Here is a 56,283-nt window from a genome sequence, read left to right on the forward strand (position 1 = left end):
CATGGCCGCGCCAGTCGTGCCCATGATGCTCGCGAGCAACGTGCCGAGCGCGAGAATCCCGGTGTTCAGACGCGGCGTGCCGTGCAGATTGCCGCGCACGCAGATCCCGCCCGCCACCGTGTACAGCGCCGTCAGCAGCACAATGAACGGAATGTATTCTTCGAGCAGCGCATGCACGAGCGTGCCGAACGCGACGCCGGTACCGAAGCTGAGTGCGAACGGCACGAGGAACACGAGCGCCCACGCAGCCGCGATCTTGCCGAAATGGTGATGCCAGAACACCGGCGCGATCAGCGGAAACACCGCGATCGACAGCAGCATGGCCGCGAACGGCAGCCCCCACAACGCCGACATGGCGGCGCCGTCAAGCGTGGCGGCGGAGGCCAGTTGCGGCCAGCCAGCCAGCGTCAATGCAGCCGCGAGCCCCATGCCCGTGCAGACGGCACGTCCTTTCATAGCGTTTGAAGTCCTTGTTATTGCCGGCGGCCACGCGTGAGCACATGCGCCCCGTGGCACAGCCGCGCTTGCCGCTCAGACGCCCTGCACGACAATCACATGCACCCGGTAAGGCCCATGCGCGCCGAGCACGATGGTCTGCTCGATATCGCCGGTACGCGAAGGCCCGGAGACGAAATTGACCGCGCGCGGAAGTTCACCGCGCTCTTTGCGGATCAGTTCGAACGCCTCTTCATGACCCGACACGATGCGCGAAGCCGGTACGACGGCAATGTGCGTTTCCGGCAGCAAACCGGCCGATGCATAAGTTTCCGGCCCCGACAGCAGCACGAGCGTGCCGGTCTCGGCGGTCGCGCAGAAGCAGCCGGTGAGACCGACCACGTCGCCGTCTCGCGGCTTGCGGAATTCGACGGTGAGGCCGGCTTCGGCCCACTGCAATTCCTGCAGCGTTTGCCAGGCAATGGCCTGCAACGGCAACGCGTGTTGCGTGAGGTAGCGATGCGCCGCAGCCGGCACGTCGCTCAGTGCCTCGACCGAATCGACCGTGGTCGCCATTTTGCGAGCTTGTTCGATGAAGCGCGCGACGAGATCAGCCGGCATCTCCGGACGCGGCCCGGCAGGATGGCGCGCCAGGTAGTCCGCGGCGGCTTCGCGCTCGGCGGCGGAAGGCTCCGGCTCACGCCCTTGCGCTGCGCGGATGCGGGCCAGTATGTTGCGGCGGGCAATCGATGTATCCATGTGCGAAGTCCTCGTGTCGACAGCCGTGCGGGATGGCGGGAATTATACCGGCCGCCTTGTGCGCGACCACCCTGGCCGAATGGCCGATTGCCGCGCATCGCCCACGCGGCTTACGCTATAGCCAGTTGCCATAGCCGGCTGCGAGCCGCGTTACTTCGCCGCCTCTTCCTCGGGCTGCGCAATGCCGAACACCTGGCGCAGGTAAGCGAGGTAAGCCTTGTCTTCGCACATGTTCTTGCCCGGCGAGTCCGACAGCTTCGCCACCGGCTGGCCGTTGCAGCGAACCATCTTGATGACGATCTGCAGCGGGTTATAGCCGAGGTCGTTGGTCAGGTTCGTGCCCACGCCGAACGCCAGCTTGCAGCGGCCGCGAAAGCGCTCGTAGAGTTGCAGCACTTTGGGAATGTCGAGTGCGTCGGAAAATACGAGGATCTTGGTGCGCGGGTCGCAGCGATTCGCTTCGTAGTGCTTGAGCAGACGTTCGCCCCAGTCGAACGGGTCGCCGGAATCGTGGCGCGCGCCGTCGAACAGCTTGCAGAAATACATGTCGAAGTCGCGCAGGAACGCCTCCATGCCGTACACGTCGGACAGCGCGATACCCAGGTCGCCGCGGTATTCCTTGGCCCACATCTCGAAGCCGAAAATCTGCGAATCGCGCAGCCGCGGACCGAGCGCCTGACACGCCTGCAGGTATTCGTGCGCCATCGTGCCGAGCGGCGTGAGGCCGTGCTTCATTGCGTAGAAGACGTTGCTGGTGCCGGCGAACTGCTCGCCGAGGCCCTCTTTGAGCTTGAGGATCACTTCCTCGTGCCATTGCTTCGAGAAGCGGCGGCGCGTACCGTAGTCGGCGATCTTGCAGTCGGCGAATTCCGGACGCGCGCCGAGGAGCTTGATCTTCTCGACGAGACGGCCGCGCCCTTCGCTATAGTCCGGCTTTTGCTGGGTGTTGCGGAAGTAGACTTCGTTGACGATCGCGAGCATCGGAATCTCGAACAGGATCGTATGCAGCCACGGCCCCTTGATCTCGATGTCGATTTCGCCATTGCCCTTGGGCGAAGGCCCGATCGAAATGTATTTTTCGTTCAGATGGAACAGCGCGAGAAACTCGATGAAGTCGCCCTTGATGAAGCGCATGCGGCGCAGGTAGTCGAGTTCGTCGTCGGTGAAGCGGAGTTGGCAGAGCTTGCGCACTTCGTCGCGAATCTCGCCGATATACGGCACGAGATCGACGTTCGGCGTGCGGCAACGGAAGCGATATTCGACGTTCGCTGCGGGAAAGTGATGCAAGACCACTTGCATCATCGTGAACTTGTACAGATCGGTGTCGAGCAGCGAAGTAATAATCATGATGGTGCGAACTGAACTGCAGGAAAACGGAAGGCCCGACACGAAAGGTCCGACTCACCCATGCGCATACGGCACGCCCCGTGCGCACCGACCTCACGCATGTTACCCGAATGCGTCCGGATTCAGCGCGCCGCCGGACTCGCGCGCCGCGTGCAGCGGGAAGCGACTTCGAGGGCCGCCATAAACTAATCACGAAAACGTATAAAAGGCGTGGTCCGATGCTGCATGCGCCTCTTGACGTTACGATACAATAGCGCTTTTGGCGTTTGCGCCTCCCCAGATACCGCATGCAGGAGCTGCCTGAATGACTCACGTTGTGACCGAAAGCTGCATCAAGTGCCGCTATACCGACTGTGTCGATGTGTGCCCGGTGGACTGCTTTCGCGAAGGTCCCAACTTCCTCGCGATCGACCCCGATGAATGCATCGACTGCGCAGTGTGCGTGGCCGAATGCCCGGTGAACGCCATTTATGCCGAAGAAGACGTGCCGGGCGACCAGCAGAACTTCATCGAACTGAATGCCGATCTCGCGAAAAGCTGGCCGAGCATCACCAAGACCAAGGCACCGTTGCCGGAAGCGGACGAGTTCAAAGACGTGAAGGACAAGCTCGAGTTGCTCGTACGCTGAACCTCGCTGCCTGCCGCGTGCGCAGCCGAATTCGAATGAAATCGAGATGAGCGCAGGGTATTGACAGCCGCTTAAGCTCCTCCTACAATTTTGTTTCTCTGCTGTTGTTGTTCTGTTCCTCGATAGCTCAGTCGGTAGAGCGCCGGACTGTTAATCCGTAGGTCCCTGGTTCGAGCCCAGGTCGAGGAGCCAAGAATTGCAAAAGCCCGTTAACCAAGACGGGCTTTTTTATGTAGATCAGGCTGTATTTGATCAAGCTGTACTGCTGTTCCTCGATAGCTCAGTCGGTAGAGCGCCGGACTGTTAATCCGTAGGTCCCTGGTTCGAGCCCAGGTCGAGGAGCCAAAATTTTGAAAGGCCCGCATCCGTGCGGGCCTTTTTGTTTTACGCGTCATATTTTCTGGACGCCGTATCACCCCGCCGGCACATCTCGCAGTCGATGCTCGCGCCGCAATCCCCAACAGGCACGGGCGCGCTGAACTGGCTCATCCATACGAGCCCTATGATCCGCTCGCCGTTATACGATGGCGGTTTCCGGCACGCACCCCGCGCCCACCCAGGCGCTCAATCTCTGGCGATCCCATGAAATCCACTTTGTTGAGCATCGCGCTCGCGGCGGCCGCCGCACTTCTGCTGCCCTCGGCACACAGCGAAGAAGTCGGCAGCGTCAATACCAATTTCCGCATCACGGGTTCCGACCGTGTGGTCGTGGAAGCCTATGACGATCCACTGGTTCAGGGCGTGACCTGCTACGTGTCGCGGGCGCGTACCGGCGGCGTCAAGGGGACGCTCGGCATCGCTGAAGATCCCACCGAGGCGTCGATCGCCTGCCGCCAGGTCGGCGCGATTCATTTCACGGGTCCGGTGAAGCAGCAGGCCGACGTGTTCTCCGTGAGCATGTCGCTCATCTTCAAGTCGCTGCACGTGGTGCGCGTGGTGGACGCGAAGCGCAACTCGCTGGTGTATCTCACCTACAGCGATCGGGTCGTCAGCGGCAGCGCGAAGAACAGCGTGAGCGCCGTGCCGATTCCCGCCGGCATCACGATCCCGCTCAAGTAAGCATTCCACCCGGTGGCAAAACGCACCCGGCCGGCACTGTGGTGTGAAGCGGCGGTGTGAAGCGGCGGTGTGAAGCAGCGGCGTGAAGCAGCGGCGTGAAGCCGTGGAACGAGCGCCAGCCGATGAAGCGGCGCCAGTCCCGACGCGCTACACTGACCGGTCCTGCCGGACCTTCACCATGACTACCGCCCATCGTTTCCAGGACTCCGCCCGCTACTGGCGCACGCCGCTTCTGCCCGGCGCGGATCTGCTCACGGCCGAATACCACGATCACGAGTTCACGCCGCATTGGCACGATGCGTACACGATTCCGGTGATCGTCGCGGGCGCCGAAGAGTATCGGTATCTCGGTTCCGACTATGTCGCCGAAGCCGGCAGCGTGCCGATCATCAACCCCGGCGAGTTGCACACCGGCTCGAAGGCGGTCGAGGCAGGCTGGCGGTATCGCGTGATGTATGCGCCGGTGGAGTTCATCCACGATCTCGCCAATGAAATCAGCGGCAAACCGCAAGCCTTGCCGTGGTTTGCGCCTGGCGTGATCCGCGATCCTGATCTGGCTACGCGGCTGGCGCAAGCGCATCGTCTGCTGGAGGCCGGCGGCGACGCGCTCGCCGCCGAAGCCGCCATGCTCGACGCGTTGTCCACGCTGCTGGTGCGCTATGCGCAAACGCGCCCGGAGCGCTCGCGCCTCGCCACCGACGACGCTCGCGTGGCGCTCATGCAGGAGTGCTTGACGGCGGACCTCGCCGAACCCGTGACGCTCGCCGAAGTGGCCCGGGCGGCAAGCCTCTCGCCGTTCCACGCGGCGCGTCTTTTCACTCAAACGACCGGTCTGCCGCCTCACGCATGGCGCAATCAGGTGCGCCTGCAACGCGCGCTCGCCCCACTGCGCGCCGGCGTGTCGGTCACGGACGTCGCCGCGGCCAGCGGTTTCACCGACCAGAGCCATTTCACGCGACACTTCCGGCGCATGTTCGGCGTGCCGCCGGGACGCTGGCAGGCCGCCTGACCTGCCAGCAATGCAGCAGCCCAGCCCAGCCCCGCAAGAACGTACAAGCCCCGCCCGGCCACCCCCGCTATGCTTCCAGAACCAAGGAGGCAAGATTGATCCATCGCACCGAAGCCCAGCCCACCAGCCAGGGCCATTTAAAAGAGTTCACCGCGGGCGCGCGCGACATCATTCCGATGATGGTCGGCGCGGCGCCTTTCGGCGTCATTTTCGGCACCCTCGTCGCGTCCGGCCCGCTGCACTTATGGCACGGCCAGCTGATGTCGCTCGTCGTGTTCGCCGGCTCCGCGCAGTTCATCGCACTCGGCCTGATCGCCGGTCACGCCAGTTTCGCCGTAATCTGGGCGACCACGCTCGTGGTCAATCTGCGTCATGTGCTGTACAGCGCCACGCTCGCACCACACGTCGCGCATCTGTCGGCACGCTGGCGCTGGGCGCTCGGCGCGCTGCTCACGGACGAAGTCTTTGCCGTCGCGTGGGAACATTACCGGCATAGGGAGCCCGGCACCGTCGGCCCGCATTACTTCTTCGGCGCGGGTCTCGCCATGTATCTGAACTGGCAGATCTGGACCGTCGCCGGCCTGTTGTTCGGCGCGGCGTTTCCGGGGCTGCAATCGCTCGGCCTCGATTTCGCGATGGTCGCCACCTTCATCGCGATCGTCGTGCCGCAACTCGTCGCGTTGCGCTATATCGCGGCGGCCGTCACCGCGGGCACGCTGGCCTTCTTCTGGCAGGCATGGCCATACAGACTCGGGTTGCTGGGCGCAGTATTCGCGGGCGTGGCGGTCGGCGTCCTGCTGTCGACCTCACGGCCTAACCTGCGCGGCACGGGCAAGACCGCGGAGGCGTCGCGATGAACTATGTCGTTCTGATTCTCGGCATGGCGGCCATCACGTGGGTGATCCGCGCCGCCGTCTTCGTGCTCGGCGACCGGCTGGTGTTTCCGCCGCTCGTGCGCACCGCCCTCGGCTTCGTGCCGGTCACCGTGCTGACCGCGATCATCGTGCCGATGGCGGTTTCCCCGCACGGCGGCAACGCCGAACTGACCTGGCGCAATCCGCAACTGGTCGGCGCACTGTCCGCAGTGCTCGTCAGCGCGTTGACGCGGCGGCCGCTTCTGACCATCGCGGTCGGCCTGGCGGTGTTTTTTGCCTGGCAAGGTCTCGTGCTGAAATAGGCGCACGCCGCTTTCGTGGCGGCATCCACGCCGTCCCGGCTTGCGGCAGGCGCGCGCATGCCGGGCGACGCTTCCCTCTAAAGCGCGCGCCTGAACCCGGTATAACCCTTAAGTTTCCCCCAGATCCGCCGTTATGCAGTCGAGGTCCGCTCGTCGGGATACATCCCGCTGTTACGCGGCAACAGGCAGGAATCAAGCGCGCCGGCATTGAACGCCGCGTCTCCCAAGGCCCGCGCGGCCGGGCGGCGCGACGAGGCCGCGCGGCAGGACCAAACGGGATATGTCATGGGTCAAATCACCCTCACGCTCAAAGACGAGACCATCGCGACGCTGCGCAAGGATTTCGAAGCTTTTCTGCGGGTCTCGCTGAAGCTCGATCCGCAGTTCGCGACGCCGTCGTTCGAGGATTTCTTGCGCGCCAAGCTGCTCGACAACATGGTGCCGCTGACCGAACACGCGGTTCAGCGGATGTTGCAGGGTGGCCAGTACGCGTGGGCCAAACGCACGCTCGACAAGGAGTTTCCGGACGTCGTCGCGATCCTGATGCGGCAGGCGGGCGAATTCGGTTTCGGCTTCGCGGCCCGTTCGGAGTGGACCCCGGAAGAGCTGGCCAAACAATGTCGCGAGTGGGCGGCGGCGATCGTCAAGGAAGCGGAAGGCGACGCCGCGCTGATCGACCCGCTCGCGGCGCAGATCAAGAGTGCGGCGCAGGACATTCAGGCGCTCGAGGAAGTCATGCAGACGCCGGCCTGGCGGCTGGTGGAATCATTGCGCCAGCGCGTCTACGAAGCCAAGGTGGCGTGTGAAACGAGCGTGGGCAGCACCGCGCGCGAAAAGCTCGGCGAACTGCGGGGGCTGCTGCGGCTGGGGATTTCGCACGGCTCGTTCCAGAAGCAGGAAGCGCAGCAGATCATGGAATTCCTGCGTTTGCTGAAGCCGGAGATTTTCGTGGAAGAGCCGTATGACGTGTTCTCGCGTATGGCGGCCTGGCTGCGCAACTTCTTCGTGCCGCCGCGTCCGGCGCCACAGCAACAGCAACAGCAACAACGCCATTCGCGCTGAAGAGTAAGGCGTTTGGAACGGCCGCCGGGTCACCGGTAGCCGACCAGTCGGCGCGCAGCGCCGCGTGAAGAGCAGAACGGCGCCGGCGCCCAGCCCTCAATCCCACATCTTCCTGAGCTTCGCCGCGATCTCGATCTTCGCCTGCGCGGCCGCGGCCAGCCCCGCCGCCGTGGGCGCGCTCGGAACCGGCACGCGCGGCCATGCATAGGCGTCGAACAGCGGCATCAGATGCGCGGGAATGAAGCGCGTGCGCGACGCCCACACGTGACGATCGCCCATATGCGTCTGGTTGTGCACGTAAAAGCGCTGCGGCACGACGATATGCAGGTCTTCTTTCGCGCGCGTCATCGCCACGTACAACAGACGGCGCTCCTCGTCGATTTCCTCTTCGCTGCCGGTGCCGAGATCGGACGGAATGCAGCCGTCCACGCCGTTCAGCACGAACACGTTGCGCCACTCCTGGCCCTTCGCGGAATGGATCGTGGAGAGGATCAGGTAGTCCTCGTCGATCAGGGGCACGCCGGATTCGTCGCTGGTGGCGTCGGGCGGATCGAGCGTCAACTCGGTCAGAAAGCGTTCACGCGACGCATACGTGCCCGCGATGCTCTCCATCTGCAACACGTCCGCATGACGGATCGCCGCGTCCTCGTGGTTGCGCTCGAGATGCGGCTCATACCAGCGGCGCACCATCTCGAACTCGGCAGGCCACGGCGTCTGGCGCCCGTACACGCTCGACATCAGCTTGACGAACGGATGCCAGTCTTCCTGCGCGCGAGCCGGCGCGGCGAACGCGGCCAGCGCGCCGCCGGCCGTGTCGGCAGGATTGCCGCTGCCCGCGCGCGCGACGATTTCGTCGAGCACCTTCGCCGCCGTGGCCGGCCCGACGCCCGGCAGCAACTGCACGACGCGGAACCCGGCCACACGATCGCGCGGATTTTCCGCCCAGCGCAGCACGGCGAGCACGTCCTTCACGTGAACCGAATCGAGAAACTTCAACCCGCCGAACTTCACGAACGGAATGTTGCGCCGGGTCAGCTCGATCTCCAGCGCGGCGCTGTGATGCGCGGCGCGAAACAGCACCGCCTGCGACTTGAGCTTCATGCCCTGCTCGCGCGCCTCGAGCACCTGTTCGACGACGTAGCGCGCCTGATCGGCCTCGTCGGCGACGCTCACCAGACGCGGGCGTTGTGCCGACGCCTTGTCGGTCCACAGATTCTTCGTGTAGCGCTCGCTGGCCAGTTCGATCACCGCATTCGACGCAGCCAGAATCGGCGCGGTGGACCGGTAATTGCGTTCGAGCGTGACCTGTCTGGCCGGTGGATCGAAGTGCGCGGGAAAATCGAGAATGTTGCGCACGGTGGCGCCGCGAAACGAATAGATCGACTGGGCGTCGTCGCCGACCACGGTCAGGCCGCGGCCGTCTGGCTTCAGCGCGAGCAGGATCGACGCCTGCAGCCGGTTGGTGTCCTGATATTCGTCCACCAGCACGTGGTCGAAACGCGCTGACAGGTCAGCGGCGATGGCCGGCTCGGCGGCCATAAGCGACCAGTAAAGCAGCAGGTCGTCGTAATCGAGCACGCTCTGTTTCTGCTTCGCCTCGACGTAAGCGGCGAACAGCATGCGCAGATCCGCCTCCCATTCACGGCACCAGGGAAACGCCTTGTCGAGCACCTGGCTGAGCGACGCGCCGGTGTTCACGACGCGCGAGTAAATGGCAAAACACGTGCCCTTGGCCGGGAAACGCCGCTCTTTCGCCGACAAACCGAGTTCGTGGCGCACGAGGTTCATCAGGTCGGCGGAATCCTCGCGGTCGTTGATCGTGAAGGCCGGCGCGAGGCCGATCAGGTCCGCGTACTCGCGCAACAGCCGCGCGCCGACACTATGGAACGTGCCCGACCACGTCAGCCCTTGCGCGAGCGCGGCTCGCGTGCCGAGCGCCGCGCCGGCGATGCGCGTGACGCGGCGAATCATTTCGAGCGCCGCGCGGCGCGAAAAGGTCAGCAACAGGATGCGGCGCGGATCGGCGCCGTTCACGACCAGATTGGCGACCCGGTGTGCGAGCGTGTTGGTCTTGCCCGAGCCGGCGCCCGCGATCACCAGCAGCGCGCCGGGCGGCGCCGTGGGCGTATCGGCGCCATATTCGACGGCTTCGCGCTGCGCGTCGTTGAGCCTGGCCAGCCAGGCGGCGGTATCGAACGGCGGGGATTCGGCGACGGGAAGCACGATCGGTTTGGGCGGTGGGTGGATTCAGTACGGCGACGCATACTGTATATCCATACAACCCTCACAGACAAGCGACCCTTTTTTTCGGCCGCGCTTCATCGGCAAGGTTTAGCCTGCCGTGTGTCTCTTGAGCGCAATAAAAATGGCCCGTGACATTGAAAGCGCACGGGCCATTCTTCAATCTGAAAGCCACAACGGGAACCGTTCGTTCGCTGCCCGTTGTCTACCGCAAAAACCTGCTACTGCTTCTTCGCGTCCTTCACATTCGCGTCGGCGTTGGCCTTGTCGGCGTCAGCCTGCGCGTCGGTTTTCTTCCTGTCGGCCTTGGCTTGCGCGACGGACGCCTTCTTGTCCGCCTTCGACTGCTCCTTGGCCGCCTTCTTGTCGGCATGCGTGACCGGCGCCACGGCCGGATCGCTAGCCTGCGCGAAGGCAAAAGAAGAGAGGCAACCCGCAATCAGCGCGGCGCAGATCCTCGACTTCACGGATTGGGTAATTCTCATGCGATACCTCCATCAGACGGGATGCGCGGACCCGGCGGACCATCAACGCGGCGGCGATAATTCAAACCATCACACCGCCGCCCTGCCGCTAGCCTCAATGCTTGACGTCAGCACCGTCCGACTGGTCGGCCGCCTGCCCTTGCATATCCATCTTCATTTCGTTGTTGGCGGCCTGTTTGTCCGCCTTCTGGTTGATCTTGGCGCCGCGTACCTGTTCCTTGTACTGCGACTTGGCCGCCTTCTGCTGCGCCTTCAGGTCCGCCTTGGATGCCTTCTTCGACGCGCGATATTCGGCGTTGGCCTGAGCATTGGCGTCGCGCTTCTGCACCAGCGGGTCGGTCGAACCCGACGCCGTCAGGCGCGCGGGCGGCGGCGTCACCGGCTGCACGCCCTGCGCGGCGGGCGCCACGTCGGCGCCTTGCATCTGGACCTGCGGCTGGCCGTTGGCGCCGTCTGCCGGTTGCGCGGTCTGCGCGACGGCGGCGGTAGCCGTGAAAGCGGCGGCGCTAAGGGCCGTGCTGATCAGAAGCGTACGAATCTGGGTCATGGCTAATCCTCTCTAAAGTTGTTGTGACGCGGGCGACCTGTCCGGTCTGCGCATTCCTGAGCCGCTGTGCGAGCGCACTCTGCGCGCCTCGCCCGGTCTACTCGCTGCCAGATAAATTCAGCAGGCTTTCCCACTGACCTGCACTTTACGAGTGAAGTTCGAATCCTACGACCGGTGTTACGCAACGTTTCACTTTCTGACAAACGCATAACCTCTGCTTGCAGATACTCACGCGAAGCGCACGCGAGTTCGGCGCGCACCTCGAACTTCATCCAGGGCAAGCTTCTGGCTTATCATGCGAACCCTTTGCCTGAAGGCGCAAACGCCATGCCCAACCTTGATTTCACGCTCACCGGCGACTACGTCGAACTGCACAATCTCCTGAAGATAACCGGGCTTGCGGACAGTGGCGGCTCCGCAAAAATGATGGTGGCGGACGGAGCGGTCACCGTCGACGGCCGGGTCGAAACGCGTAAAACCTGCAAAATCCGCGCGGGCCAGGTCGTGCTGCTCGGCGATACGCGGATTGCGGTCCACGAGGCTTAACCGGCAGGCCGCCACGCAACTCCGGGAAACCGGAGGCCCGCACGCACCAAAATCGTGCTTCGTCCATCGACAGCGCGGCGCCCACGCAATAAGCTGTCAGTTCCGATAGATAAACAACCGGCTGACACATCCGGCTGGCGGTTGCCCCGTGCTTTCGCCAGGGCTCACCGAGCCGCCGCCTTCGCCACCGCCCGCGCGCATGCCGCGCCGGCTGTCGCGCCAGTCGTTCGCTCGTCGCCACTTCCGCCGCCAGGCGTTCCATGACTCAATCCGGCTTCACCCGGGCGGCCGCAAGGCCGCCAACCCTGACCCGCCACGCGGCGGACACCGCCCGGCTCGCCGCGCCGCTCGCCATCGCGCAACTCTCTCAAATGGCGATGGGTGTCACCGACACGATCCTGCTCGGCTCGCTCGGCCCCGACGCACTCGCAGCCGGCGGCCTCGGCGCGAACCTGTTTTTCGTGGTGGTCACGCTGCTGCAAGGCGTGCTGACCTCGGTAAGCGTGAGCGTGTCGCACGCGCGCGGCGCCGCGGACGAGGGCCGCGTGCCGCACATCTACTGGACCGGCTTCGTGCTGTCCGTGCTGCTGTCGGTGCCGGCGTTCTTCCTGCTCTCGTTCGCCACGCCGATCCTGCTCGCTTTCGGCGAGCCCGCCCTGCTCGCGCACAACGTCGGCGAGTACGCGGCGGTGCTGCGCTGGGGGTCGCTCGGCAGCCTGGTCGGCGTCGGCCTGATGCGCTCGTTCCTGCCCGCGATCGGCGCGGCCAAACGGCTGCTGTGGGTCTCGCTGGCGAGCGTCGGGGTGAACGGTTTTCTGAACTACGGGCTGATCCACGGCGCCTATGGTTTGCCGCGGCTCGGTTTTCTCGGCTCGGCGGCCGCGACCTCGATCACCGTCTGGCTGAGCGCGCTCGTGCTGATGGCGCTCTTGCACCTGCGACCGCGCTATCGCCATTTCGTCGTCGCCACCCGGCCGAACGTGCCGCTGATGGGCGAACTGTTCGGCATCGGCTGGCCGGTCGCGATCACCTACGGCGTCGAGTCGACGCTCTTTCTCGCCACCGGCCTGATGGTGGGCCTGCTCGGCGAGTCGCAACTGGCCGCGCATCAGATCGCGCTGAACGTCGCCTCCGTGGCGTTCATGGTGCCGCTCGCGATCGGCCAGGCGGCCAACGTGCGAGTCGGCTTCTGGTCCGGCGCCGGCCAGCCGCTCGCCGCGCGCCACGCGGGGTTTGTCGCGCTGGCGCTCGGCGTCGGCTTCATGACGCTGTCGGGCCTCGTGCTGATCGCCGCGCCGCACTGGATCGTCGGCCTCTATCTGCATCTCGACGATCCGGCCAACGCGGCCACGGTCGCGCTCGCGAGTTCGCTGCTCGGCGTGGCCGCGATCTTCCAGATCGTCGACGGCTTGCAGACGGTCGGTTCAGGCTGTCTGCGCGGCCTGAAAGACACCCGCGTACCGATGATCGCCGCCGCGTTCGGTTACTGGGTAATCGGTTTTCCGACCGGCTACACGCTGGCGTTTCACTTCGGCCTGGGCGCGCGCGGCTTGTGGTGGGGACTCGCCGCCGGCCTCGCGAGCGTCGCGCTGCTGATGACGCTGCGCTTTCACAAGCTGAGCCTGCGGCGCGTGCCGGCGAAGCCCGGCGCGCAGCCGGCCAAATCCGTCTGAAGCCGGGCTTACAGCGCCTTCCGCCGCCGGGCGCGGCGTCTGCCGAATCCGTTCCGGCCCGGCGCCTATGGTTGCACGCGCAACCATAGGCGCACGGAAAACTCGCTGCGAAAGTAAAATACGCATTTCGGCGCACTCGCGCACACCCGCGCCCACACGCCGAAAAACCTGCTTGCGCGCCTCACGAAGGCCCGCGCTGCCTGCGCCGCCCGAAGGTTCACCACCCGCCGTCACGGCTCGCCACTCTCACGCGGCAGACCCCCGACTGCACGCCACCGCCGGTGGCGCGCCGCTCGATCGACCCTGCTTCTCGCGATAAAACATAACAAGGATCACCCGTCATGCTTGCCCGCGTCACCCGTCTTTTTCCGCTCTGGGCCGTGCTCGTTTCGATTGCGGCGTACTTCTCGCCCGCCTCGTTCTCAGGCATAGCGCCGCACGTCACCACGCTGCTGACCATCATCATGCTCGCGATGGGCGTCACGCTCTCCGTGGCCGATTTCCAGCGCGTCTTCACGCGGCCCGCGCCGGTGATCGCCGGCATCGTGCTGCACTATCTCGTCATGCCGCTCGCCGCATGGGTGATCGCCAGGGCGCTGCGCATGCCGCCCGATCTCACCGCCGGCATGGTGCTGGTGGGCAGCGTGGCAAGCGGCACGGCGTCGAACGTGATGATCTATCTGGCGCGCGGCGACGTTGCGTTGTCGGTGACGATCAGCGCGCTGTCCACGCTGGTCGGCGTATTCGCGACGCCGCTGCTCACGCGTCTTTACGTGGACGCCTCGATCGCCGTCGACGTGCACGGCATGCTGATGAGCATTCTGCAGATCGTCGCGTTGCCGATCGTGGTCGGCCTGATCGTCAATCATCTGTTCGGCAAGGTGGTGCGCAAGATCGAACCGGTTCTGCCGCTGATCTCGATGATCGCGATCGTGCTGATCATCGGCGCGGTGGTGGGCGGCACGCAGAAGAGCATCGCGTCGGTCGGCCTCGTGGTGATGCTGGGCGTAGTGTTGCATAACGGCATCGGCCTGCTCGGCGGCTATTGGGGCGGGCGTCTCCTCGGCTTCGACGAAGCCGTGTGCCGCACGCTCGCCATCGAAGTCGGCATGCAGAACTCGGGCCTCGCGGCCACGCTCGGCAAGCTCTATTTCACGCCGATCGCGGCGTTGCCGGGCGCGCTGTTTTCGGTGTGGCACAACCTGTCGGGCTCGTTGCTCGCCGGCTACTGGGCAGGGCGTCCCGCGAAAGGCTCGACGCATGTGGACAGTGAACAGGTATTGAACGCCGAACGCGGCTAGCGGGATTTTCGCGCGGTGATACGCGGCGTGTTCGCTTCCTGATAGCGTCGCGCTGCGCCGCGTACCGCATCACGCGAGCAACCAGCAATCAACAGGCGGAACAACGAAACCCGCCAGCATGATTCCCCTTAGAATGCATTCCTCGACAGCGTGAGCCATTCGCGCGCTGCCGCCATGAGAAGTCCGCAAACCAGGGGGAAAGCGTGCCGTCGTATGAAGATCAGAACCGGACCGCACTACAACATGAGTGCGCGTCCAGCACACCCCGGCGTAGTTTCGCCTGGGGCACAACGAGACATTTCTTCCTGCTGTGCTGCGCAACGGCATTTTTGACCGCCTGCGCCACGAGGCCGCCCGCCACCGCGTTCGAGCGTCAGGTCACTCACGCACTGCCCGTCACGGAAGCCACACCGCTTCGCACCGCACTCATGCCAGTCGAAGCCGCGCATCCGGATCAATCCGGTTTCCGGCTCCTGCCGAACGGCACCGACGCGTTGCAGATGCGCATTGCACTCGCGCGCGCGGCGACCCGAACCCTCGACATGCAGTACTACATCGCCAACGAGGACACCACCGGCAAACTGCTGCTCGGCGCCGCGCTTTATGCGGCCGATCACGGCGTGCGGGTGCGCATGCTGGTCGACGACCTCAACTTCAAGGACATCGACCGCGTGATGGCGGGCTTGAACTCGCACGAGAACATCGAGATTCGCGTGTTCAATCCGTTCGGCAGTGCGCAGCAAGGCCTGTTCGAACGCACCACGAACGTGTTCACGCAGATCGGCCATTTCACGCGCCGCATGCATAACAAGGCGATGATCGCGGACAACCAGCTGGCGATCGTGGGTGGCCGCAATCTCGGCGACGAGTACTTCAGCGCGAGCGAAACGCTGCAGTTCCGCGATCTCGACGTGCTGGCCGCCGGCCCGATCACCGCCGACATCTCCGCGAGTTTCGACGACTACTGGAACAGCAGCATCGCCTATCCGTTGCGCGTGCTGAACAAGCAGAAATTCGACGCGAAGGAACTGGACCAGACACGCGACGAGTTGCGCCAGCACTGGCGCACCAACGCCGATCCGTACAACGCCAAGCCGCTGAACGCCACCCCGCTCGCCTCGCAGATCGCCAAAGATCAACTCGGTCTCACGTGGGCGCCGGCCGAGTTCAAAGCGGACCTGCCGGAGAAGATCGTGCATCCGTCGCCGGATTACGTGAGCCCGCCCATGCAGCGGCTCGGCGAATTGATGCGCGACGCGCAGAAAGACTTCCTCGTCATTTCGCCTTACTTCGTGCCGCATGAAACCGGTGTGAAGGCGGCCGGCGAACTCACGCATCGCGGTGTGCGCATTGCCGTGCTGACGAATTCGCTCGCGGCCACCGACGCGGTCGCGGTGCAGGCTGGCTACAATCCGTTTCGCGTGCCGCTGCTGCAACAGGGCGTCGAGTTATACGAATTCAAGCCGGAGCAGCACATGCCGCGCGTCGGCTTTACGGGCTCGCGTTCGCGCGCCAGCCTGCATGCGAAGACGTATGTGATCGACCGGAAGATTCTGGTGATCGGCTCGATGAACCTCGACCCGCGTTCGGCCAATCTGAACACCGAACTGGCGCTGGTGATCCACAGCCCGCCGCTCGCCGAACAGGTCGCGCAAATCTTCGACCGCGCCACGGCGCCGGATGAAAGCTATCGCGTCACGCTTGCGGACGGCGCGCAGCTCGCCTATCTGCGCTCGATCGGCGCGCCGCTCTCCCCGCTCGTGTGGACCGACGTCGAAAACGGCACGCGCCGCACCTACATCTTCGATCCGCAGGCCGGTTTGTACCGGAATGCGCTAACCGGTCTATTCTCCCTATTGCCCGTCAACGCAGAACTTTGAAAGCGGAGTTGAACATGACTGAAGACGTACGAATGGAGCGTGACACGTTCGGCGAAATCGCCGTGCCGAACGCTCGTCTATGGGGCGCGCAAACCCAGCGCTCGCTACAGAATTTCCGCATCTCCACCGAGAAGCAATCGCCCGAACTCATCACCGCGCTGGCCGTCATCAAGCGCGCCGCCGCCGAAGTCAACCTGGGCCTCGGCGTGCTCGACGAAAGCAAGGCGAAGGCGATCATCGAGGCCGCCGACGAGATCATCGCCGGCAAGCACCCGGATGAATTTCCGCTTGCCGTCTGGCAGACCGGCTCCGGCACGCAGACCAACATGAACCTCAACGAGGTGATCGCGAATCGCGCGAGCGAGCTGCTCGGCGGCGAGCGCGGCGAAGCGCGCAAGGTGCATCCGAACGACGACGTGAATCGCGGCCAGTCGTCCAACGACGTGTTCCCGACCGCCATGCACGTGGCCGCGGCCTATGCGATCGTCAAGCATCTGCTGCCGGCGCTGAAGACGCTGCGCGATACGCTCGACGGCAAGGCAAAAGCCTTCGTCGACATCGTCAAGATCGGCCGCACGCATTTGCAGGACGCCACGCCGCTCACGCTCGGCCAGGAGTTTTCGGGCTACGTCGCCCAACTCGACCAGGGCATTCGTCACGTCGAATCGGCGCTGCCGCATCTGTACGAACTCGCGCAGGGCGGCACCGCGGTCGGCACCGGTTTGAACGCGCATCCGCAGTTCGCCGGCAAGGTGGCGGCGGCGATCGGCAAACTGACCGGCTTGCCGTTCGTCTCGGCGCCGAACAAATTCGAAGTGATGGCCGCGGCCGACGCACTGGTATTCGCGCATGGCGCGTTGAAGACGGTGGCGGCGAGCCTGAACAAGATCGCCAACGACATCCGCTGGCTGGCCAGCGGCCCGCGCTGCGGTCTCGGCGAACTGTCGATTCCGGAGAACGAGCCGGGCAGCTCCATCATGCCGGGCAAGGTCAATCCGACCCAGTCCGAAGCGCTGACAATGCTCTGCGCGCAGGTGTTCGGCAACGACGTCGCGGTGAATATCGGCGGCGCGAGCGGCAATTTCGAGCTGAACGTGTTCCGGCCGATGATCGCGCACAACGTGCTGCAATCGGTCCGTCTGCTGGCCGACGGCGCGCACAGTTTCAACGACAACTGCGCGGTCGGCATCGAGGCGAATCACGAGCGCATCGATACCCTGCTCAACGAATCGCTGATGCTGGTGACGGCGCTCAATCCGCATATCGGCTACGACAAGGCCGCGAAGATCGCCAAGAAGGCTCACAAGGAAGGCACCACGCTGAAGGCGTCGGCGCTTGCGCTCGGCTTCGTCACCGAGCAGCAGTTCGACGAATGGGTGCGCCCGAAAGACATGGTCGGGCATCCGGCGGCGTGAGCGGCCGCCTCAACCGCATGAAGGGCGGCAAGATCAAGCAGCAAGGCCAAGGTGTTTCGGGCCGCCCAACGTGACTTGAAGCACTGCCGGCCGCGCGAACCCAATCACGGTATTCGCGCGGCCCGGCGAACGGCGCCTTCGGGCGCCGCTTAAACCTTCCCCTGCGCCACTTCTTCCGGCTTCAGTTCGACGATCGCGTCGAGCGCTTCCTTCACGTCGATCGCGTATTTGGCGAGGCGTTTCTGTTCGTCCGTCTCCGGCACGAAGGCCGGCACGGGCACGGGCTGACCGTTCTCGTTGACGGCGACCATCACGATCAGACAGTCCGTGGTTTGCAGCAGCTCGCCGCCCTTCGGATCACCCGCTTGCACCGACACGTGAATGTGCATGCTGGTGCGGCCCGTCGCCACGACCCGCGCGCGCAACTCGACCAGGTTGCCGACCAGAATCGGCCGGCGAAAGCGGATATTGCCCACGCTGACCGTCACGCAATAGCGCCCCGACCATACCGCCGAACACGCATACGCGGTCTCGTCGATCCACTTCATCAACGCGCCGCCATGCACCTTGCCGCCGAAGTTGACCGAAGTCGGTTCGGCGAGAAAGCGGAAAGTGGTTTCGGAACGATCCAGCGGCGCTGCGGAAGGGGTGCTCATCTTGACTCCGGTCAATCGGATGCATTGAAAGGAGGCGATTATACGAGCGCAATATTGACCTCGGCGCGGCGCAATGCAGCGTGTGGTGAAATCCGGCGAAACTGCGCCCGGGCTTATTGACGAGGCGCGCTTGTCCGGCGTCCATGACGTCCGCGGTCAGTTCGCCTCGGCGAACTCGCACGCGGTCTCGCCGGGCGAGGCGGCCGCCGACATGAAGCGCTCCCGATAATCGAGCGGCAGCACGCCGAAACGCCGCAAAAACGCCCGCCGCAGATTCTGTTCGCTGCCAAAGCCACAGTCGAGCGCAATCCGCTTGAGCGGCCGGCGCGATTCGGCGAGCGCCCGCGAGGCCGCTTCCAGCCGCAACGCTGCGACGGTTCTGGCCGGCGTGCGGCCGACCTCGTCGACATAGCGCCGTGCAAAAGTTCGCGGACTCATCCGGGTTCGCTCGGCGAGGCGTTCGACTGACAGGTCGTCGCGCAAATGCGCCGCCATCCAGCTATGCAGGGCCTCGAACGGACCGTCCGCCGAGGCCTGCGCCGCCAGCGCCGCGCTGTACTGCGATTGCCCGCCCGGCCGCTTCATGAACACCACCAGCCGCCGCGCCGCCTGCATGGCGACCGCGTGGCCGAGGTCCTCCTCGATCAGCGCCAGCGCCAGATCGATGCCCGCCGTCACGCCCGCCGAGGTCCAGACCACACGCTCGCCTGCGCCGCGCCCCACATCGCGGATAAAGATCGGGTCGGCGTCCACCTGGACGTTGGGAAAGTGGCGCGCGAGCTGCGGAGCATCGCGCCAGTGCGTGGTGGCGCGGCGGCCGTCGAGCAGCCCGGCCGCCGCCAGATAGAACGCGCCGGTGCACACCGAGCACACCCGCCGCGCCCGCGGCGCATGGCGTCTGATCCAGGCGACGAGTTCCGGTTGCAGCGTGCAGTGTTCGTCGACCGGGACGCCGGGGATGATCAGCGTATCGATCGGCTGATCGTCCAGCGAATCGAGCCGCTCGGTGACGATCGGCAGGCCGGGAAAAGTTTGCAGTATGCCGCCGTCGATCGAGGCGACCGTCGTGCGGTAGGCCACGGGTTGCGCCAGGCTGCCGGCCGAAGCAGCGGCGTTGGCCGGTTGGCTGGCGCTCGCCTGTTCGGCATCGTTCACGCCACGGGCGGTGGCGCCGGCCATCCCGGCGACAGTCAACTCCGCACGCCAGAACGCCTCCAGCGGCCCGCATGCGTCGAGCAGCACCAGATCCGGCGCAACCGCAAAAACAATATGACGCGCTGCCATCAGGACACTTCCTCCATTACCTGCCGCTTGCGCGACCACGCATAGCCCAGCGTGGCGAGCGCCGCCGCCCCGAGCAGCGGAAATATCGCGGCGTTGATCGTCGCCCAGCCGAAGCGCGCCAGCAATTGACCCGCAAACAAAGAACCCAACGCGGAAAACGCAAAGGTCGTGAATTCGCTGGCCGCCTGCGTCTTCGCGCGTTCCGACGGCCGGTACGATTGCGCGAGCAGCGTCGAGCCGCCGACGAACATGAAATTCCAGCCCACGCCGAGACAGGCGAGCGCCGCGTAGAAATGCGGCAGATCGGTCGAACGCAGCGCAAGTACGCCGCACGCCGCCGACAGCGCAATGCCCACGCCGATCACCGGCAGCACGCCAAAGCGTTTGATCAGGCGCGCGGAAAACAGCGACGGCGCAAACATGCCGACCAGGTGCCACTGGATGATCGCCGCGCCGTCGCCAATTGTGTGGCCGCAAGCGACCGCGGCGATCGGCGTGGCGGTCATCACGAACATCATCACGGCGTAGCCGAGCGCATTGTTGGCGAGCGCCGCCGCAAAGATCGGCTGCCGCACGATTTCGCCGAGCGGCCGCGCCGCGTCGTGGCGCGCCGCCGTGCCAACAGCCGGCGCCGCGTCGCGATACAGCAGCGCCAGCAAGGCAACCGACACGAGCCCGAAGCCCGTCACGAGCGCATATGAACCCGCGAACGCGACCGGCGCCAGCCAGTCCTTGCTCCATGCGGCAAGGAGCGGCCCGCAGATGGCCGCCACCACGCCGCCCGCCAGCACCGTGGAAATCGCGCGGCTCTTTCCTTCCGTGCCGACCGCGTCGGCGGCGGCCAGCCGGTAGTACTGCGCGAACGCCTGAAAGACGCCGACCGTCGCCGTGCCCGCGCAGAAAACCCAGAAACTCTGGTGAAAGATCGCCCACACGGAAACGGCGCCGCCGAGCGCACCGACGCCCGCGCCGAGCACGAAACCCACCCGCCGGCCGATGCGCGCCATCAGAAACGACGCGAAGATCGTCGTCAGCGCGGCGGCGACGGTGATCAGCGAGAACGGCAGCGTCGCGAGCGCCTTGTCGTCGGCGAGCGTGTAGCCGACGAGGCCGGTCAACGTCAGATCGATCGATACCGATGAGGTGTACAGCGCCTGGCACACGGCCAGCACGCGCGCGGCGCGTCGGCCGTGCGGGTCGGCTTCGTGCGGGCCGATGGAATGGGCGGGAACGGCGGAAGCGGCGGACGGCGGCATCGATAGATTCCGGGCGGCGGAAGTGCAATGCCCCGATCGTCACATGGGCGCCGATGGCAGAGATGCCAATGATGCATCAATTTCTGCCATGTGCCGTGGTTGTCCGGCGGCGTGGTCCCGCGGTTGTTCTATGCTTGGGCCGCCGCGGTGCTTGCTGATTCCGCGGTTGTCCCTGTGCTGCCAGCCGCCTATTTGCGGACGGTAATGCCTTCGTCGATCGTGCCGTACATCGTGATGCTGCCGGTGCCCGCGCCCGAGCCCGAGCCGGCGCCGCCCTGCGCACAGGCGCCGAACAGCAGGGCCGCGGCGACGACGGCAAGAAGAGTTTTCATGACAACGTGTTCCTGCAAAGACAGACTTCGATTCTAGCCTGGCGGGCCTGCGCGGCACCGAAGCGCGGGCAGGAGCGCCCACCGTCCCTGTGGGCTCGGCACGTCTACCGTCCGGGCCGGGCTCAGTGCACCTGCCCGGTTTTCGTCACCGCAGCATCCGACAGTTCACGCCAAGCTGAAACATCGAATCGCGCAGCCCGATACAGTGGGCTTGCATGGCGCCTTGTTCGCGCCACTTCCGGAGACGTCAGATGACCGCCACCCTCGCAGACGAGCAGAACCATTTCCCCGGCCTGAGCCGCATCGGCGCGCTGCTCGCCGATCCCGGCCGCACCGCGATGCTATGGGCGCTGATGGACGGCAGCGCCCGCCCGGCCGGCGAGCTGACGATGATCGCCGGGCTTTCGCCGTCGGCGGCCAGCGCCCATCTCGCGCGCCTGACCGACGGCGGCCTGCTCGCGCTCGAAGTGCGCGGCCGGCATCGCTATTTCCGGATTGCGTCGCCCGACATCGCCGCCTCGATCGAAGCGCTCGCCAACGTCGCGCAGGTCAGCGCGCCGCAGCGTTCCGTTCCGCGCCCCGTGCGCACCGTGCCGCTGGACATGCGCTACGCGCGCACCTGCTACGACCATATGGCGGGCGAGTTGTCGGTGCGCGTGTTCGAGCGGCTGATCGGAGGCGGGCTGCTGACGCTGCACGGCACGTCACTCGAAGCCACCGCCGAGGGCGCCGCCCGCTTCGCCGGCTGGGGCATCGACATGTCGGCGCAGAAAAGCCGGCGGCGCCGCTTTGCGTGCACCTGCCCCGACTGGAGCGAACGGCGTCCGCACCTGGGCGGCGCACTCGGCGCGGCGCTGCTCGACTCATGGTCGGCGCACGGTTGGGTCGAGCGCACGGAGCGGCCGCGAATCCTGCGCGTTACGCCAGCCGGGCATCGTCATTTCGATGCGTTTCTGGCCGCCTGATGTCTGCTTCGCAGCCTGACGCCATGTCCGGGACACTCCCGATCGGCTTGCGAATCGGCTTGTCGATACTCTGATCGGGACCCTTATTGAGACCTTTTGTTACACGCTCGCCAGGGAGCCTTACAAAAGTGGGGGCCTTGAAACAAACGCCGCAGGTACAGTGGCTGGACGGATGCAGCAAGATGCCGCATCCGTCGGAGATAAATCATGAGAACAGTCACCCCACACCACCATTCGAGCCGCCGGGTCACCGGCTATACGCTGATCGCAGCCGCCGCGTTCCTGTTCGCGGCCCAGGCCACCGTGGCGCAGGAAATCGGGGAGGCGCCACAGAATGCCGCCGCCACGCAGAATACCGATCCACCCGGCCGCGTCGCGCGCCTGAACTACACGGCGGGCGCCGTGACCACGGAACCCGCCGGCGCCACCGACTGGTCGTATGCGCAGATCAATCGGCCGCTCACCACCGGCGACCAGTTGTGGAACGATCAGAACGCCCGCTCGGAGCTGCACATCGGCTCGACCGCGGTGCGCCTCGGCCCGTCCACCAGCCTCGATCTGCTGAATCTCGACGACAGCAGCGCGCAGCTCAAGGTCGCCCAAGGCACTTTGTCAGCGCGCGTGCGCGAACTCCCGCCGGGCTCGTCGTATGAAATCGACACGCCGAATCTCGCGCTCGGCCTGAACGGGCCGGGCGACTATCGCGTCGACGTCGCGCCGGACGGCAGCAGCACCACCGTCACCGTGCGCAGCGGCAACGCGACGGTATACGGCGACAGCGGCGAGGTGCCGGTCGCGGCCGGCCAGCAGATCCGCTTCGGCGGCACCAACCTGCAGCAACTGGCCGACAACGGCGCACCCGGCCTCGACGGCTTCGACCAGTGGGCCGCAAGCCGCGACGCCGCCGAAGACCGCTCGGTGTCGGCTCGCTACGTGTCGCGCGACATTCCCGGCTACCAGGATCTCGACGCCAACGGCACGTGGCGCAGCACGCCGCAGTACGGCGAAGTGTGGGTGCCGCGCGCGACGCCTGCCGGCTGGGCGCCGTATCGCGACGGCCACTGGGTATGGCAGGCGCCGTGGGGCTGGACCTGGGTCGACGACGCGCCGTGGGGCTTCGCGCCCTACCATTACGGCCGCTGGGCTCAGGTGGACGACGCGTGGGCATGGATACCGGGACCGGTCGCGGTCAGCGAGCCGCCTGTCTACGCGCCGGCCCTCGTCGCCTTCGTGGGCGGTGGTGGCGGCGGTGTGAACTGGGGCGTGGATCTGGCGATCGGCGGAGCTGTCGCGGCCGGCGTCGCGTGGTTCCCGCTCGGCCCGGGCGAGCCGTGGCATCCGCACTGGGGCGGTCACGATCACTGGAGTCCCGATTATTACAACCGCGTGAACCAGACGACGATCGTCAACAACTACAACCGCAATGTGAATGTGACCAACATTCACAACACGTATATCAACTACCGCGCGCCGGGCGGCGTGACCGCAGTGCCGGCGACGGCCTTCGTGCACGGCCAGCCGGTCGGCCGCTTCGCCCAGAAAGTCGACCCGCGGCAATGGCGCAACGCGCAGATCAACCCGGGCGGCCCGGGAATCGCGCCGGTACGGGAGAGCTTCGGGCCGGGCTTGCGCAACGCGAATTACCGGCCGCCTGCGGCCGTGATGGCCCGTCCGGTGGTGGCGACGCGCAGTCCCGCGATGCCGGCGGCTTACCACGACAGTCTCGCGCAACGTTTCGCGCAAAGCGGCGGACGCGTGCCGGGCGCCGGTCAGCCTATCGTGCGGACTTCGGTGCCGGCGCATATGGCGGGTGGCCCGAGCGCGCTGCCGGTGCAGAACGTGCGGGTCGTGCAGTCGCATATCGCGGGACGTGCGCCCGGCATCGCGGCGGGTGCGCCGGGCGGGCCGGGCGGGCCGGGCGGGCCGGGCGGGCCGGGCAGAATGCAGCAGGCGGGACAGGCGCCGCAGCGGCCGGGGGAAGCACTGCATGGCGGAGAGCCGCAAGCGCGGCCAGGCGTGCCGCCACAAGCGGCCAACCAGCGTGAACAGGTCGGTCAGATGGGGCATCCTTCGAACGGGGTGCCGCGTCCGCCGCAAGCGTATGGCGGCAATCCGGCAGCACTGACGCCGCAGCAGCGCGGTACGCCGCAGCAGGCCGGCCAGCAGCAGGCCGGTCAACCGCCGGGCGTCAACGAACGCCACGAGCAGGCCTGGACGCAGCCGCACACACCGATGGCTCAGCAGGCGCCGCAGCACGGCGGCCCACAACAACAGGCAGGACGACGAGATCTTGCGCCGCAGCCTGGCGTACAGCCGCAGACAAGAGAGCCCGAGGTGGCGCAGCAGCACGGCGCGCCGCACCCCGCGGAAAACACGGCGATGCAGCAGCAACAGCAGGCGCGGCAGCAGGAGTTTCATCCGCAGCCGCAGCAGCGGTCACAACCGCAGGCCCAGGTGCAACCCCAAGTGCAACATCAGCCCGAGCCGCAGGCGCCACGTGCAGCAGAAGTCCAGGCGCAGCAGCAACCGCGTCAGGAATTTCATCCGCAGCCCATGCAGCAGCCGCATCAAGAACCACGTCCTGAGCCGCGTCAGCAACAGGCGCAGCAACAGCCTCGGCCGGAATTCCATCCGCAGCCGGCGCCGCAACCGCGTCAGCAGCAGGCGCAGCAGCAACCCCGGCCGGAGTTTCATCCGCAACCGCAACCGCAACAGCAGCCGCGCCAGGAAGCTCGTCCGCAGCAGGTGCAGCAGCCGCATCCTCAGGCGCAGCCGCAGCATGCCGAACAGCATTCGGGCGGCGGCAATCGCGACGAACATCACAAAGGCTGAGTGCGTCGTTGCGTCGAGGTATGCAGGTATGCAGGCATGCATGAAAAAAACCCCCGCGATTCGCATCGCGGGGGTTTTTGACCATACGGACCGGGCAGCCCGGCAGCCGGCGCTCAAACGGCCATCGGCGCCGTGAGCGGCTCGTGATGCCGGTAGCCGACCAGCGAGAAATCCGCCGGCTCGATCTTTTCGAGCCATTCCGGCTCGTACACGCCGGTTTTCGCATACTCCGGCACGCGGTCGGAAATCGCGAAAGCCGGACTTTCATAGGGCTCGCGCTTGAGTTGCTGCTGCAGCATGTCGAGCTGGTTCTCGTAGATGTGCGCGTCGCCGATGAAATACGTGAACCAGCGCGGCGTATAACCCGTCAGACGACCGACCAGGTGCAGCAACGCCGCGCCCTCGGTCAGATTGAACGGCGTGCCGAGCCCGACGTCGTTGCTGCGGATGTACAGGCACAGCGAAATTTCCTTGCGCACCGCGTTCGGCACGAACTGATAAAGCAGGTGGCAAGCGGGCAGCGCGATCTGATCCAGCACGGCGGGGTTCCACGCGTGAAACAGAATGCGGCGGTCCGCCGGGTTCTGCATGATGGTGTCCAGACACTGGCGCAACTGGTCGATCGCCTTGTACAGCAGCACTTTGCGGCTGCCGTCTTCTTCGAATCCCGTCACCACCCGGAAGCCGCGTGCAGTCGCGTCGCCAAGCTGCGCGCTCGCGTCTGCGTTCAACACCTTGTAGGCGGGCCACTGGCGCCATTGCACGCCGTAGACGTCGCCGAGATCGTCCGGCCCCTCGCGATAGGGATTGGCGAGCCACTGCGGATTCTGGTTGGCGTTGGCGTCCCACACCTTGCAGCCGAGGTCGCGGAAATCCGCGGCGCTGCGCGAGGCGCGCAGAAACCCGATCAGTTCGCCCACCGCCGATCTGAACGCCAGCTTTTTCGTGGTGACCGCGGGAAAGCCTTGCTGAAGGTCGAAGCGCAACATGGCGCCCGGCATGCTGATGGTGCGGATGCCGGTGCGGTTCTCCTGCCACGTGCCGGTGTCGAGAATCGTGCGGACGAGGTCGAGGTATTGTTTCATTCGGGTTCCTTCGACGCGGCGCCCGCCGGGTAGATCCGGGCGCCACGGAGATTGAGCGGAAAACCCGATTTTAACAGCGCGGCCGGACGGCGCCCGGTCATGGCGCGCGGCATCGGAAATATCGCGGGAAAGGGTGAACGCCGGCTGCGCGCGGGCAACGCGCAGCCGGTCACGGCACGGCCACCGCGCCCTGAACCATCCCTGAAACCGTTTTGCGAGCCTGCTGGAACCACGCGGCCTGCCAAACGATTACAGATGCGGCACCGAAGCCGGCAAGTCGCCGTGCGGCGTAGCGAGCGGCTCGCCTTCCATATGCCGCATGCCGTGCGAGCACAGCAGCCGGTACAGCGTGACGCGCGAGATGCCGAGCTCCTGCGCGGCGTCGCCGAGACGCCCGCGGTGACGCAGCAGCGCCAGTTCGATCGCCTGCCGTTCGGCCGCTTCGCGCGCCTGCGCGAGCGACACAGGCACGATCTCCACGTATTCGGCGAGCTCCAGATCGCGTGCCGTGATCGCGCGCCCTTCCGACATCACGATAGCGCGCCGCACCCGGTTGATCAGCTCGCGCACATTGCCCGGCCAGCCGTAGTTATGCAGTGCCGCGATCGCATCCGGCGCGAAGCCGCGCAAGCGGCGGCTTGCATCCTTCTTGAAACGTTCGAGCATGTGCCGGGCAAGCAGTTCGATATCCTTACCACGTGCGCGCAGCGGCGGTTCGTCGATCTGCAGCACGCATAAGCGGTGATACAGGTCGGAACGGAAACGCCCTTCGATCATCGCCGCGGTCATATCCACGTGGGTGGCCGAAATGATGCGCACGTCGACGTCGATCGCGCCATGCCCTCCCAGCCGCTCCACTTTGCGTTCCTGCAGAAAGCGCAGCAGGCTCGCCTGGCTTTCGAGCGGCAGGTCGCCGATTTCGTCGAGAAACAGCGTGCCGCCGTTGGCCGCTTCCACCCGGCCGATCTTGCGCTGATTGGCGCCGGTGAACGCGCCGCGCTCGTAGCCGAATAATTCGGATTGCAGAAGATGCGGCGGAATCGCGCCGCAGTTGATCGGCACAAAAGGCGCGTTGCGCCGCGCGGAGCGTTCGTGAATCGCCACCGCGGTCAGTTCCTTGCCGGTGCCCGATTCGCCCGAGATGAACACCGGCGCGTCGGTCATCGCCACTTTGCGGATCGAGCGGAACAGCGCGAGCATGGCGTCGCACGAGCCGACCATTTCGCCTTCGGCGCCTTGCGAGGCGTCGTTGGAAGCCGGTTCACCCAATGAAATCATGCCGTATGCATGACCCACCGAGTCGACGATCCTGTCGCCCGAATACGGCACCGTCACATAATCGAAACAATAGTCGCGCACGAGCCGGCGCAAGGCGGCGTCCTGCAGTTGACCAGGCATGGTTGCCGCAACCCAGCCGACATTCGGCATGGTCAGGCACGATTCGAAGGCAGCGATTTCGTGTGGCTGAAAATCGCTAGACAGATCAAGCAAACCGCCCGCCGCCATGCCGGCGCGAACAGCCCGGCGCACGTCGCGCGCCGACCCCACGACTTCGACGTGCCAGCCGCGCTGATGAAACCGGATATTCAGCTCCGCGCTGGGATCGCGCGAAACGTAAATCAGTTGTCGCGTTGCGGGTTCCATTATTCAGATCCTCTCGTCAACGAACGTTAAGGATGACGCACGCACCTGAACCGAGTTCAGACACGCTGACTCATTCGGGATTCGCGAAAAAGCAAAAACCGAACGGCCATTCCATTCCGTGCGGACAGCTGATCCCCAAGAAAGCGGCGTGTGTGTTTGAGACGGCCCGTTAGCGGGCTTTTTTAAATCTGAAGCTCTTTTTCGAGAGCTTACTATACGCGCGCCGCTTGGAAAACAGTTATGCGAATTTAATCGCGCACCCCATACCCAGCAAGGCTCTGCAGGCGATAAATAGTTATTCAGCCGACGAATAAAAGATTAGTGGAAGCGCTTTTCATGGCGTAGACCCAAGGTACTTCGTACCGCCCCGATTAACAATTCAGAGGTATTTCCTGCCTGTCGTTTCAGCGCTGAAACATTTTCGTCCAATTTCTGAATTGTTGCTCCGAGGTTTTCATTCGCATCCCGATGCATCAATGGATTGCGAGCGATGGCACACGTTTCGCTAAATGGCGTGCACCAGGGAGACACATCATGCGACCTGTTTTCCGCATCGATCTGAGCCGCATTGCACCATATGCGGCCCTTTGCACCGCAATCGCGCTGACCATGCTGCCCATTGGCGCCAATGCACAGCAGGCCGAAGCGGCCCAATCCGCCACGCTGGCGGAATCTTCCGATGCAGGTTCCGCCACCTCCCGCGACGCGACGATCGCAACAGACGCTGCGTCCGATACGAACGCGCCCGCCGCCGCGGCCTTCCGCCGGCTTGCCGCCAACGCGCTTAACCTTCCGGCCGATGGTACATCCATGAACGATTTTTCACTCGACGACCAGGCGCTCTCGCGACAACGCGGCGGCGCGGTCGGCATGGTGATGGTCGCCGCTACGCCGCAGCTCATGCGCGGCAACGGCGGCGGCGGCAGCGTAACGCTGTGGGACGAAATCGCCCCGCCCCCGCCTTTGCCGATTCCGGTCGATGCAGCGCGCGCGGCGCAGGGCAACGTCGCCAGTTACCAAAGAAAGTAGCCCGAACTATTTAGCGATGCAAAAACAGGGCGGGCGGTGTCGCGAACACACCGCCCGCATACAGGACAGCACGCAGACAGGGACCGACATGAGCACCTCTATCCGGACGCCGCGCGCATTCAGGTCGCGGCTCACACTGCCCAAGCCGTCGCCGGCCGCGCTGGCAAGCGTTCTCGCCGCGCTCACCGCCGGTTTTGCCGTCGACGTCATGGCGCAGCAAGTCGTCAATCCCGGCGACATCATCGTCGAGCGCACGGTTACGCCGCGCGACGCTTTCATACCGGTGCCGAAGAGCCAGGACCCGGTCGCCGTGCGCGCCACCACGTTCCCGGCCAACTCGTTCAATCCGGCTGTCGCCCAGATCGTGGGCGATACCGATCTGACGAATGCGCACGGGTCCAGCGGCGTGGCGGACGGCGGCGTGCTCGGCGGCACCGGCACGGGCATGCAGGCGGTGACCCAGATCCTTAGCGGCAAGGCGACCGGCAACAACGTCGCGCTGAATTCCGGCGGCATCGGTCTGCCCGCTCCCGGCATCGGCGGGACGATCACCTCGTCGGTAACGGGCGCGCTGGCGCCGCTATCGAACACCCTCACCGGCGCGCTCGGAGGTCTGAAATGAACCCGCTCGTGAACTCTCTCAAGCTGCGTTCGCTGGGTTCGCTGCATGCGGCGCTGTGCATCTGCATCGCCGGCGCCGCGCTGGTGACGAGTCACGCCAGCGCGCAATCGGTGCCGACAGTCGGCGCCACCTCGACCCTCGCCAACGGCGCGGCAGCCGGCGTGACGGGCGCGTTCGCGGTCAATGAAACGGCCGGCCTGAACAACGCACAAGCCAATCAGATCACGGTGTCGAACGGCGGCGTGGCCGGCAACGACAACGCCAGCATGCAAAGCGCCGCCGTGGCCGCGAAGGTCACGAACGCGCGGGCGTCGATCGAAGCCAATGCTTTTTCGAATTCATCCGGCGCGGTGCTGGTGAACCAGTCCGCCGGAGCAGGGAATCTGCAGCGCAACAGCACCCAATTGGGCACTGCGGCGCTCGGAGTCGAGACCGTCGCGGATGGGGAGCTATCCGCGACGGCCCCGAAAAACGGAGGTCTGGGGCAATCCATCGGGCTTCGTGGCGTACGCGAGACAAACATCTCAAACGATGCCTTCAGGAACGTCAGCGGGATCGTGCAGATCAACCAGACAGCCGGTGCCGGTAATGCCACGGCAAACAGTTTTGTGCTCCGTCCCCCGGCGGGCACTTTTTTTAACTGACGACTCTTAAAAGTATCGGAGCGAATCATGAAGCGCACTCTTATTGCCGCAGCCGTTCTCGTTGCTGCATCCGGCAGCGCGTTTGCCGCGCCGCAAAAGGCCTACCTGTTCAATGCCACGCTGATCGGCGAGGCTGTCGGCGTGGAAGGTCTGGTCGGCCTGTATGGCTGCGTACACGTGTCCAGCACGGCGGGCGCGGTGATCAACAACAGCCAGAGCGTCAACGTCAACGCAACGCTCAATCCGCAAGCGCAAAGCTACACGACCGGCCGGATGACGACCACCACCAACAACAACACGTCGTCGATCAAGGGCGGCGGGTCGGTCTTTGCCCTGGCAACGCAAAGCCACTCGACGTCGTCGGCCGGCGCGCAGGGCTATCAGGCATCGGGCGGCTACGTGTACGGCAGCCAGAGCAGTTCCGTTGCCGGCGGCGGTTATCAGACCAGCCAGCAGGCAGCGGGGATCGCAGGCGGCTTCACGCATACCAGCCAGAACTCGGGCGGCCATATCGCAGCCGGCGGTTCGATCGGCGGCAACTACAACTATGCGGCCTTCAATACGCCGTTCTTCGGCGCCGGGACCTTCCATGCAGCCGGCGGCCTGCAGGCCGGCTACAACGAATCGAGCTACGCCAACACGTCGGGCCTCGCCGGCGGCTTCGAGGCATCGGAAGCATCCGGACAGGGCAAGGTATGGGGTTACAAGGCGAGCGAAGGTTCGGGCTTCGCGGCGGTCGGCGAACAGTCGTCCGGCTATCAGACCAGCCGGACCTCGTCCAGCGACGCTTATGCCGCGGCCTTCGGCGTCGACGCCAGCCTCACCACCACGGACGTGACCACCCGGGGCTTCGTCACGCAGCACACCAACACGCAGGTGGCCGGCACGCTGAACGCCACGACCGGCACCAATGCGGGCAACGGCGTCTCGGGCAACCTCGGCATCAACATCGCGGAAGGCATCAACAACGCGCAGAGCAACGACGTGGCGCTCGCCTCGGTCGACATCGGCAACGTGTTCGGCAACGCGCAGATCTTCAACGCGCAATCGTCGAGCGGCACAGCCCGGATCAACAACTTCAATCTGAACGCGTCGATCGGGGATGGTTCGCTGTCGGGTGTGACGGGCAACGTCGGCGTGAACGTCGCCTCGGGTATCGGCAACGTGCAGAACAACAGCCTCGCCGGTGCCGTGACGACGACCAAGCCTGGCAATGCGCTGACCACGGCGATGGTCGCCACGGACGACAACTCGCAAACCGCCGGCATGACGGTTACGGGTCAATTCCAGGGCACCGCGATGCTGGGCGCCAACTCGCTCGCCAACGCGTCGGGCAACATCGGCGTGAACATTGCCGGCGGCGCGGGCAACCTGCAGCACAACGGCCTGGCAATCGCCGCGCTGAACAGCGGCCACTAAGCCGGCAGCAGGCAACAGAAGCCAGCAGGCAGTTGAGGGGGACGCGCCGGCAGCCATTCGCAGCGGCCGGCGCGTATGGAGCAGGAGACCAGCATGTCCGGGTTCAAGGGGTTCCCGGCGCTACGGTTCGCTGTAGCGCTGGCAGGCTGCACGCTGTGCGCGGGCCAGAGTTACGCACAGGCGAGCATCGACACGTCCACGCTGGCGGGCGTTCCGTTGAAAAAAACGGTGCGTTCGATGAAGGACATCCGCTACAGCCACATCGTCAACCAGCAGTTCGACTACAGCTGCGGTGCGGCGGCGCTGGCCACGCTCCTCAAGTACGGCTACGGCATCGATATTCCGGAAACCGAACTGATCCGCCGGATGATGGTGTTCTCCACACCTGAAGTCGTCGTCAGGAATGGCTTCTCCATGCTCGACATGAAGAAATTCGTCGAGACCATCGGTTTGCGCGGCCGCGGCTTCCGGGTCAACGCCAACGCGCTCCAACACTTGCAGATTCCCGTGATGGTTCTCATGAACATCGACGGGTACGAGCATTTCGTGATCGTCAAGCATGCGCAGGACGGCCGCGTGTTCATTGCGGATCCCGCGCTCGGCAATCGCATCGTGCTCGAAGAGGACTTCGTGCGGAGCTGGAACGGCCTCGTCTTCGCGGTCCTCGGCAAACCCTTCAGGGAGGATTCCCCGCTCTTGCAGGACAACGAGTCGCTCGCGCTCAAGCTGCGCGCCAGCGCGCTGGCCAACGGCACCGCCGCGACTCCCTTCGTCGAGTACGGCTTGATCAAGGCAGACCTGTTCTGAACCAACCATGAAGCAACACCTCACCCAACTCGGGCTCGCGATCTGCACCGCGATGTGCGGCTTGAGCGCAATCAGCGGCAACGCCCGGGCAGCAGCCGGCGCCGGCGCGGCACCGGCGCCTGAATTTGCCGCTTCTCATGACACCGGCTCCGCCGCCGTCAAGGTGCAGATGGTGGACGACGATGTCCTCGCCGGCCAGACCGGCAAGTATGCCGGCGGCACGATGATCTCCGGCTTCGTTCTGAACATCATTTCTCAATGGCAGTTGCCCAACGGCGTGACCGCGCTCGCCCAGGGCACGCTCAACGCGGCACGGAACGCGGCCGGCCAGGTGAGCAGCAGCGTCAGCACGCTGGCAAGCGTGAGCGGCGGCGGCCCCGGCAGTCATGTCGGCGCGGCCGGCTCCGGGGCCGATCCCAATGCCCAGGCGAACGGCGGGCAGCGCATTTCGGTCAACGGGGTCTCGCAAGTCACGCAGGTAGCCGGCGACCGTAACAGCGGCATCAACTCCGCGCTCATCGATTTCAACAACAACGCCTCGTTCCTCGCGGGCGCCGCCAATGCCCCGTCAGCCGCGGCCAGCAATTCGACCGGCTCCGTCAAAGCCGGCATCTCGTTCGGCAGCAACGGCATCAGCGTCGCGCTGCAGACGCCGGCTGGACTCGCCACCCAGACCATCGCACCGGGCAACGGGCAAATCGCCCAGTTGCTGCAGATCGCGGGCAATAACCAGCAGGTCGCCAACGCATTGCAGCTGCATTTGCAGACGCAGCAGATGTCGGCCGCCATGATCCGTCAGTCAGGTGTTCTACAAGCCCTGCAAAACAGGAGATAAGCATGCGGGCCGCCACCCGCCGAGCGTAGCACCAGCAGTACCGACAGGCCGCGCACCGTCAGCAACCACGTTGCATGGGACCGGAGACGGGCGGCGCGCAGCCGGAATACCGGGGGAACACAAAATGAATAATCTTTCATCGAAAAAAGTGCCACGCATGGCACTGGCAGCCATTCCGGCCGCCGTCATGCTATTCGCACTTTCGCAAGGGGCGAGCGCGCAGGCGCTCGCCGGACAATCGGTCGAAGAACGTCTGAATACGTTGATGCGGGTCGTCGACGAACAACAGCGGCAGATTCATTCTCTCGAGCGCCAGGTGACCAATCTGGAGATGGCGCAACGCGGCCGCGGCATACCGGGCGCCGGCGCGCCGGCCGGCAGCGAAGCGGTGGCCGAACAGCCCGGCGCCGACGGCTTGCCGGTGCCGCTGCCGCCGCTCGCCCAGGTCAATCCCGGCGCCCCCGCGCCCGGCGGCAACACCGGCACGGCGACCGGCGTGCCGGTCTATCCGCCGCCGCCCGAAGGCGGCAACGCGGGCGGACTGCCGGCCGCGACCGACGGCAGCGGCGCCGTCGGCCAGACGCAGAAAGCGGCCGAACCGGTGCGCACGCAGGCCGAAGAAGCGGTGGTGCAGCGCGAACACGCGCCGCTCTTCGACCACAAGCTGACGATGGACTGGGGCATCAGCGACACCTACTACGATCGCCGCCAGTTGCAGTTGTCGGGCTTCCTCGCGCTCGACGCGATTTTCCTCGGCAACATCAACCTGGGCGAGACCAAGTCGCACCAGGTGATGGCCGATCTCGATACGCGCTACGGCCTGACCGACCGCATGAGTATCGACGTCGACGTGCCGTACATCTACCGGCATAGCAACTTCATAGTCGGCGGCGCGGGCGGCGCGGCAAGCACGTTGTCGGATGCGTCGGTGAACGGCAGCAATATCGGCGACGTCAACTTCGGGATCTACTACCAGTTCCTGAAAGAGACCAACAGTCTGCCGGACGTGGTCGGCAGTCTGCGCATCAAGGCGCCGACCGGCACCTCGCCGTTCGGCCAGAAACTGGTGCAGGTGGACGAAAACAACACCAATCTGGTCGCGCCGAGCAAGCTGCCCACCGGCACGGGTTTCTGGAACATCACGGCCGGCGTCTCGCTGCTGAAGACCTACGACCCCGTGGTGCTGTTCGGCAGCGTTTCGTACACCTACAACATCGCTCGCTCGTTTGCGGACATCTCGTCGGTGCAGGGACAAACCCAGCCGGCAACGGTCAAGCTCGGCGACATCGTGCAGTTCGGCGGCGGCGTGGCGCTCGCCTTCTCCGACAAGGACTCGGCCAGCATCTCGTACACGATGGCGCTCGAACCCGAATCGAAGACGCGCGCGCCAGGGGGCTCGTACGAAAAAGTGCCGGGCAGCGAGACCACGGCCGCGGCGCTGAATTTTGGCCTGAACCACGTCGTGAACAAACACCTCACCATCAACGGCTCGGTCTCCGTGGGCTTGACGCCCGACGCGCCGAACTTCGTGGTCGGCGTGCGCTTTCCCTACACCTTCTGACGTGTCAACGATGCGAGGTCGAACGTGCGTGAATCACCTCATCTGACCAGTATTGCTCCGGTGGCCGGAGCGGGAGCGCATCTGACGCGCGCGCTCACCAGCGAGCTGACGCCGGTGCGGACTCCGGCGCCGCTGGCGGCGACCGCCGGCGCCACGCCGCTGGCCGCGGTGGCTGGCTGCGGCGTCGAGCGCCTGCTCCTGTACGTAGCGCGCACGCCGGACGACACGCTGATCGCGCATCTGAAAAGCCGCGGCTGGCACGTCGCGGCAGCGCGCTCGGCGCATGAACTCGGGCGCCTCGCGAAACCCGACGTGGTTTGCGCGGGCATCGTCGACCTGGCGAGCTTTCCGCCGCGCGACCTGGCCGGACTCGAAGCGGGTCTGCGCCAGCAGCAGGTCGGCTGGATCGCGCTCGCCACCAGCGAGCGGCTCAACGATCCGGTGGCGCGGCGCCTCGTGCGCCACTACTGCTTCGACTTCGTGAAGATGCCGGTGGCGAACACCACGGTCGACTACCTCGTCGGCCACGCGTTCGGCATGGTGACGCTGTGCGATCCCGACGCCGCGCCGCCCGTGAGCGAGTCCGGCGACGAGGAAATGGTCGGCACCTGCGAAGCCATGCAGCAACTCTTTCGCACCATCCGCAAGGTGGCGAACACGGACGCGAGCGTGTTCATCTCGGGCGAGTCGGGCACCGGCAAGGAGCTCACCGCGCTCGCGATTCACGAGCGTTCGCCGCGCCGCAAGGCGCCATTCGTCGCGATCAACTGCGGCGCGATTCCGCATCATCTGCTGCAGTCCGAACTATTCGGTTACGAACGTGGCGCATTTACCGGCGCCAATCAGCGCAAGATCGGCCGGGTCGAATCCGCGGACGGCGGCACGCTGCTGCTCGACGAAATCGGCGACCTGCCGCTCGAAAGCCAGGCGAGCCTGTTGCGTTTCCTGCAGGAGGGCAAGATCGAGCGGCTCGGCGGACGCGAATCGATTCCCGTCGACGTGCGGATCATTTCCGCGACGCACGTCGACCTGGAAAGCGCGGTGCGCGACGGACAGTTCCGCGCCGACCTGTTTCACCGCCTTTGCGTGCTGCGTGTGGACGAACCGCCGCTGCGCGCGCGCGGCAAGGACATCGAAATTCTCGCGCATCACATCCTGCACAAGTTCAAGACCGACGGCGCGCGCAAGATTCGCGGCTTCACGCCTTCGGCGATCGAGGCGCTCTATAACTACAACTGGCCCGGCAACGTGCGCGAGCTGATCAACCGCGTGCGCCGCGCGATCGTGATGGCGGAGAACAAGCTGATTTCCGCCGACGACCTCGATCTCGCGCACTTCACCGCGCAGCAGACCATGACGCTCTCGCAGGCGCGCGAGGCCGCCGAGAAGCGCGCGATCGAAGCGGCGCTGCTGCGTCATCGCCACCGCTTGAACGAGGCGGCGGTGGATCTGAATATTTCGCGCGTCACCCTGTACCGCCTGATGGGCCACCACGGGCTGCGCGAATTGAGCGCCGCCGACGAGAAGGCGGCGTTCGCGGTGGACGCCGGCGCGCAGGAATGATGCGGTCACCCGTCGGAGACGGCGGGCGTCGCGCATAGCGGCGCAACCCGGCGCAACCTGGCGGTGCGCGGCCGCGGCGAAACGCGGGATCTGCACGGCTAGTCCGTGCATACCCCGGCACCGCTTCATGCCGCCTTCGCAGGCCGGAGCCCCGCCTCGGCGGTGCGAATTGGCGCGTCAGGTAGAATCGGTCCGGTTACGTTCCCCTTTCCATTCGATGACGACGCTCACCCTGATCGTCGCTCGCGCCAACAACGGCGTGATCGGCCGCGACAACCAGTTGCCCTGGCGACTTCCCGAAGACCTCGCGTTCTTCAAGCGCACCACTATGGGCGCGCCCATCATCATGGGCCGCAAAACGCATGAGTCGATCGGCCGGCCCTTGCCTGGACGCCGCAACATTGTCGTGACGCGCGATGCCACACGCCGCTTCCAGGGTTGCGACACGGCCGCGACGCTCCAGGAGGCGCTCAAGCTCGCCGCGCAGGATCAGGCGCCCGAAGCGTTTCTGATCGGCGGCGCGCAGTTGTATGTGGAAGGCTTGCGGCAAGCGGACAAGCTCATCATCACCGAAATTTCCGCCGACTTCGAAGGCGACGCCACGTTCCCCGAACTCGACGAAACCGAGTGGGAAGAAGTCGCGCATGAAACGCACCGCGCGGACGCGCCGAACGATTTCGACTACGCGTTCGTGACGTACAAACGCAAGGGTGCCTGAAGCAACATGCTTCACATGTAATCGCCACGCTCGAAGCAGACGGTCCCCGCCGCCCGCCTGATACGAAAAAACGCCACGCAATGACTCGCGTGGCGTTTTCGTTTCAACGGTCGAACCGGAGGCCGACCGGCACGCGGCATAACCGCTTCACTGCCCCGCGATCGTCATGCGCTCGATCAGCACCGAACCGGTTTTCTTGGTGCCGCGCGTGATCGTATCCGCGCCGATCGCGACGATGTGGTGGAACATCTCCTGCAACGTGCTCGCCACGGTGATTTCCTCGACCGGATACTGGATCTTGCCGTTCTCGACCCAAAAGCCCGACGCACCGCGCGAGTAGTCGCCCGTCACGTAGTTCACGCCCTGCCCCATCAGTTCGGTCAGCAACAGGCCCGTGCCGAGCTTGCGCAGCATCTCTTCGAAGTCGTCCTCGGGGCGCGTGTTCGAGCTCAGCAGCGACAGGTTGTGCGAGCCGCCCGCATTGCCGGTAGTCTGCATGCCGAGCTTGCGTGCCGAGTAGGTGGACAGGAAATAGCCTTCCACCACGCCGTCTTTCACCACCGAACGCTGTCTGGTGCGCACGCCTTCTTCGTCGAACGGCGCGCTGCCCATTGCGCGGGGAATATGCGGGTCTTCGACCACCTGCACGTGCGGCGCGAACACCGGCTTGCCCAGGCTGTCGACGAGGAACGTGGTCTTGCGATACAGCGCGCCGCCGCTCGTGGCTTGCACGAATGCGCCGAGCAGGCCCGCGGCGAGCGGCGCTTCGAACAGTACCGGCACCTTGCGCGTGTCCAGACCGCGCGCGCCGATGCGCGCCAGCGCGCGCTGCGCCGCGTAACGGCCCACCGCTTCCGGATTGGCCAGTTCTTCGGCGCTGCGGGTGGACGTGTACCAGTCGTCGCGCTGCATGTTGCGGCCGCTGCCCGCAATCGGCGCGCACGCAATGTAGTGGCGCGAGTACGGATAACCCGCCAGGAAGCCGCGCGAGGTGGCCAGCACGAACTGCGAGTGCTGCGCCGAGACGCTCGCGCCCTCCGAGTTTTTGATCTGCGGATCGGTCGCGAACGCGGCGTCTTCCGCGCGGCGGGCAATTTCCACCGCTTCGTCCGCGGACAGATTCCACGGGTGATAGAGATCGAGATCGCGCGGCGCCGTTTCCAGCAATTCGGCTTCGGCCAGACCCGCGCAGTCGTCTTCGGCCGTGAAGCGCGCGATGTTGTAGGCCGCCGCGACCGTGTCCTTCAAAGCCTGCGACGAAAAGTCCGAAGTGCTCGCATTGCCGCGCTTGTTGCCGATGAACACCGTCACGCCGACCATCTTGTCGCGGTTGTGTTCGATCGTCTCGACTTCGCCGCGCCGCACGGAGACGGACAGGCCGTCGCCTTCGGAGATTTCGGTCGCCGCGTCGGTGCCGCCGAGCGACTTCGCGTGACGAAGGATGTCCGAGGCGATTTCCTTCAGCTCATCCTGGGTATGCGGAAAAAAGCGCTGCTTGACGTCCATGTCTGCTGCCATTGTCGTTGCCGTCCTGTTCGGGGCCGAGCGGCCCTGTGTGTGTTCGCTGTGTTTGCTGTGTTCGCCGAATTCGCACCGGTTGAGCACATGCCTCGCGCATGCGCGCGAGCCCGTGTCGGGTGACGCATCCCGCGATCATAGCAAGGTACGCGACGCCGTACCTGGCATTCGCTGCGCCTCGCCTGAGCGCCGCGCCGCCGTCGCTTCGCGGGGCGCGACGCGTTGCGCGCGGCAGCGCGGCGGATCGGCGGGCGCGGCACGCTACAATATCGGCATGACACGCAAAACCCGCATTCAAACCATCGAATCCGCCGAGCCGGAAGTCGACGAAAACGGCTACGACCGTCCCAGCAAGTCCCAGCTCAAGCGCGAAATGCACGAGTTGCAGGAACTGGGCGCGGCGCTGATCGCGCTGCCCAAAGACGCGCTCAAGCGCATGCCCATGCCCGAAAAGCTCGACGACGCCGTGCGCGAAGCGCGCCGCATCACCGATCACGAAGGCAAGCGCCGCCAGGTGCAGTATGTGGGCCGCGTGATGCGCTCGCTGCTGGACGAAGAAACCGCCGCGCTGCGCACCGCGCTCGACACCTACAACGGCGTCAACAAGGCGGAAACGGCCAAACTTCACTGGATCGAGCGCACTCGCGAAAAGCTGCTCGCCGACGACGCCGCGCTGACCGATTTCATCCGCCAGCACCCGAACGCCGACCCGCAGCAGGGCCGCACGCTGATCCGCAACGCGCGCAAGGAAGCGCAGCAGAGCAAGCCGCCGCGCTACTTCCGCGAACTGTTCCAGTGGATCAAGAACGCGGACGGCCCGCCCGCGCAGACCGATTCCGAAGCCGACGACGCCCAGGACGACGAAGATGACGACCGCGACGCCTGAAAACTCGGGTAAGCAGACGCGTAATCACCCCGACGAAATCGTGATCGGCCTCGTGTCGATCAGCGACCGCGCCTCCACCGGCGTGTACGAGGACAAAGGCATTCCGGCGCTGCAGGAGTGGCTCGGCGCAGCGCTGAGCTCGCCGTGGCAAGTGGTCACGCGGCTGATTCAGGACGATGCGCCCACCATTTCCGCCACGCTGACCGAACTGGTCGACGAAGTCGGCTGCGATCTGGTGCTGACCACCGGCGGCACCGGCCCGTCGCGCCGCGACGTGACGCCGGAGGCGACGCTCGCGGTCGCCACGAAGGAAATGCCGGGTTTCGGCGAGCAGATGCGGCAGATCAGCCTGAATTTCGTGCCGACCGCGATCCTGTCGCGCCAGGTCGCGGTGATCCGCGAAACGGCGGAGCACGCGGCGCTGATCATCAACCTGCCGGGTCAGCCTAAGTCGATCAGGGAAACGCTGGAAGGCTTGCGCGACGCCGAAGCAGGCGGCGCAGTGAAGGTGCCGGGCATTTTCGCCGCCGTGCCGTACTGCATCGACCTGATCGGCGGGCCCTATGTGGAAACCAACGCCAACGTGGTGAAGGCGTTCCGGCCGAAGAACGCACAGCGCGCGCCCCGGCCGGCTTAAGTTTTCTTATTCCGCGGCTTTTTCCGCACCATTGGCGGCGTCCGGCGCCGACGGGATCAGGAAGTGCTCGCGGTAGTACTTCAGTTCGTCGATCGACTCGTGGATGTCGGCGAGCGCCGTGTGCATCGCGCGCTTCTGGAAGCCTTTGTAGATGGCCGGCTGCCAGCGGCGGCACAGTTCCTTGAGCGTGCTGACGTCGAGATTGCGGTAATGGAAGAAGCGCTCCAGCTCCGGCATCCAGCGCGCCATGAAGCGGCGGTCCTGGCAGATCGAGTTGCCGCACATCGGCGATTTGCCCGGCGGCACGTAGACGCTCAGGAAATCGCGGATCTGTTCGGTGGCGTCGGCCTCGCTCACCGTGGAGGCCTTCACGCGGTCGATCAGGCCCGAGCGGCCATGCGTGTTCTGATTCCACTGATCCATTCCGGCGAGCGTCTCGTCGCTCTGATGAATCGCCAGCACCGGACCTTCTACCATTCTGTCGAGCGTCGAGTTCGTCACCACCACCGCGATTTCGATGATGCGGTCGGAGTCGGGCTCGAGCCCGGTCATTTCCATGTCCAGCCAGACGAGATTCATGTCGCTGCGCACGAGCGGCGGCTGTTCGGTGGATGCGAGGATGTCAGTCATGAAGGCAACCCTGGTGGCCGGACAAACGGCTGCTCTGCAAGCCCGCCTGCCGCGGCGATTGTTCGTATGAGATTGGATTAAGCTGGTGCAAGCCGGTTTGGGCTCACCCTTCCCGCCGCGAGGCGGGAAGAAACATATAATTCTCGCATAGATACCACGGAATCCCCGGATGCCTACCCTGTACTTCACCGTTCTGTTCGTCGTCGCCGTCGTGGCGATGGTCGGCACCAAGCTGTGGCTCGCGTCGCGGCAAATCCGCTTCGTGGCCGGCCATCGCGAGCAGGTGCCGAGCCAGTTCGCCGGCACCATCGCCCTCACCGCGCACCAGCGCGCCGCCGACTACACCGTCGAGCGCACCCGCCTCACCATGATCGAGATCGTGGTCAGCGCAGCCGTGCTGATCGGCCTCACGCTGCTCGGCGGCGTGCAGGCGCTCGATCTGGCCATCTCCGACTGGCTCGGCCGCGGCTACATCGGCCAGATCGCCCTGGTGGCCGCCGTGATCGCGATCACCAGCGCGATCGATCTGCCGTTCGATTATTACCGTCAGTTCGTGGTCGAACAGCGCTTCGGCTTCAACCGCATGAGCAAGGGCATTTTCTTCGTCGACCGGCTCAAGGGCGTGCTGCTCGGCGCCGCGTTCGGCCTGCCGCTGCTGTTCGTCGTGCTGTGGCTGATGAACCAGGCGGGCAGCCTGTGGTGGCTGTGGACGTGGATCGTCTGGGTTGCGTTCCAGATGCTCGTGCTGGTGCTGTATCCGTCGTTTATCGCGCCGCTGTTCAACAAGTTCGAGCCGCTCAAGGACGAAGCGCTGAAAAGCCGCATCGAGGCGCTGATGCAGCGCTGCGGTTTCGCCGCCAAGGGTCTCTTCGTGATGGACGGCAGCCGCCGTTCGGCGCACGGCAACGCCTACTTCACCGGCTTCGGCGCGGCCAAGCGGATCGTGTTCTTCGACACGCTGCTCGCGCGCCTGTCGGGCAGCGAGATCGAGGCCGTGCTCGCGCACGAACTCGGCCACTTCAAGCGCCGTCACGTGATCAAGCGCATGCTCGTCACCTTCGCGATCAGTCTCGTGATGCTCGCCCTGCTCGGCTGGCTCATGCAGTGCGTGTGGTTCTACGAAGGGCTGGGCGTGCGGCCGTCGCTGATCGGCGGCAATAGCGGCCTCGCGCTGGTGCTGTTCTTCCTCGCGCTGCCGGTGTTCCTGTTCTTCGTGACGCCGCTTGGCAGCCTCAGTTCGCGCAAGCACGAGTTCGAAGCCGACGCGTTCGCCGCGACCCAGACCGACGCGCAAGACCTCGTCAACGCGCTCGTCAAGCTGTACGAGGACAATGCGTCGACCCTGACGCCCGATCCGCTCTACACCGCGTTCTACTACTCGCATCCGCCGGCGTCGCAGCGGATCGACCGCCTGCTGCGGCACGCATGAGCGGCCGCTCCCCGAAAGCACCGCGCGCGCCGTCCAGCACGCGTGCAGGCGGCCTCGTCGTGGCCGCGCATGGCCGCCACTATCTGGTCGCACCGGATGACGGCGGCGCCATGCTTCAATGTTTCCCGCGCGGCAAGCGCAGCGAGGTGGCGGTCGGCGATCATGTGATTTACGAGCTGGCTTCGGCGGATCAGGGCGTGATCGTCGAAATCGGCGAACGGCGCAACCTGCTGTACCGCTCGGATCAGTACAAGTCGAAGCTGTTCGCCGCCAACCTCGATCAACTGCTGATCGTGCTCGCCACCGAACCGCATTTCAGCGAGGACCTGCTCGGGCGCGCGCTCGTCGCGGCGGAAGCGAATGGGCTGAAGCCGTTGATCGTGCTGAACAAGACCGACGTGACCGACGAGCTCGAAGGCGCGCGCAAGCGGCTGGAGCCGTATCGCGCGCTGGGTTATACGGTCGTGGAAGTGTCCATCAGGACGCAGCCCGAGGCCGCGCGCGCCGCGCTGATCGAACGTCTGCATGGTCATTCGACGCTGCTGCTCGGCCAGTCGGGCATGGGCAAATCGACACTCGTCAATCTGCTGATTCCCGATGCCGAAGTCGCCACGCGCGAAATCTCGACGGCGCTCAATAGCGGGCGCCATACCACGACTTTCACGCGTCTCTATCCGCTGCCCGACAGTGCGGACGGCACAGGCGGCTCGTTGATCGACTCGCCGGGCTTCCAGGAATTCGGCCTGCATCACCTGACCGAAGGCCGGCTCGAGCGGGCGTTTCCCGAGTTCCGGCCATTGCTGCCGAACTGCCGGTTCTACAACTGCCATCACCTGCACGAACCGGGCTGCGCGATCCTCGAAGCCGTCGCGGATGGCCGCATCCGCCGCGAACGGCATGCGCTGTATGCGCAACTCGTGCACGAAGCCAGCCAGATCGTGCGCTGACATGAGACTGATGCGCGCGCCGAATCTGATTATCGGGCAGCACTGGGTCAATGTGCTGGCAACCGCGGGCATTGCTTGCGAGCTGCACAACCGTTATCTGAACGGCGCGCTCGGCGATATCCCGGCGGACCAGTGTTCGCCGGAGCTTTGGCTCGTTGACGAACGCGATGAGGCAATGGCACGAAAGCTGATCGATGCGGCCTCGCATGGGCCCGCGGCGGGAACGCCCGGCTGGCTGTGCCGGCAGTGTGGCGAGACGCTCGAAGCGCAGTTTACGGTGTGCTGGAAGTGCGGGACGGCGCGGGATCCACGGGACGGGTGAAGCGGATTTTGCTGATCGGGCGTGGCTCGCCGGGCCGGTGACCGCAGCGGGTTAAGAGCCAGCTGTCATCGTGTTGAGGGCGCTTCGGACTTGGTGCTGATTGACATTCCTTTTCCCGTGCGAGATCGGTGCCAACTTATTTCAGGACAGGTGGTAAGCACAAAAAAGCCGGACGTTGTCCGGTCAGACTGCTGACCAACCCCACGTTTTTCGGAGCGTGGGGTTTTGTTTTTCAGGCCAGGCAGACCGTGCGAGGGGTCTCCCCAGATCGGACGAAGCGGGCCAGAAACGCGCTGGCGAGCCTGTGCAGGACGCCAGGACGGGAGCCAGGCACGCGCAAACACGCCTTCAGGCGTGCCACCAGCAGGGCGATCTTCTTGATGTTCTGCGCGGCCGCGCCCAGCAGGCACTGCTCGGCCACCTTGCGCAGGCCACGCATGCGCGCATAGCGATGCCCGTGCAACTGTTTGGCATCCGCAAAGCTGCGCTCCACCGTTTCCTTGCGCCGCTTGTAGATCGCCTTGCCCCAGCCGGTCAGGCGACGCGCATCGACCCGCTCTTTTGCGCGCTCCCAGACGTGCCGGATGACCACCTTCACGTGGTTGGCGCTCGTCGTGCATTTCTCGCGCACCGGGCAGCCACCGCATTGCGACGGATCGGACCTGAACTCCTGGTAGCCCGCGCGGTTCGTTGTGCTGTAGCGCAGCACCTGTCCCTGCGGACAGGTGTATTCCTCGCGATACCGGCTGTATCTGAAGTCGCGTTTGTAGAAGAATCCGGGTTTGTGATTCGGCGTGCGGTAGCCCATCACGCCATCGATGCCGCGATCCTCCAGCCCCTGACAGATTGCTGGCGTGAAGTAGCCCGCGTCCAGCCCCACGGCCTGCACATGGAAACCGAAGCGCCTGCGCTGCCGGTCCAGACGCGCCAGATAAGGCTGGCTGTCGTGCACCGAGGCCGGCGTCACGTGGGTGTCGGTGATGATCGGGTAGCGCGCGTCGACCGTGCGGTGATCCAGATAGAAGAAGCCCGTGGGCTTGTCGTCGCGCACCATGTAGCCGCTCTCAGGGTCGGTGCGGCTGACCTTCGTTTCCTTGCCTTCGCCTGTCCCCGACGAACCCGGCGTGTCGTCGTCGTTCTTTCCCTTGTCGTTGGCCTGCGGCCCGTCGCGCCTGAGCGGCTTTTTATCGTGCGCGGCACGATCGGCATCGACCGCGGCATCCAGCGCGGCCAGATAGGCCGAGGGCGTCTGCTCAAGCTGTACCAGATCGAACTTGCGTTTGTTCGCATTGGCCTTCAGGTGCGTGCTATCGGTGTAGAGCACGCGCCCCTCGACCATGCCGCGCCCGATCGCCTGCTGCACGATCGCGTCGAAGATCTCCTGGTAGACCGTCGTGTCGGTGAAACGCCGGCGCCGGTTCTGCGAGAACGTCGAGGCATCGGGCACCCGGTCAGTCAGCCGCAAGCGCGCGAACCACCGGTAAGCGACATTGACCTGCACCTCGCGCATGAGTTGGCGCTCGCTGCGCACCCCGAACAGGTAGCCGACGAACAGCAGTTTGAACATCACCACCGGGTCCAGCGCGGGCCGCCCGTTGTCCGCGCAGTACAGGTGCGCCACCTTCTCGCGGATGAACTCGAAATCCACCGCCGCGTCGATCTTGCGCAGCAGGTGGTCCTTCGGCACGAGTTCCTCGAGCGTGACCATCTCGAGTTCGTGCTGCATGGGTGTCGGTTTCTTGAGCATGAGGCTCATTAAACGACAAAGCCCGGCGCTTGGCCAGGCTTTGGGGTACTTTGTCAGCAGTCTGAACCGGACGTTGTCCGGTTTCTTGTGCTGTCCGGGACTCGCCGGCAACTTCAAGCGAGCCACACCGCGATTGTCAGCATCAGCAGCAGAATCATCCACAGCACCACCGCGCGCCACACCAGACCCACGGCCGATTGCAGCGTGCGCGGCGTGCAGTCGTCGCCGACCTGCATCGGGCCGCCGTCGCCGGTAGCAAGCGCGTCGAGGCTGGACGGCTCAGCCAGCGGCCCGCTCAGGCGTGCGCCCAGCGCACCGCTGCCCGCGGCCAGCAACACGCCGTCGTTCGCATCCGGCCACTGGCGCGCATGATTGCGCCACGCATAAATCGCGTCCTCGAAATTACCGACGATCGCAAAGCCCAGCGACGTCAGCCGCGCCGGCACCCAGTCGATCACGAAGAAGGCCCGCTGCGCGAAGCTCGAAAACGCGACCGTGCGATCGTCGACCGGCCGCGCCCATGCACGCGCCAGATATTCGGCAATCCGATACAGCACAGCGCCCGCGGGGCCAACCGGAATCAGAAACCAGAAGAACACGCCGAACACGTGCCGATGCGAAGCGACTACCGCATGAATCAGCGTATGGCGCACGATCTCGCTGACGGGCATGTCGACGGTATCGAGCCCGGTCCACTCGTTCAGGATTTCACGCGCATGCGGCACGTCGTCGTTGTTCAACGCGAGGTGGATGTCCGTGAAGTAATGGCTGAACTGGCGAAAGCCGAGTGTGAAGTACAGCACCGCGACGTTCCACAGGAACGCCAGCGCAAAGTGAATGTGATAGAGCACGTAGTAGACGAGCGCGACAGCCAGCGTCCAGGGCACCACCACCACGAGCCAGGCAAGCAGGCCATGCTTCGGCTTGCCGGCATCGAACCCATGCGCCGCCGACTCCGCATGGTATTGAAGCAGCGCTGACACCGGATTGTTCGGCGACAGCGCACGCACCTGTTCAATGATCAGAGCCAGCAATACAGAGAAAAAAGTCATGCGATGCGCCGTGCTTTTCGAGTTTTACGATTGTTTTATAACGATAGCACAGGGTCGGATGCGACTGAGCGCAGACGTTGACAAACACCCAACAACTGCACAGTTCCGTGCGGCTTACGCCGCAAGAAAACGATAGAAGTTGCGCAACATCGCAGCCGTCGCGCCCCAGATGAAGTAGTGCCCGCCGAGTTCGCTCCCGCTCTGCCCGGCTTCTGCCGACGTGCCGCGCGGATACGGCATGGCGAAAAAACGCCGCTCGCCGCCCTCGTAGCGGAACACGCGTTCCTCGTGATGGGCGGGGTTCATCAGAAAGGCGAGCGGCACTTCGAAGACTTCGGCCACTTCGAGCGCGTCCGCTTTCACGGTGAACGGCGGATGCACTAAGCCGATAACCGGCGTCACGCGAAAGCCGGTGCCGGTCAGATAGTCGGGCAATGCGCCGAGAATTTCCACACGCGATGGCGCGAGACCGACCTCCTCCTGTGCTTCGCGCAACGCAGTCGCGGTGGCGTCGGCATCGAAGGGTTCGTGACGGCCGCCCGGGAAGCTCACCTGCCCTGCGTGATCGTTCAGATGGTCGGCGCGCTGGGTCAGCAGCACGGTCAGACCGCGCTCGCGAATCACCAGCGGCACCAGCACTGCCGCGACTCGCGGATCGGCGTGGGTGTCGCGCCAGGGCGCTTCGACGAAAGGCTCGGGGGTCCAGGCAAGAGGTTGCTCGAAGCGTGCGCGCAGACCGTCAGGCGTGAGACGGTCGCCGGCCACTGGCGGCAGATCGGCGCCCGTCGCTTCGACAGGCAGAGTTTCAGGCTCAAAGACGGGGCGGATCAACGGGTCTCTCGAATGAGCGGATAGGGGACGTGCCGCTATTTTGACCTGGCAAACAAAAAAGCACCCGCGAGGGGTGCTTTTTCTTACAGCATTTACGCCTGGGAAGCAGCGCGGCCTTTCGAGACCAGCTTTTCCTTGATCCGGGCCGACTTGCCCGAACGGTCGCGCAGGTAATACAGCTTCGCACGACGCACGTCACCACGACGCTTGACGACGATGCTTGCCAGCAGCGGCGAGTAAGTCTGGAACGTACGCTCGACGCCTTCGCCCGACGAAATCTTGCGGACGATGAACGACGAATTCAGACCACGGTTACGCTTGGCGATCACGACGCCTTCGTAAGCCTGAACACGCTTACGCGTACCTTCAACCACGTTCACGCTGACGATCACCGTATCGCCGGGGGCGAATTCGGGGATGGTCTTCTCGCCGAGGGCGCGCGCGATTTCTTCCTGCTCGAGTTTTGCAATCAGATTCATCACTGACTCCTAAGTCCATCTTGTCGGCGTTCGTACCTGCCTCGCAGAAAATGCTCGGCTACGGCCCCGATAGAGGATGGGTTCACATCTGGCGCCGTGCACGCATGCGCGGCGCCGCCTATGTCCGCTCGAAAGACCTGAGGCTTTACGCCTTCGACTCTTCCTTCGCGAGACTCGCGAGCCATGCCTCGTCGGCACGGCTCAACATCTTGTTCTTTCTGGCCTTCACGATCAGATCGGGCCGTTTGTTCAACGTGTTGCGCAAGGCTTCACGCCGACGCCACGTTTCGATCTCCGCATGATGGCCGCCGAGCAGCACATCTGGAACACGCACGCCGTTGTATTCCTCGGGGCGCGTGTAATGCGGACAATCCAGCAGCACGTCGACAAAACTGTCCTGCACCGCAGACTGCGAGTCGTTGAGCACACCGGGCAACTGACGCACCACGGCATCCATCAACGCCATAGCCGGCAATTCGCCGCCTGACAGCACGAAGTCGCCAAGGCTGACTTCTTCGTCGACGACACGGTCGAGCAAACGCTGGTCGATCGCTTCATAGCGCCCGCACAACAGGATCAGGCCAGGCTCGGCAGCAAACCGCATGACACGGTCGTGATTCAGCGTGACACCTTGCGGCGACATCATCACGACGCGCGGGGCGCCAATGCCCTGCTCCGCCTGCGCCGCTTTCGCCGCGCCGATCGCGTCTTCCAGCGGCCTCGCCAGCATCACCATGCCGGGGCCGCCGCCGTACGGGCGATCGTCGATTGTGCGGTAGTTGTCGGTCGTGAAATCGCGCGGATTCCACGTACGCAAACTGTAGCGCTCCTGCTTCGCCGCACGGCTGGTGATACCCCAGTCGGTCAGCGCACGAAACATGTCAGGAAAGAGCGTGACGACATCGAACTGCATCGCTCTCTCCATTCAGCGAATTATTTAGTAATCAGCTTCCCAGTCGACGGTGATCTGCTTCGCCGCCTGGTCCACTGTTTTGACAAAGACGCCGACGAACGGGATCAAACGCTCACCGGTGACCGGCTTGCCGCTTTTGTCGGTAGCCGGATATTCGATACGCAACACCGAGTGCGCACCGTTGTCGATCATGTCTGCAACCTTGCCGAGACTGACTCCGGCAACGTTCACCACGTCCAGGCCGAGCAGGTCGACCCAGTAGAATTCGTCGGCTCCGAGAGCCGGAAACTCGCTGCGGCTGATATAGACGCGGGAGCCGCGCAGTGCCAGCGCCACATCGCGGTCAGTGACGCCGCCCAGATGGGCCACCACACTGTCGCTATGCGTTTTCGCCTGCAACGACGGCGCCGATTTGCGCTCCTGGCCTTTGAGCAGCCACCAGCGCTTCGCGCTCAGCAAAGCGTCGCCGCCGTGGCCGGCATCCGCATGAGCGGCTACCTTGACCCAGCCTTTGAGGCCGTAAGCGTCGACGATTGCGCCGACCTCGACCGCATCGACCGGCCAGCTTTCTGCCGTTTCCATGCGCATTTCTGTTGCACCGGAACCGGCGTTTGCCGCATTGGCTTTCGCCTTGCCTTCGGTTTTTTCGACCGGCTTGCGGACGAAGGCACCGAACGGCGCCTGACCAGACGTCTTTGCGCGCGGGGCCGCAGCTTTTGCCTTCACGGGACCTGAACTACCGGAATCACGCTCGGACATAAGAGAACCTCGCTGCCAGCTTCGACGCCTGCTTCAGCAAAACAACTCGCGCATCGGATTGCTCGCCGGGCCGCTTACGCAAACCGTACGAGCCGCCGGCCGAACCGACGACGATACGCAGGCTGGCTACCATCAAGCAGCCGGCTGCGCCTTTGCAGCTTCCTTCACGAGACGCTCGACGGTCGGCGACAGTTGTGCGCCAACGCCTTGCCAGTACGTGAGGCGGTCCTGAGCGATACGGAGGGATTCGCCCTTCGTAGCGACCGGGTTGTAGAAGCCAACGCGCTCGATGAAGCGGCCGTCACGACGGTTACGCGAATCGGTTGCGACGATGTTGTAGAACGGGCGCTTCTTGGAGCCGCCACGAGCCAAGCGGATGATGACCATACTAGAATCCTTGAAAACCGGGGTTCGGAACGACTGAAACACGCGATTATAGCGGGAAACCGACGCCATAACAAACACTTACCGGGATAAACTGAGCGGCGGGGCCGCGCCAACCATCACACCGGCGCCCCCGCACCACGCCGAAACGCCCGAATTACCTGACGGAGCGCCCTTGAAACTCCTGCCGCCAATTGTGCTCTTGCGCGCTTTTTTTAACGCCGCCACGCGGCTTGGCGACCCGGCGCGCGCTTTGCGAAGTCGGGGCCTGCGCGCCGGCGCGGCCGTATTGCTCGCCGCGACCACCCTGCCGGCGCTCGCTGCACTGCCGGTGGAGCGGATCAAACTGCCACCGGGCTTCCATATCGAGGTGTTGTCGGACGTCGTGCCGAGCGCGCGAGCGATGGCGCTTTCGCCGAAGGGCATTCTTTATATAGGCAGCCTCGACGGCCATGTCTATGCGCTCGAATTGCAAAACGGGCACGTGAGCGCTCGCCACGTGATCGCTTCCGGACTGGAGACGCCGGCCGGCGTGGCATGGCGCGACGGTGCGCTCTATGTATCGGCAGTGTCGAAAATTCTTCGCTTCGACGCAATCGACACCCACCTGAACGATCCGCCCAAGCCTGCCGTCGTGATCGACACGCTGCCCACGGAGACGCACCACGGCTGGAAATTCATCGCTTTTGGGCCGGACGGCAAGCTGTACGTGCCGCAAGGCGCGCCTTGCAACGTATGCCTGAAAGACCGCAACCGCTTCGGTCTGATCGGCCGCATGGACCCGGGCGGCAGTCACTACGCGGTCGTGGCGCGCGGCATCCGCAATTCGGTTGGCTTTGCGTGGCACCCGGTGACGCACGAACTGTGGTTCACGGACAACGGCCGCGACCTGCTGGGCGACGACGTGCCGGACGACAAACTCAACCGCGCGCCGCGTGCCGGAATGGATTTCGGCTTTCCGTATTGCCACGGCGGCGACACGCCAGATCCGGAATTCGGCAAGGATCATCCGTGCAGCGCGTTTACGCCGCCCGCGGTCAAACTCGGTGCGCACGTCGCGGCGCTCGGCATGCGCTTTTACAGCGGTTCGATGTTTCCGGCCGCTTACCGGAACACGATTTTCATCGCAGAGCACGGTTCGTGGAATCGCAGCAAGAAAGTCGGCTATCGCGTCGTGCATGTAATCACGGATCCGGATGGCAACAACGCCCGCCAGGAAGTCTTCGCCGAAGGCTGGCTGCAGCCCGGCGAGTCCGAGTGGGGCCGTCCCGCCGACGTGTTGCCGCTGCCTGACGGCTCGCTCCTGATCAGCGACGACTACGCCGGCGCTGTCTATCGCGTCACTTATTCGGCGCCGTAGCGGCTCCTGAGCAATATTCGACGGCCGGGCGCGCGGAAAACCCGCAAGCCCTACCGGCCACCCGAGCCGCCAACGCTACTTCAGTCCGGCGCTTCCTGACACTCCCACGCCGCAGGCCACGTGCCCCATCGCCTGCTGGGGGCGTAGAATGCGCGTCGGTCCGCGCGAGCCGCGCGCCGCTCCTTTCGATCGTCTGCCACTCTGCTCTCGCCTACATGTCCACCCTTGCTTCGACTTCCCCGCGCTTCAGATCCAAGACGATGACCGCCGCGCTGGCGTTCTTCTTCGGCTGCCTTGGCGCTCACCGCTTCTATCTGTACGGCACGCGCGACATCTATGGCTGGGCCCACGTGATCGGCATGCTGATCGGCATTCCGGGCGCCATGCTGGTGGTGGCTAGCGACCGGGCTTCCATGCTCGGCTGGATGCTGGCGCTTCCCGGTGCGGTGTCGCTGCTCGCCGCGTTTCTCGCCGCGATCGTCTACGGGCTGCGTCCGGATGAAAAGTGGGATGCGCAGTTCAACGCGCAAACCCAGCGTAAAAGCCGTTCCGGCTGGACAGTTATTTTCGTCGTGATTTTTTCGCTGCTGATCGGCGCCTTCCTGCTGATGACAGGACTCGCGATTTCCTTCCAGACCTACTTCGAAGGCCAGGTGCAGGCAGCCAAAGCACTCTCGCAGTGATCCGCCGCACACCGCGCTAAAAAAGATCCAGTTGAGAGTCGTTGCGCGCCGGTTGGCCGGCACGCGGCGGCTCAATCCGGCGAAAGTGCGACATATCGAGAATGCCGCGGTCGCGCCGGTTCAGGCCCAGGCGGCGCACCGCCTTGTGGAATCGCTGCTTGAGCAGATCCGCCCACAAGCCCTCCCCCTTCATGCGTGTGGAAAACGACGAGTCGTAGTCTTTCCCGCCCCGCATGTCCCGCACCCGCCCCATGACCCGTTCGGCGCGATCCGGAAAATACGCCGCCAGCCAGTCCTTGAATAGCGGCGCGACTTCCCACGGCAGACGCAGCACGATATAGCTCGCATTGCTTGCCCCGGCCTCCGCACAGGCCTCCAGCACGCGCTCCATGTCAGGTTCGGTGACGAACGGAATCACCGGCGCGATGCTGACGCCGACCGGAATGCCGGCCTCGCTCAACGTGCGAATGGTGCGCAGCCGCCGCGACGGTGTGGCCGCGCGCGGTTCGAGCGTGCGGGCGATCCCGGCGTCCAGCGTAGTGATGGTAATGGCCGCCATGAATTGCCCGCGCGCCGCCATAGGCGCCAGCAGATCGAGATCGCGTTCGATCAGCGAAGACTTGGTGATCGCCGCAAACGGATGATGCCGCTCGCTGAGCACTTCGATTACACGGCGCGTGAGTTGCAAGTCGCGCTCGGCGGGCTGCCAGGCGTCTGTATTCACACCGAGCGCAATGGGCTCCGGCACGTAGGACTTTTTCGACAGCTCCCGCTCGAGCAACTCCGGCGCGTTGACCTTGGCATAGATCCGGCTTTCGAAGTCGAGCCCTGGCGAGAGCCCCAGATAACTGTGCGTGGGCCGAGCAAAACAATAGATGCAGCCGTGCTCGCAACCGCGATACGGATTCAGCGACACACCGAAAGGAATATCCGGCGACGCATTGCGCGTGAGAATAGTTTTGGCGCGTTCCTCGAAGACCTGCGTGCGCAAGACCTTCGGCTCGTCATCATCTTCCGCCAGCGACAGCCAGCCGTCGTCAATTGCTTCGCGCTGGTCGACTTCGTAGCGACCTTGCAGGTTCGTCACCGCACCGCGCCCCTTGCGAGGCGCGGGCGGCGCGATCGGAAATTCGTTGACGGGTTGGGAGTCGGAGTCGGTCACGGGCGAAGCTCGCAGAACATAAACGGCGCAAAATACCTGTATAAATATACAGTGTTTACGCTGTTTGTCGAGCCCCGTTCCGGCCTGCCCTACCGCTTAATCCCCGACCGCAATCGTCAGCGTTTCCTTGATCTCCTCCATCACCACGTAGCTTTTCGACTGCACCGCGCCGGGCAACTGCAGCAGGATATCGCCCAGCAGCTTCCGGTAATCGGCCATTTCGCCGATGCGCGCCTTGATCAGATAGTCGAAGTCACCCGAGACGAGATGACACTCCAGCACCTCCGGAATCTTCTGCACCTCGCGGCGGAACTGATCGAACATGTTGCCGCTCTTGTGGTCCAGCGTGATCTCGACGAACACCAGCAGCGCCGCGCCCAGCTCCGCCGGGTTCACGCGCGCGTGGTAGCCGGTTATCACGCCGTCGCGCTCCATGCGCTTGACGCGCTCGATGCACGGCGTGACCGACAGTCCGACCTGTTCGGCCAGGTCTTTCATGGCCATCCGGCCATCCTGCTGCAAGAGGCGCAGGATCTTGTGATCGAGTTTGTCTAGAGCCCGGACCGGTTGGCGCTGTGTACGCATGATGTTTTTGCTGAAAATCTTGAAAATACAATAACAAAACCCACCTGACTGTTAATAGTATAGCGGTTAACACTGGGCGACCCGCGTTACACCTCGTTAATCGAACGAATTCCAACGACTCGACGAGCGCACCGCCCTCAGACCTCATCTGAATATCCTGGAGCATTTATGCGAGTCGTCGTTTTGGGCAGTGGCGTCGTCGGGGTGACGAGTGCGTATTACCTGGCGCGCGCCGGTCACGAAGTGACGGTTATCGATCGCGAGGCCGGCCCGGCGCTCGAAACCAGTTTCGCCAATGCCGGCCAGATCTCGCCGGGCTACGCATCGCCGTGGGCCGCGCCGGGTGTGCCGCTGAAGGCCGTCAAGTGGATGTTCCAGAAACACGCGCCGCTGGCCATCCGCCTCGACGGAACGCAATTCCAGTTGCAATGGATGTGGCAGATGCTGCAAAACTGCACGTCGTCGCGCTATGCGGTGAACAAAGGCCGCATGGTCCGCCTCGCCGAATACAGCCGCGACTGCCTGCAGGCGCTGCGCGCTGAAACCGGCATCCAGTACGAAGGCCGCACGGGCGGCACGCTGCAGGTGTTCCGCACGCAGCAGCAATTCGAAGGCGCCGCGAAAGACATCGCCGTGCTGCGGGAAGCCAGTGTGCCGTACGAACTGCTGTCGCCGGCTGAACTGGCGCAGGCGGAACCGGCGCTCGCCGCCGTGTCGCACAAGCTGACCGGCGGTCTGCGCCTGCCGGGCGATGAAACCGGCGACTGCCAGATGTTCACCACGCGCCTCGCCGCGCTGGCCGAACAACTGGGCGTCAAATTCCGCTACAACACGCCGATCGACGCACTCGCAATGGCCGGCGACCGCATCGCCGGCGTGAAGTGCGGCGAAGAACTCGTGCGCGCCGATTCGTTCGTCGTCGCGCTCGGTTCGTACTCCACCCAATTCCTGTCTGGCCTCGTAAAGATCCCGGTGTATCCGCTCAAGGGTTATTCGATCACGGCGCCAATCGTCAACGAAGCATCGGCACCAGTGTCTACCGTGCTCGACGAAACCTACAAGATCGCGATCACGCGTTTCGACGACCGGATTCGCGTGGGCGGCATGGCCGAGATTGTCGGCTTCGACAAATCGCTGCGCGAGGCGCGCCGTGAAACGCTGGAACTGTGCGTGAACGATCTGTTCCCGGGCGGCGGCGACACGTCGAAGGCCACGTTCTGGTCCGGTCTGCGCCCCATGACGCCGGACGGCACGCCGATCGTCGGCCGCACGCCGGTGGCCAACCTGTTCCTGAACACGGGCCACGGCACGCTGGGCTGGACGATGTCGTGCGGCTCGGGCCAACTGCTCGCCGACGTGATGTCGGGCAAGCAGCCGGCCATCAAGGCGGACGACCTGTCGGTGCATCGCTATCTCGGTGAGACGCGCGGTGCGCATCGCCCGGCTTATGCCGCCTGAGGTGGTTCAACGTCGCTTCGCGAGCGGCTGAACTGGTGTGATGTCTCGCAGACCAGTGCGGTGAAAACAAACGACGCCTTGCGAGACGCCGTTTGCTTTTTCAAGCGGAATTAGAAGCAGCGTCAGAACTGATCTTCAGACAGCGCCAGCACGCTCTCGCCACCCTTCGCACTGACAATCGACGCTTCGAGCGCCGACGCCAGCGGCAGCACATGCTCGGCATAGAACTGCGCGGTCGCGATCTTGGCGCCGTAGAACGAAGGGTCTTCGTCACGCTTCTCTGCCGCCACGAGCAGCGCACGCGCCATCTGCCAGCCGCCGAGCACGATGCCGGCAAGCTTCAGATACGGCACGCTGCCGGCGAACACCGCATTCGGATCGCTCTTCGTATTCGCAACCACGAACTCGACCACCGCGCTCAACGAGCGATGACCCTGTGCGAGATACTTCTTCATCGACGCGAACGCCGGACCTTGCTGCGCGCCGAGCGCTTCAACCGTTTCAGCCACCCCGGCGAGCAGCGACTTCGCCACCTTGCCGCCGTCGCGCACCGTCTTGCGGCCGATCAGGTCGTTGGCCTGAATTGCGGTCGTGCCTTCGTAGATAGGCAGAATGCGCGCGTCGCGGTAGTACTGCGCGGCGCCCGTTTCCTCGATGAAGCCCATGCCGCCATGCACCTGCACGCCGAGGCTCGTCACATCGATCGACAGTTCCGTGCTCCAGCCCTTCACGATCGGCACGAGGTATTCATAGATCGCCTGGTGTTGGGCGCGCGTGGCTTCGTCCGCGTGACGGTGCGCGATATCGCAATGAGCCGCGGCCACATAAGCGAGCGCGCGCGATGCTTCGGTGAGACCACGCATGGTCGCGAGCATACGGCGCACATCGGGGTGCTGAATGATCGCGACCGGCTGTTTCGCGGAGCCATCCACGGGACGGCTTTGCACGCGGTCTTTCGCGTATGCCACCGCCTTCTGGTACGCACGATCCGACACGCCGATGCCTTGCATGCCCACCGCAAACCGCGCCGCGTTCATCATGATGAACATGTACTCGAGACCGCGATTCTCTTCGCCGATCAGATGACCGGTCGCGCCGCCGTGGTCGCCGAACTGCAGCACCGCGGTCGGGCTCGCCTTGATGCCGAGCTTGTGTTCGATCGACACGCAGTGCACGTCGTTGCGCTCGCCGAGCGAACCGTCTTCGTTGACGAGAAACTTCGGCACGATGAACAGCGAAATGCCCTTCACGCCTTCGGGTGCGTTCGGCGTGCGCGCCAGCACGAGATGGGCGATGTTCTTCGCCATGTCGTGCTCGCCCCACGTGATGAAAATTTTCGTGCCGAACAGTTTGAACGAGCCGTCGCCCTGCGGCTCGGCGCGCGTGCGCACCAGCGCGAGATCGGAGCCGGCCTGCGGCTCGGTCAGGTTCATCGTGCCGGTCCATTCGCCGGAAATCAGCCTGGGCACATAGGTCTGCTTCTGCTCCTCGCTGCCAGCGGTGAGGAGCGCCTCGATCGCGCCGTCGGTGAGCAGCGGGCACAGCGCGAACGACAGGTTCGACGCGTTGAGCATCTCGATACAGGCTGTGGCAATCAGCTTGGGCAGACCCTGGCCTTCGTAGTGGACCGGATGCTGCACGCCTTGCCAGCCGCCTTCGCCGAACTGGCGAAACGCTTCCCTGAA

The 56,283-nt window shown here is 64.8% G+C and carries 54 protein-coding genes and 2 tRNA genes (2 of these 56 cut by a window edge); 32 read left to right on the forward strand and 24 right to left on the reverse strand.

The window, feature by feature from the left end; all coding sequences use genetic code 11:
* The 3 genes from BXE_RS16685 to pncB all read right to left on the reverse strand — a co-directional run.
* Positions 1–456 carry the 5' portion of a sodium:proton antiporter gene (locus tag BXE_RS16685; protein WP_011489412.1) on the reverse strand. The gene continues 975 nt to the left of window position 1, outside the view, so the window shows 456 of its 1,431 coding nt (coding positions 1–456); it begins with the start codon at positions 454–456; the stop codon falls past the left edge of the window.
* A 75-nt stretch (positions 457–531) separates the two neighbouring features.
* Complete coding sequence (locus BXE_RS16690) at positions 532–1,194, reverse strand: LutC/YkgG family protein (protein WP_011489413.1); 663 nt, start codon at positions 1,192–1,194, stop codon at positions 532–534.
* 150 nt (positions 1,195–1,344) lie between these two features.
* Positions 1,345–2,541 carry a nicotinate phosphoribosyltransferase gene (pncB, locus tag BXE_RS16695; protein WP_038457489.1) on the reverse strand — a complete coding sequence of 399 codons (1,197 nt, stop codon included), beginning with the start codon at positions 2,539–2,541 and terminating at the stop codon, positions 1,345–1,347.
* A 304-nt stretch (positions 2,542–2,845) separates the two neighbouring features.
* Between pncB and fdxA the strand changes: the two genes are divergently transcribed.
* From fdxA to BXE_RS16735, 8 genes are all read left to right on the forward strand, one after another.
* The gene (fdxA, locus tag BXE_RS16700; protein WP_007180949.1) at positions 2,846–3,169 is read left to right on the forward strand and encodes a ferredoxin FdxA; all 324 of its coding nucleotides are present in this window, start codon (positions 2,846–2,848) and stop codon (positions 3,167–3,169) included.
* Between the two features lie 116 nt (positions 3,170–3,285).
* Positions 3,286–3,361 (forward strand) — tRNA-Asn (locus tag BXE_RS16705).
* A 77-nt stretch (positions 3,362–3,438) separates the two neighbouring features.
* A tRNA-Asn gene (locus BXE_RS16710) sits at positions 3,439–3,514 on the forward strand.
* A gap of 237 nt (positions 3,515–3,751) precedes the next feature.
* The gene (locus BXE_RS16715; protein ID WP_011489415.1) at positions 3,752–4,228 is read left to right on the forward strand and encodes a CreA family protein; all 477 of its coding nucleotides are present in this window, start codon (positions 3,752–3,754) and stop codon (positions 4,226–4,228) included.
* Between the two features lie 178 nt (positions 4,229–4,406).
* Complete coding sequence (locus BXE_RS16720) at positions 4,407–5,237, forward strand: helix-turn-helix transcriptional regulator (protein WP_011489416.1); 831 nt, start codon at positions 4,407–4,409, stop codon at positions 5,235–5,237.
* Between the two features lie 95 nt (positions 5,238–5,332).
* The gene (locus tag BXE_RS16725) at positions 5,333–6,094 is read left to right on the forward strand and encodes an AzlC family ABC transporter permease (RefSeq protein WP_011489417.1); all 762 of its coding nucleotides are present in this window, start codon (positions 5,333–5,335) and stop codon (positions 6,092–6,094) included.
* Entirely contained in the window at positions 6,091–6,414 is a 324-nt protein-coding gene (locus BXE_RS16730) for an AzlD domain-containing protein (RefSeq protein ID WP_011489418.1), read from the forward strand. Before BXE_RS16725 ends, BXE_RS16730 begins: the two co-directional genes overlap by 4 nt.
* Positions 6,415–6,699: 285 nt before the next feature.
* Positions 6,700–7,476 carry a DUF4088 family protein gene (locus BXE_RS16735; RefSeq protein WP_011489419.1) on the forward strand — a complete coding sequence of 259 codons (777 nt, stop codon included), beginning with the start codon at positions 6,700–6,702 and terminating at the stop codon, positions 7,474–7,476.
* A 96-nt stretch (positions 7,477–7,572) separates the two neighbouring features.
* On the opposite strand, the gene BXE_RS16740 is transcribed toward BXE_RS16735, so the two are convergent.
* From BXE_RS16740 to BXE_RS16750, 3 genes are all read right to left on the reverse strand, one after another.
* Positions 7,573–9,699, reverse strand: coding sequence for an ATP-dependent helicase (locus BXE_RS16740; RefSeq protein WP_011489420.1), 2,127 nt, complete (start codon positions 9,697–9,699; stop codon positions 7,573–7,575).
* 239 nt (positions 9,700–9,938) lie between these two features.
* A complete protein-coding gene (locus BXE_RS16745; RefSeq protein WP_011489421.1) occupies positions 9,939–10,202 on the reverse strand; it encodes a hypothetical protein in 264 nt (87 codons plus the stop codon).
* 94 nt (positions 10,203–10,296) lie between these two features.
* Entirely contained in the window at positions 10,297–10,749 is a 453-nt protein-coding gene (locus tag BXE_RS16750) for a hypothetical protein (RefSeq protein ID WP_011489422.1), read from the reverse strand.
* 327 nt (positions 10,750–11,076) lie between these two features.
* Between BXE_RS16750 and BXE_RS16755 the strand changes: the two genes are divergently transcribed.
* The 5 genes from BXE_RS16755 to fumC all read left to right on the forward strand — a co-directional run bounded on the left by BXE_RS16755 (position 11,077) and on the right by fumC (position 17,564).
* Entirely contained in the window at positions 11,077–11,295 is a 219-nt protein-coding gene (locus tag BXE_RS16755; RefSeq protein ID WP_011489423.1) for an RNA-binding S4 domain-containing protein, read from the forward strand.
* Positions 11,296–11,555: 260 nt separating this feature from the next.
* Positions 11,556–12,968 carry an MATE family efflux transporter gene (locus BXE_RS16760; RefSeq protein WP_011489424.1) on the forward strand — a complete coding sequence of 471 codons (1,413 nt, stop codon included), beginning with the start codon at positions 11,556–11,558 and terminating at the stop codon, positions 12,966–12,968.
* A gap of 341 nt (positions 12,969–13,309) precedes the next feature.
* A complete protein-coding gene (locus BXE_RS16765; protein WP_011489425.1) occupies positions 13,310–14,269 on the forward strand; it encodes a ketopantoate/pantoate/pantothenate transporter PanS in 960 nt (319 codons plus the stop codon).
* Positions 14,270–14,472: 203 nt separating this feature from the next.
* Positions 14,473–16,149 carry a phospholipase D family protein gene (locus BXE_RS16770; protein WP_011489426.1) on the forward strand — a complete coding sequence of 559 codons (1,677 nt, stop codon included), beginning with the start codon at positions 14,473–14,475 and terminating at the stop codon, positions 16,147–16,149.
* Between the two features lie 14 nt (positions 16,150–16,163).
* On the forward strand, positions 16,164–17,564 hold the full coding sequence (gene fumC, locus BXE_RS16775) for a class II fumarate hydratase (protein WP_011489427.1): 1,401 nt from the start codon (positions 16,164–16,166) through the stop codon (positions 17,562–17,564).
* Between the two features lie 149 nt (positions 17,565–17,713).
* On the opposite strand, the gene BXE_RS16780 is transcribed toward fumC, so the two are convergent.
* The 4 genes from BXE_RS16780 to BXE_RS46575 form a co-directional block, all read right to left on the reverse strand.
* Entirely contained in the window at positions 17,714–18,220 is a 507-nt protein-coding gene (locus BXE_RS16780) for an acyl-CoA thioesterase (protein WP_011489428.1), read from the reverse strand.
* Between the two features lie 156 nt (positions 18,221–18,376).
* Complete coding sequence (locus BXE_RS16785) at positions 18,377–19,504, reverse strand: GlxA family transcriptional regulator (protein ID WP_011489429.1); 1,128 nt, start codon at positions 19,502–19,504, stop codon at positions 18,377–18,379.
* Positions 19,504–20,760 (reverse strand): MFS transporter, encoded by a 1,257-nt coding sequence (locus BXE_RS16790; RefSeq protein WP_011489430.1) that lies wholly within the window; start codon positions 20,758–20,760, stop codon positions 19,504–19,506. Before BXE_RS16790 ends, BXE_RS16785 begins: the two co-directional genes overlap by 1 nt.
* 188 nt (positions 20,761–20,948) lie before the next feature.
* Positions 20,949–21,092, reverse strand: a complete 144-nt coding sequence (locus BXE_RS46575) for a hypothetical protein (protein ID WP_011489431.1) — start codon at positions 21,090–21,092, stop codon at positions 20,949–20,951.
* Between the two features lie 251 nt (positions 21,093–21,343).
* Between BXE_RS46575 and BXE_RS16795 the strand changes: the two genes are divergently transcribed.
* Positions 21,344–22,057, forward strand: a complete 714-nt coding sequence (locus tag BXE_RS16795) for an ArsR/SmtB family transcription factor (protein ID WP_011489432.1) — start codon at positions 21,344–21,346, stop codon at positions 22,055–22,057.
* Positions 22,058–22,264: 207 nt separating this feature from the next.
* A complete protein-coding gene (locus tag BXE_RS16800; RefSeq protein ID WP_011489433.1) occupies positions 22,265–24,889 on the forward strand; it encodes a DUF6600 domain-containing protein in 2,625 nt (874 codons plus the stop codon).
* A 113-nt stretch (positions 24,890–25,002) separates the two neighbouring features.
* On the opposite strand, the gene BXE_RS16805 is transcribed toward BXE_RS16800, so the two are convergent.
* Both BXE_RS16805 and BXE_RS16810 read right to left on the reverse strand, forming a co-directional pair.
* Complete coding sequence (locus tag BXE_RS16805) at positions 25,003–25,974, reverse strand: thymidylate synthase (protein ID WP_011489434.1); 972 nt, start codon at positions 25,972–25,974, stop codon at positions 25,003–25,005.
* Positions 25,975–26,223: 249 nt separating this feature from the next.
* The gene (locus tag BXE_RS16810) at positions 26,224–27,618 is read right to left on the reverse strand and encodes a sigma-54 dependent transcriptional regulator (RefSeq protein ID WP_011489436.1); all 1,395 of its coding nucleotides are present in this window, start codon (positions 27,616–27,618) and stop codon (positions 26,224–26,226) included.
* 534 nt (positions 27,619–28,152) lie between these two features.
* On the opposite strand from BXE_RS16810, the gene BXE_RS16815 reads away from it, so the two are divergent.
* The 9 genes from BXE_RS16815 to BXE_RS16855 all read left to right on the forward strand — a co-directional run bounded on the left by BXE_RS16815 (position 28,153) and on the right by BXE_RS16855 (position 36,816).
* The gene (locus BXE_RS16815; RefSeq protein ID WP_011489437.1) at positions 28,153–28,647 is read left to right on the forward strand and encodes a hypothetical protein; all 495 of its coding nucleotides are present in this window, start codon (positions 28,153–28,155) and stop codon (positions 28,645–28,647) included.
* Positions 28,648–28,735: 88 nt separating this feature from the next.
* A complete protein-coding gene (locus BXE_RS16820) occupies positions 28,736–29,269 on the forward strand; it encodes a hypothetical protein (protein WP_011489438.1) in 534 nt (177 codons plus the stop codon).
* Entirely contained in the window at positions 29,266–29,913 is a 648-nt protein-coding gene (locus BXE_RS16825; RefSeq protein ID WP_011489439.1) for a hypothetical protein, read from the forward strand. The genes BXE_RS16820 and BXE_RS16825 overlap by 4 nt, the downstream gene beginning before the upstream one ends.
* 27 nt (positions 29,914–29,940) lie before the next feature.
* Positions 29,941–31,332 carry a hypothetical protein gene (locus BXE_RS16830; RefSeq protein WP_011489440.1) on the forward strand — a complete coding sequence of 464 codons (1,392 nt, stop codon included), beginning with the start codon at positions 29,941–29,943 and terminating at the stop codon, positions 31,330–31,332.
* A gap of 93 nt (positions 31,333–31,425) precedes the next feature.
* A complete protein-coding gene (locus tag BXE_RS16835; RefSeq protein ID WP_011489441.1) occupies positions 31,426–32,139 on the forward strand; it encodes a C39 family peptidase in 714 nt (237 codons plus the stop codon).
* Between the two features lie 7 nt (positions 32,140–32,146).
* Positions 32,147–32,974: a hypothetical protein gene (locus BXE_RS16840; protein WP_011489442.1), complete on the forward strand. Its 828-nt coding sequence runs from the start codon at positions 32,147–32,149 to the stop codon at positions 32,972–32,974.
* A gap of 124 nt (positions 32,975–33,098) precedes the next feature.
* Complete coding sequence (locus BXE_RS16845; protein ID WP_038457481.1) at positions 33,099–34,535, forward strand: hypothetical protein; 1,437 nt, start codon at positions 33,099–33,101, stop codon at positions 34,533–34,535.
* Between the two features lie 132 nt (positions 34,536–34,667).
* Entirely contained in the window at positions 34,668–36,098 is a 1,431-nt protein-coding gene (locus BXE_RS16850) for a sigma-54 dependent transcriptional regulator (protein WP_407668622.1), read from the forward strand.
* 217 nt (positions 36,099–36,315) lie between these two features.
* Positions 36,316–36,816 (forward strand): dihydrofolate reductase, encoded by a 501-nt coding sequence (locus BXE_RS16855; RefSeq protein ID WP_011489445.1) that lies wholly within the window; start codon positions 36,316–36,318, stop codon positions 36,814–36,816.
* Positions 36,817–36,963: 147 nt separating this feature from the next.
* Here the strand turns inward: BXE_RS16855 and pmbA are convergent, their stop codons facing one another.
* Entirely contained in the window at positions 36,964–38,334 is a 1,371-nt protein-coding gene (pmbA, locus tag BXE_RS16860; RefSeq protein WP_011489446.1) for a metalloprotease PmbA, read from the reverse strand.
* A 274-nt stretch (positions 38,335–38,608) separates the two neighbouring features.
* Between pmbA and yjgA the strand changes: the two genes are divergently transcribed.
* Both yjgA and mog read left to right on the forward strand, forming a co-directional pair.
* On the forward strand, positions 38,609–39,220 hold the full coding sequence (yjgA, locus tag BXE_RS16865) for a ribosome biogenesis factor YjgA (RefSeq protein WP_011489447.1): 612 nt from the start codon (positions 38,609–38,611) through the stop codon (positions 39,218–39,220).
* A complete protein-coding gene (gene mog, locus BXE_RS16870) occupies positions 39,201–39,857 on the forward strand; it encodes a molybdopterin adenylyltransferase (protein WP_011489448.1) in 657 nt (218 codons plus the stop codon). The genes yjgA and mog overlap by 20 nt, the downstream gene beginning before the upstream one ends.
* Before the next feature lie 6 nt (positions 39,858–39,863).
* Here the strand turns inward: mog and orn are convergent, their stop codons facing one another.
* Positions 39,864–40,487, reverse strand: a complete 624-nt coding sequence (gene orn, locus BXE_RS16875; RefSeq protein ID WP_011489449.1) for an oligoribonuclease — start codon at positions 40,485–40,487, stop codon at positions 39,864–39,866.
* A 169-nt stretch (positions 40,488–40,656) separates the two neighbouring features.
* On the opposite strand from orn, the gene BXE_RS16880 reads away from it, so the two are divergent.
* From BXE_RS16880 to BXE_RS16890, 3 genes are read left to right on the forward strand one after another with little or no spacing between them, the layout of a single operon-like run.
* Positions 40,657–41,916: a M48 family metallopeptidase gene (locus BXE_RS16880; RefSeq protein ID WP_011489450.1), complete on the forward strand. Its 1,260-nt coding sequence runs from the start codon at positions 40,657–40,659 to the stop codon at positions 41,914–41,916.
* A complete protein-coding gene (rsgA, locus tag BXE_RS16885) occupies positions 41,913–42,863 on the forward strand; it encodes a ribosome small subunit-dependent GTPase A (protein WP_011489451.1) in 951 nt (316 codons plus the stop codon). The genes BXE_RS16880 and rsgA overlap by 4 nt, the downstream gene beginning before the upstream one ends.
* Before the next feature lies 1 nt (position 42,864).
* On the forward strand, positions 42,865–43,185 hold the full coding sequence (locus BXE_RS16890; RefSeq protein WP_011489452.1) for a putative signal transducing protein: 321 nt from the start codon (positions 42,865–42,867) through the stop codon (positions 43,183–43,185).
* A gap of 232 nt (positions 43,186–43,417) precedes the next feature.
* On the opposite strand, the gene BXE_RS16895 is transcribed toward BXE_RS16890, so the two are convergent.
* The 7 genes from BXE_RS16895 to rpsP form a co-directional block, all read right to left on the reverse strand.
* Entirely contained in the window at positions 43,418–44,932 is a 1,515-nt protein-coding gene (locus BXE_RS16895) for an IS1182-like element ISBfun3 family transposase (RefSeq protein ID WP_011489453.1), read from the reverse strand.
* A 113-nt stretch (positions 44,933–45,045) separates the two neighbouring features.
* The gene (locus BXE_RS16900; RefSeq protein WP_011489454.1) at positions 45,046–45,984 is read right to left on the reverse strand and encodes a CobD/CbiB family protein; all 939 of its coding nucleotides are present in this window, start codon (positions 45,982–45,984) and stop codon (positions 45,046–45,048) included.
* Between the two features lie 114 nt (positions 45,985–46,098).
* Positions 46,099–46,815 carry a CoA pyrophosphatase gene (locus BXE_RS16905; protein WP_011489455.1) on the reverse strand — a complete coding sequence of 239 codons (717 nt, stop codon included), beginning with the start codon at positions 46,813–46,815 and terminating at the stop codon, positions 46,099–46,101.
* Between the two features lie 92 nt (positions 46,816–46,907).
* Entirely contained in the window at positions 46,908–47,294 is a 387-nt protein-coding gene (rplS, locus tag BXE_RS16910) for a 50S ribosomal protein L19 (RefSeq protein ID WP_011489456.1), read from the reverse strand.
* 145 nt (positions 47,295–47,439) lie between these two features.
* The gene (gene trmD / locus BXE_RS16915) at positions 47,440–48,207 is read right to left on the reverse strand and encodes a tRNA (guanosine(37)-N1)-methyltransferase TrmD (protein ID WP_011489457.1); all 768 of its coding nucleotides are present in this window, start codon (positions 48,205–48,207) and stop codon (positions 47,440–47,442) included.
* A 24-nt stretch (positions 48,208–48,231) separates the two neighbouring features.
* Complete coding sequence (gene rimM, locus BXE_RS16920) at positions 48,232–48,966, reverse strand: ribosome maturation factor RimM (protein WP_011489458.1); 735 nt, start codon at positions 48,964–48,966, stop codon at positions 48,232–48,234.
* A gap of 132 nt (positions 48,967–49,098) precedes the next feature.
* Positions 49,099–49,353 (reverse strand): 30S ribosomal protein S16, encoded by a 255-nt coding sequence (rpsP, locus tag BXE_RS16925; RefSeq protein WP_007180912.1) that lies wholly within the window; start codon positions 49,351–49,353, stop codon positions 49,099–49,101.
* A gap of 172 nt (positions 49,354–49,525) precedes the next feature.
* Here rpsP and BXE_RS16930 point away from each other — a divergent pair, with 172 nt between their 5' ends.
* Together BXE_RS16930 and BXE_RS16935 are read left to right on the forward strand one after the other, a co-directional pair.
* Positions 49,526–50,710 (forward strand): PQQ-dependent sugar dehydrogenase, encoded by a 1,185-nt coding sequence (locus BXE_RS16930; RefSeq protein WP_011489459.1) that lies wholly within the window; start codon positions 49,526–49,528, stop codon positions 50,708–50,710.
* Between the two features lie 215 nt (positions 50,711–50,925).
* A complete protein-coding gene (locus BXE_RS16935) occupies positions 50,926–51,393 on the forward strand; it encodes an NINE protein (RefSeq protein ID WP_011489460.1) in 468 nt (155 codons plus the stop codon).
* A 16-nt stretch (positions 51,394–51,409) separates the two neighbouring features.
* Here BXE_RS16935 and BXE_RS16940 read toward each other — a convergent pair whose 3' ends face one another.
* Both BXE_RS16940 and BXE_RS16945 read right to left on the reverse strand, forming a co-directional pair.
* A complete protein-coding gene (locus BXE_RS16940; protein WP_011489461.1) occupies positions 51,410–52,555 on the reverse strand; it encodes a PA0069 family radical SAM protein in 1,146 nt (381 codons plus the stop codon).
* Between the two features lie 96 nt (positions 52,556–52,651).
* The gene (locus BXE_RS16945; protein WP_007180908.1) at positions 52,652–53,140 is read right to left on the reverse strand and encodes an Lrp/AsnC ligand binding domain-containing protein; all 489 of its coding nucleotides are present in this window, start codon (positions 53,138–53,140) and stop codon (positions 52,652–52,654) included.
* 168 nt (positions 53,141–53,308) lie between these two features.
* Between BXE_RS16945 and BXE_RS16950 the strand changes: the two genes are divergently transcribed.
* Entirely contained in the window at positions 53,309–54,598 is a 1,290-nt protein-coding gene (locus BXE_RS16950; protein WP_011489462.1) for a D-amino acid dehydrogenase, read from the forward strand.
* Positions 54,599–54,720: 122 nt separating this feature from the next.
* Here BXE_RS16950 and BXE_RS16955 read toward each other — a convergent pair whose 3' ends face one another.
* A protein-coding gene (locus BXE_RS16955; RefSeq protein ID WP_011489463.1) for an acyl-CoA dehydrogenase crosses the window boundary here: on the reverse strand, positions 54,721–56,283 show its 3' portion. It continues 228 nt past the right edge of the window; 1,563 of the gene's 1,791 nt are visible here — the last part of the coding sequence; the start codon falls outside the window, past its right edge; the stop codon is at positions 54,721–54,723.

It is taken from the genome of Paraburkholderia xenovorans LB400, assembly GCF_000013645.1.
GTDB classification, from domain to species: domain Bacteria; phylum Pseudomonadota; class Gammaproteobacteria; order Burkholderiales; family Burkholderiaceae; genus Paraburkholderia; species Paraburkholderia xenovorans.

What these genes read in the sequence shown, in the direction of transcription:
- BXE_RS16890 (WP_011489452.1), top strand. Translation starts at nt 42,865, where the DNA reads ATGAGACTGATGCGCGCGCCGAATCTGATTATCGGGCAGCACTGGGTC.
- pmbA (WP_011489446.1), bottom strand. Translation starts at nt 38,334, where the DNA reads ATGGCAGCAGACATGGACGTCAAGCAGCGCTTTTTTCCGCATACCCAG.
- yjgA (WP_011489447.1), top strand. Translation starts at nt 38,609, where the DNA reads ATGACACGCAAAACCCGCATTCAAACCATCGAATCCGCCGAGCCGGAA.
- BXE_RS16800 (WP_011489433.1), top strand. Translation starts at nt 22,265, where the DNA reads ATGAGAACAGTCACCCCACACCACCATTCGAGCCGCCGGGTCACCGGC.
- BXE_RS16815 (WP_011489437.1), top strand. Translation starts at nt 28,153, where the DNA reads ATGCGACCTGTTTTCCGCATCGATCTGAGCCGCATTGCACCATATGCG.
- BXE_RS16835 (WP_011489441.1), top strand. Translation starts at nt 31,426, where the DNA reads ATGTCCGGGTTCAAGGGGTTCCCGGCGCTACGGTTCGCTGTAGCGCTG.
- BXE_RS16715 (WP_011489415.1), top strand. Translation starts at nt 3,752, where the DNA reads ATGAAATCCACTTTGTTGAGCATCGCGCTCGCGGCGGCCGCCGCACTT.
- rplS (WP_011489456.1), bottom strand. Translation starts at nt 47,294, where the DNA reads ATGAATCTGATTGCAAAACTCGAGCAGGAAGAAATCGCGCGCGCCCTC.
- BXE_RS16790 (WP_011489430.1), bottom strand. Translation starts at nt 20,760, where the DNA reads ATGCCGCCGTCCGCCGCTTCCGCCGTTCCCGCCCATTCCATCGGCCCG.
- rsgA (WP_011489451.1), top strand. Translation starts at nt 41,913, where the DNA reads ATGAGCGGCCGCTCCCCGAAAGCACCGCGCGCGCCGTCCAGCACGCGT.
- BXE_RS46575 (WP_011489431.1), bottom strand. Translation starts at nt 21,092, where the DNA reads ATGAAAACTCTTCTTGCCGTCGTCGCCGCGGCCCTGCTGTTCGGCGCC.
- rimM (WP_011489458.1), bottom strand. Translation starts at nt 48,966, where the DNA reads ATGTCCGAGCGTGATTCCGGTAGTTCAGGTCCCGTGAAGGCAAAAGCT.
- BXE_RS16900 (WP_011489454.1), bottom strand. Translation starts at nt 45,984, where the DNA reads ATGACTTTTTTCTCTGTATTGCTGGCTCTGATCATTGAACAGGTGCGT.
- BXE_RS16825 (WP_011489439.1), top strand. Translation starts at nt 29,266, where the DNA reads ATGAACCCGCTCGTGAACTCTCTCAAGCTGCGTTCGCTGGGTTCGCTG.
- BXE_RS16830 (WP_011489440.1), top strand. Translation starts at nt 29,941, where the DNA reads ATGAAGCGCACTCTTATTGCCGCAGCCGTTCTCGTTGCTGCATCCGGC.
- BXE_RS16810 (WP_011489436.1), bottom strand. Translation starts at nt 27,618, where the DNA reads ATGGAACCCGCAACGCGACAACTGATTTACGTTTCGCGCGATCCCAGC.
- BXE_RS16795 (WP_011489432.1), top strand. Translation starts at nt 21,344, where the DNA reads ATGACCGCCACCCTCGCAGACGAGCAGAACCATTTCCCCGGCCTGAGC.
- BXE_RS16720 (WP_011489416.1), top strand. Translation starts at nt 4,407, where the DNA reads ATGACTACCGCCCATCGTTTCCAGGACTCCGCCCGCTACTGGCGCACG.
- trmD (WP_011489457.1), bottom strand. Translation starts at nt 48,207, where the DNA reads ATGCAGTTCGATGTCGTCACGCTCTTTCCTGACATGTTTCGTGCGCTG.
- BXE_RS16840 (WP_011489442.1), top strand. Translation starts at nt 32,147, where the DNA reads ATGAAGCAACACCTCACCCAACTCGGGCTCGCGATCTGCACCGCGATG.
- BXE_RS16745 (WP_011489421.1), bottom strand. Translation starts at nt 10,202, where the DNA reads ATGAGAATTACCCAATCCGTGAAGTCGAGGATCTGCGCCGCGCTGATT.
- rpsP (WP_007180912.1), bottom strand. Translation starts at nt 49,353, where the DNA reads ATGGTCATCATCCGCTTGGCTCGTGGCGGCTCCAAGAAGCGCCCGTTC.
- BXE_RS16895 (WP_011489453.1), bottom strand. Translation starts at nt 44,932, where the DNA reads ATGCTCAAGAAACCGACACCCATGCAGCACGAACTCGAGATGGTCACG.
- fumC (WP_011489427.1), top strand. Translation starts at nt 16,164, where the DNA reads ATGACTGAAGACGTACGAATGGAGCGTGACACGTTCGGCGAAATCGCC.
- BXE_RS16855 (WP_011489445.1), top strand. Translation starts at nt 36,316, where the DNA reads ATGACGACGCTCACCCTGATCGTCGCTCGCGCCAACAACGGCGTGATC.
- BXE_RS16755 (WP_011489423.1), top strand. Translation starts at nt 11,077, where the DNA reads ATGCCCAACCTTGATTTCACGCTCACCGGCGACTACGTCGAACTGCAC.
- pncB (WP_038457489.1), bottom strand. Translation starts at nt 2,541, where the DNA reads ATGATTATTACTTCGCTGCTCGACACCGATCTGTACAAGTTCACGATG.
- BXE_RS16730 (WP_011489418.1), top strand. Translation starts at nt 6,091, where the DNA reads ATGAACTATGTCGTTCTGATTCTCGGCATGGCGGCCATCACGTGGGTG.
- BXE_RS16805 (WP_011489434.1), bottom strand. Translation starts at nt 25,974, where the DNA reads ATGAAACAATACCTCGACCTCGTCCGCACGATTCTCGACACCGGCACG.
- mog (WP_011489448.1), top strand. Translation starts at nt 39,201, where the DNA reads ATGACGACCGCGACGCCTGAAAACTCGGGTAAGCAGACGCGTAATCAC.
- fdxA (WP_007180949.1), top strand. Translation starts at nt 2,846, where the DNA reads ATGACTCACGTTGTGACCGAAAGCTGCATCAAGTGCCGCTATACCGAC.
- BXE_RS16945 (WP_007180908.1), bottom strand. Translation starts at nt 53,140, where the DNA reads ATGCGTACACAGCGCCAACCGGTCCGGGCTCTAGACAAACTCGATCAC.
- BXE_RS16880 (WP_011489450.1), top strand. Translation starts at nt 40,657, where the DNA reads ATGCCTACCCTGTACTTCACCGTTCTGTTCGTCGTCGCCGTCGTGGCG.
- BXE_RS16935 (WP_011489460.1), top strand. Translation starts at nt 50,926, where the DNA reads ATGTCCACCCTTGCTTCGACTTCCCCGCGCTTCAGATCCAAGACGATG.
- BXE_RS16950 (WP_011489462.1), top strand. Translation starts at nt 53,309, where the DNA reads ATGCGAGTCGTCGTTTTGGGCAGTGGCGTCGTCGGGGTGACGAGTGCG.
- BXE_RS16765 (WP_011489425.1), top strand. Translation starts at nt 13,310, where the DNA reads ATGCTTGCCCGCGTCACCCGTCTTTTTCCGCTCTGGGCCGTGCTCGTT.
- BXE_RS16760 (WP_011489424.1), top strand. Translation starts at nt 11,556, where the DNA reads ATGACTCAATCCGGCTTCACCCGGGCGGCCGCAAGGCCGCCAACCCTG.
- BXE_RS16780 (WP_011489428.1), bottom strand. Translation starts at nt 18,220, where the DNA reads ATGAGCACCCCTTCCGCAGCGCCGCTGGATCGTTCCGAAACCACTTTC.
- BXE_RS16750 (WP_011489422.1), bottom strand. Translation starts at nt 10,749, where the DNA reads ATGACCCAGATTCGTACGCTTCTGATCAGCACGGCCCTTAGCGCCGCC.
- BXE_RS16690 (WP_011489413.1), bottom strand. Translation starts at nt 1,194, where the DNA reads ATGGATACATCGATTGCCCGCCGCAACATACTGGCCCGCATCCGCGCA.
- BXE_RS16735 (WP_011489419.1), top strand. Translation starts at nt 6,700, where the DNA reads ATGGGTCAAATCACCCTCACGCTCAAAGACGAGACCATCGCGACGCTG.
- BXE_RS16785 (WP_011489429.1), bottom strand. Translation starts at nt 19,504, where the DNA reads ATGGCAGCGCGTCATATTGTTTTTGCGGTTGCGCCGGATCTGGTGCTG.
- orn (WP_011489449.1), bottom strand. Translation starts at nt 40,487, where the DNA reads ATGACTGACATCCTCGCATCCACCGAACAGCCGCCGCTCGTGCGCAGC.
- BXE_RS16820 (WP_011489438.1), top strand. Translation starts at nt 28,736, where the DNA reads ATGAGCACCTCTATCCGGACGCCGCGCGCATTCAGGTCGCGGCTCACA.
- BXE_RS16845 (WP_038457481.1), top strand. Translation starts at nt 33,099, where the DNA reads ATGAATAATCTTTCATCGAAAAAAGTGCCACGCATGGCACTGGCAGCC.